Annotated in this window: 56 protein-coding genes, 3 pseudogenes and 1 other annotated feature (2 of these 60 running past the window's edge); of the genes and pseudogenes, 12 read left to right on the top strand and 47 right to left on the bottom strand. The window is 46.1% G+C overall.

All coding sequences use genetic code 11. The features are described 5' to 3' along the window. From AC6I3O_RS03560 to AC6I3O_RS03530, 7 genes are all read right to left on the bottom strand, one after another. Nucleotides 1–849: the 5' portion of an HAD-IA family hydrolase gene (locus tag AC6I3O_RS03560; RefSeq protein WP_497849751.1), read on the bottom strand. It extends 732 nt beyond the left edge of the window; 849 of the gene's 1,581 nt are visible here — the first part of the coding sequence; it begins with the start codon at nucleotides 847–849; its stop codon lies off the left edge, out of view. Continuing rightward, on the bottom strand, nucleotides 846–1,496 hold the full coding sequence (locus AC6I3O_RS03555) for a sugar transferase (protein ID WP_497849750.1): 651 nt from the start codon (nucleotides 1,494–1,496) through the stop codon (nucleotides 846–848). The genes AC6I3O_RS03560 and AC6I3O_RS03555 overlap by 4 nt, the downstream gene beginning before the upstream one ends. After that, nucleotides 1,493–2,791 (bottom strand): DegT/DnrJ/EryC1/StrS family aminotransferase, encoded by a 1,299-nt coding sequence (locus AC6I3O_RS03550; protein WP_497849749.1) that lies wholly within the window; start codon nucleotides 2,789–2,791, stop codon nucleotides 1,493–1,495. The genes AC6I3O_RS03555 and AC6I3O_RS03550 overlap by 4 nt, the downstream gene beginning before the upstream one ends. Beyond that, nucleotides 2,784–3,332, bottom strand: coding sequence for an antiterminator LoaP (gene loaP / locus AC6I3O_RS03545; protein WP_497849748.1), 549 nt, complete (start codon nucleotides 3,330–3,332; stop codon nucleotides 2,784–2,786). The genes AC6I3O_RS03550 and loaP overlap by 8 nt, the downstream gene beginning before the upstream one ends. Nucleotides 3,333–3,479: 147 nt before the next feature. Beyond that, a complete protein-coding gene (locus AC6I3O_RS03540; RefSeq protein ID WP_497849747.1) occupies nucleotides 3,480–3,935 on the bottom strand; it encodes a hypothetical protein in 456 nt (151 codons plus the stop codon). Nucleotides 3,936–4,355: 420 nt separating this feature from the next. Further along, nucleotides 4,356–5,576, bottom strand: coding sequence for a DUF4179 domain-containing protein (locus AC6I3O_RS03535; RefSeq protein WP_497849746.1), 1,221 nt, complete (start codon nucleotides 5,574–5,576; stop codon nucleotides 4,356–4,358). Nucleotides 5,577–5,601: 25 nt separating this feature from the next. After that, on the bottom strand, nucleotides 5,602–6,108 hold the full coding sequence (locus AC6I3O_RS03530; protein ID WP_497849745.1) for an RNA polymerase sigma factor: 507 nt from the start codon (nucleotides 6,106–6,108) through the stop codon (nucleotides 5,602–5,604). A 209-nt stretch (nucleotides 6,109–6,317) separates the two neighbouring features. On the opposite strand from AC6I3O_RS03530, the gene AC6I3O_RS03525 reads away from it, so the two are divergent. Both AC6I3O_RS03525 and AC6I3O_RS03520 read left to right on the top strand, forming a co-directional pair. After that, a complete protein-coding gene (locus AC6I3O_RS03525) occupies nucleotides 6,318–7,001 on the top strand; it encodes an ABC transporter ATP-binding protein (RefSeq protein WP_497849744.1) in 684 nt (227 codons plus the stop codon). Further along, nucleotides 6,998–9,757, top strand: coding sequence for an ABC transporter permease (locus AC6I3O_RS03520; protein WP_497849743.1), 2,760 nt, complete (start codon nucleotides 6,998–7,000; stop codon nucleotides 9,755–9,757). Before AC6I3O_RS03525 ends, AC6I3O_RS03520 begins: the two co-directional genes overlap by 4 nt. 103 nt (nucleotides 9,758–9,860) lie before the next feature. Here AC6I3O_RS03520 and AC6I3O_RS03515 read toward each other — a convergent pair whose 3' ends face one another. From AC6I3O_RS03515 to AC6I3O_RS03480, 8 genes are all read right to left on the bottom strand, one after another. Further along, a complete protein-coding gene (locus AC6I3O_RS03515; protein WP_497849742.1) occupies nucleotides 9,861–10,592 on the bottom strand; it encodes a hypothetical protein in 732 nt (243 codons plus the stop codon). Continuing rightward, entirely contained in the window at nucleotides 10,579–12,018 is a 1,440-nt protein-coding gene (locus AC6I3O_RS03510; protein WP_497849741.1) for an AAA family ATPase, read from the bottom strand. The genes AC6I3O_RS03515 and AC6I3O_RS03510 overlap by 14 nt, the downstream gene beginning before the upstream one ends. A gap of 30 nt (nucleotides 12,019–12,048) precedes the next feature. Further along, a complete protein-coding gene (locus AC6I3O_RS03505) occupies nucleotides 12,049–13,365 on the bottom strand; it encodes a hypothetical protein (protein ID WP_497849740.1) in 1,317 nt (438 codons plus the stop codon). Nucleotides 13,366–13,421: 56 nt separating this feature from the next. Further along, complete coding sequence (locus AC6I3O_RS03500; protein WP_497849739.1) at nucleotides 13,422–14,759, bottom strand: amidohydrolase; 1,338 nt, start codon at nucleotides 14,757–14,759, stop codon at nucleotides 13,422–13,424. Nucleotides 14,760–14,769: 10 nt separating this feature from the next. Beyond that, complete coding sequence (locus AC6I3O_RS03495) at nucleotides 14,770–15,879, bottom strand: M20/M25/M40 family metallo-hydrolase (protein ID WP_497849738.1); 1,110 nt, start codon at nucleotides 15,877–15,879, stop codon at nucleotides 14,770–14,772. A gap of 12 nt (nucleotides 15,880–15,891) precedes the next feature. After that, nucleotides 15,892–16,581 carry a hypothetical protein gene (locus AC6I3O_RS03490; RefSeq protein WP_497849737.1) on the bottom strand — a complete coding sequence of 230 codons (690 nt, stop codon included), beginning with the start codon at nucleotides 16,579–16,581 and terminating at the stop codon, nucleotides 15,892–15,894. An 18-nt stretch (nucleotides 16,582–16,599) separates the two neighbouring features. Further along, nucleotides 16,600–17,334, bottom strand: coding sequence for a DUF5058 family protein (locus AC6I3O_RS03485; RefSeq protein WP_497849736.1), 735 nt, complete (start codon nucleotides 17,332–17,334; stop codon nucleotides 16,600–16,602). Between the two features lie 134 nt (nucleotides 17,335–17,468). Further along, entirely contained in the window at nucleotides 17,469–17,723 is a 255-nt protein-coding gene (locus AC6I3O_RS03480) for a hypothetical protein (RefSeq protein ID WP_497849735.1), read from the bottom strand. A gap of 48 nt (nucleotides 17,724–17,771) precedes the next feature. On the opposite strand from AC6I3O_RS03480, the gene AC6I3O_RS03475 reads away from it, so the two are divergent. Both AC6I3O_RS03475 and AC6I3O_RS03470 read left to right on the top strand, forming a co-directional pair. Next, complete coding sequence (locus tag AC6I3O_RS03475) at nucleotides 17,772–18,395, top strand: GNAT family N-acetyltransferase (protein ID WP_497849734.1); 624 nt, start codon at nucleotides 17,772–17,774, stop codon at nucleotides 18,393–18,395. 82 nt (nucleotides 18,396–18,477) lie between these two features. Next, on the top strand, nucleotides 18,478–20,160 hold the full coding sequence (locus tag AC6I3O_RS03470; protein WP_497849733.1) for an AAA family ATPase: 1,683 nt from the start codon (nucleotides 18,478–18,480) through the stop codon (nucleotides 20,158–20,160). 394 nt (nucleotides 20,161–20,554) lie between these two features. Here the strand turns inward: AC6I3O_RS03470 and AC6I3O_RS03465 are convergent. From AC6I3O_RS03465 to AC6I3O_RS03445, 5 genes and pseudogenes are all read right to left on the bottom strand, one after another. Then, nucleotides 20,555–21,214 (bottom strand): annotated as a pseudogene (locus tag AC6I3O_RS03465) (sensor histidine kinase); the annotation flags it as partial. A gap of 461 nt (nucleotides 21,215–21,675) precedes the next feature. Continuing rightward, on the bottom strand, nucleotides 21,676–22,335 hold the full coding sequence (locus AC6I3O_RS03460) for a response regulator transcription factor (protein WP_497849732.1): 660 nt from the start codon (nucleotides 22,333–22,335) through the stop codon (nucleotides 21,676–21,678). Nucleotides 22,336–22,400: 65 nt separating this feature from the next. Beyond that, a pseudogene (locus AC6I3O_RS03455) lies at nucleotides 22,401–22,793 on the bottom strand (AAA family ATPase); the annotation flags it as partial. A 112-nt stretch (nucleotides 22,794–22,905) separates the two neighbouring features. Then, nucleotides 22,906–23,136, bottom strand: a complete 231-nt coding sequence (locus AC6I3O_RS03450) for a hypothetical protein (RefSeq protein ID WP_497849731.1) — start codon at nucleotides 23,134–23,136, stop codon at nucleotides 22,906–22,908. A 49-nt stretch (nucleotides 23,137–23,185) separates the two neighbouring features. After that, a complete protein-coding gene (locus AC6I3O_RS03445; protein ID WP_497849730.1) occupies nucleotides 23,186–25,243 on the bottom strand; it encodes a beta-galactosidase in 2,058 nt (685 codons plus the stop codon). A 193-nt stretch (nucleotides 25,244–25,436) separates the two neighbouring features. Between AC6I3O_RS03445 and AC6I3O_RS03440 the strand changes: the two genes are divergently transcribed. Continuing rightward, entirely contained in the window at nucleotides 25,437–27,128 is a 1,692-nt protein-coding gene (locus tag AC6I3O_RS03440) for a methyl-accepting chemotaxis protein (protein WP_497849729.1), read from the top strand. A gap of 72 nt (nucleotides 27,129–27,200) precedes the next feature. Here the strand turns inward: AC6I3O_RS03440 and AC6I3O_RS03435 are convergent, their stop codons facing one another. The 4 genes from AC6I3O_RS03435 to AC6I3O_RS03420 form a co-directional block, all read right to left on the bottom strand. Then, nucleotides 27,201–27,728 carry an IbrB-like domain-containing protein gene (locus tag AC6I3O_RS03435; RefSeq protein WP_497849728.1) on the bottom strand — a complete coding sequence of 176 codons (528 nt, stop codon included), beginning with the start codon at nucleotides 27,726–27,728 and terminating at the stop codon, nucleotides 27,201–27,203. Next, a complete protein-coding gene (locus AC6I3O_RS03430) occupies nucleotides 27,718–29,049 on the bottom strand; it encodes a phosphoadenosine phosphosulfate reductase (RefSeq protein WP_497849727.1) in 1,332 nt (443 codons plus the stop codon). Before AC6I3O_RS03430 ends, AC6I3O_RS03435 begins: the two co-directional genes overlap by 11 nt. A gap of 172 nt (nucleotides 29,050–29,221) precedes the next feature. Next, on the bottom strand, nucleotides 29,222–29,803 hold the full coding sequence (locus tag AC6I3O_RS03425) for a hypothetical protein (protein WP_497849726.1): 582 nt from the start codon (nucleotides 29,801–29,803) through the stop codon (nucleotides 29,222–29,224). 4 nt (nucleotides 29,804–29,807) lie between these two features. Beyond that, nucleotides 29,808–30,227 (bottom strand): Panacea domain-containing protein, encoded by a 420-nt coding sequence (locus tag AC6I3O_RS03420; protein ID WP_497849725.1) that lies wholly within the window; start codon nucleotides 30,225–30,227, stop codon nucleotides 29,808–29,810. 212 nt (nucleotides 30,228–30,439) lie between these two features. Between AC6I3O_RS03420 and AC6I3O_RS03415 the strand changes: the two genes are divergently transcribed. Next, nucleotides 30,440–30,745, top strand: a complete 306-nt coding sequence (locus AC6I3O_RS03415) for a GNAT family acetyltransferase (RefSeq protein ID WP_497849724.1) — start codon at nucleotides 30,440–30,442, stop codon at nucleotides 30,743–30,745. A 6-nt stretch (nucleotides 30,746–30,751) separates the two neighbouring features. Here AC6I3O_RS03415 and AC6I3O_RS03410 read toward each other — a convergent pair whose 3' ends face one another. From AC6I3O_RS03410 to AC6I3O_RS03340, 15 genes are all read right to left on the bottom strand, one after another. Next, complete coding sequence (locus AC6I3O_RS03410; protein ID WP_497849723.1) at nucleotides 30,752–32,386, bottom strand: Na/Pi cotransporter family protein; 1,635 nt, start codon at nucleotides 32,384–32,386, stop codon at nucleotides 30,752–30,754. Between the two features lie 129 nt (nucleotides 32,387–32,515). Then, entirely contained in the window at nucleotides 32,516–32,872 is a 357-nt protein-coding gene (gene spoVAE, locus AC6I3O_RS03405) for a stage V sporulation protein AE (protein ID WP_497849722.1), read from the bottom strand. Between the two features lie 134 nt (nucleotides 32,873–33,006). Then, the gene (locus AC6I3O_RS03400) at nucleotides 33,007–34,011 is read right to left on the bottom strand and encodes a stage V sporulation protein AD (RefSeq protein WP_497849721.1); all 1,005 of its coding nucleotides are present in this window, start codon (nucleotides 34,009–34,011) and stop codon (nucleotides 33,007–33,009) included. A gap of 22 nt (nucleotides 34,012–34,033) precedes the next feature. Beyond that, nucleotides 34,034–34,492 carry a SpoVA/SpoVAEb family sporulation membrane protein gene (locus AC6I3O_RS03395; RefSeq protein ID WP_497849720.1) on the bottom strand — a complete coding sequence of 153 codons (459 nt, stop codon included), beginning with the start codon at nucleotides 34,490–34,492 and terminating at the stop codon, nucleotides 34,034–34,036. Between the two features lie 37 nt (nucleotides 34,493–34,529). Continuing rightward, nucleotides 34,530–34,943 carry a stage V sporulation protein AB gene (locus AC6I3O_RS03390; RefSeq protein WP_497849719.1) on the bottom strand — a complete coding sequence of 138 codons (414 nt, stop codon included), beginning with the start codon at nucleotides 34,941–34,943 and terminating at the stop codon, nucleotides 34,530–34,532. Continuing rightward, nucleotides 34,906–35,571, bottom strand: coding sequence for a stage V sporulation protein AA (locus AC6I3O_RS03385; protein ID WP_497849718.1), 666 nt, complete (start codon nucleotides 35,569–35,571; stop codon nucleotides 34,906–34,908). The genes AC6I3O_RS03390 and AC6I3O_RS03385 overlap by 38 nt, the downstream gene beginning before the upstream one ends. Before the next feature lie 2 nt (nucleotides 35,572–35,573). Beyond that, nucleotides 35,574–35,798 (bottom strand): hypothetical protein, encoded by a 225-nt coding sequence (locus tag AC6I3O_RS03380; protein WP_497849717.1) that lies wholly within the window; start codon nucleotides 35,796–35,798, stop codon nucleotides 35,574–35,576. A gap of 72 nt (nucleotides 35,799–35,870) precedes the next feature. Next, entirely contained in the window at nucleotides 35,871–36,584 is a 714-nt protein-coding gene (locus AC6I3O_RS03375) for a SigF/SigG family RNA polymerase sporulation sigma factor (RefSeq protein ID WP_497849716.1), read from the bottom strand. Next, nucleotides 36,563–37,018, bottom strand: coding sequence for an anti-sigma F factor (gene spoIIAB, locus AC6I3O_RS03370; protein WP_497849715.1), 456 nt, complete (start codon nucleotides 37,016–37,018; stop codon nucleotides 36,563–36,565). Before spoIIAB ends, AC6I3O_RS03375 begins: the two co-directional genes overlap by 22 nt. Next, nucleotides 37,019–37,330 (bottom strand): anti-sigma F factor antagonist, encoded by a 312-nt coding sequence (spoIIAA, locus tag AC6I3O_RS03365; protein WP_172490706.1) that lies wholly within the window; start codon nucleotides 37,328–37,330, stop codon nucleotides 37,019–37,021. 96 nt (nucleotides 37,331–37,426) lie between these two features. Next, complete coding sequence (locus AC6I3O_RS03360) at nucleotides 37,427–38,845, bottom strand: tetratricopeptide repeat protein (RefSeq protein WP_497849714.1); 1,419 nt, start codon at nucleotides 38,843–38,845, stop codon at nucleotides 37,427–37,429. 21 nt (nucleotides 38,846–38,866) lie between these two features. Beyond that, nucleotides 38,867–39,001 (bottom strand): hypothetical protein, encoded by a 135-nt coding sequence (locus AC6I3O_RS03355; protein ID WP_286151939.1) that lies wholly within the window; start codon nucleotides 38,999–39,001, stop codon nucleotides 38,867–38,869. A gap of 29 nt (nucleotides 39,002–39,030) precedes the next feature. Further along, on the bottom strand, nucleotides 39,031–40,341 hold the full coding sequence (locus AC6I3O_RS03350) for a bifunctional folylpolyglutamate synthase/dihydrofolate synthase (protein ID WP_497849713.1): 1,311 nt from the start codon (nucleotides 40,339–40,341) through the stop codon (nucleotides 39,031–39,033). 2 nt (nucleotides 40,342–40,343) lie between these two features. After that, nucleotides 40,344–42,524, bottom strand: a complete 2,181-nt coding sequence (locus AC6I3O_RS03345; RefSeq protein WP_497849712.1) for an LTA synthase family protein — start codon at nucleotides 42,522–42,524, stop codon at nucleotides 40,344–40,346. Nucleotides 42,525–42,630: 106 nt separating this feature from the next. Beyond that, nucleotides 42,631–45,288: a valine--tRNA ligase gene (locus AC6I3O_RS03340; RefSeq protein ID WP_497849711.1), complete on the bottom strand. Its 2,658-nt coding sequence runs from the start codon at nucleotides 45,286–45,288 to the stop codon at nucleotides 42,631–42,633. Between the two features lie 96 nt (nucleotides 45,289–45,384). Further along, nucleotides 45,385–45,673, bottom strand: a binding site (T-box leader). 466 nt (nucleotides 45,674–46,139) lie between these two features. Between AC6I3O_RS03340 and AC6I3O_RS03335 the strand changes: the two genes are divergently transcribed. The 4 genes and pseudogenes from AC6I3O_RS03335 (at nucleotide 46,140) to AC6I3O_RS03320 (ending at nucleotide 48,487) form a co-directional block, all read left to right on the top strand. After that, on the top strand, nucleotides 46,140–46,331 hold the full coding sequence (locus tag AC6I3O_RS03335) for a hypothetical protein (RefSeq protein ID WP_497849710.1): 192 nt from the start codon (nucleotides 46,140–46,142) through the stop codon (nucleotides 46,329–46,331). Between the two features lies 1 nt (nucleotide 46,332). Next, nucleotides 46,333–46,560 (top strand): hypothetical protein, encoded by a 228-nt coding sequence (locus AC6I3O_RS03330; RefSeq protein WP_497849709.1) that lies wholly within the window; start codon nucleotides 46,333–46,335, stop codon nucleotides 46,558–46,560. 183 nt (nucleotides 46,561–46,743) lie between these two features. Beyond that, nucleotides 46,744–47,645 (top strand): annotated as a pseudogene (locus AC6I3O_RS03325) (IS256 family transposase); the annotation flags it as partial. Then, a complete protein-coding gene (locus AC6I3O_RS03320) occupies nucleotides 47,639–48,487 on the top strand; it encodes an ATP-binding protein (protein ID WP_497849708.1) in 849 nt (282 codons plus the stop codon). The pseudogene AC6I3O_RS03325 and the gene AC6I3O_RS03320, both read left to right, overlap by 7 nt. 446 nt (nucleotides 48,488–48,933) lie before the next feature. On the opposite strand, the gene AC6I3O_RS03315 is transcribed toward AC6I3O_RS03320, so the two are convergent. The 5 genes from AC6I3O_RS03315 to AC6I3O_RS03295 are packed head-to-tail and all read right to left on the bottom strand — an operon-like array spanning nucleotide 48,934 to nucleotide 53,237. Then, on the bottom strand, nucleotides 48,934–49,074 hold the full coding sequence (locus tag AC6I3O_RS03315) for a hypothetical protein (protein WP_497849707.1): 141 nt from the start codon (nucleotides 49,072–49,074) through the stop codon (nucleotides 48,934–48,936). 11 nt (nucleotides 49,075–49,085) lie between these two features. Then, complete coding sequence (locus AC6I3O_RS03310; RefSeq protein ID WP_497849706.1) at nucleotides 49,086–49,733, bottom strand: MAE_28990/MAE_18760 family HEPN-like nuclease; 648 nt, start codon at nucleotides 49,731–49,733, stop codon at nucleotides 49,086–49,088. Further along, nucleotides 49,714–50,829 (bottom strand): GmrSD restriction endonuclease domain-containing protein, encoded by a 1,116-nt coding sequence (locus tag AC6I3O_RS03305; RefSeq protein WP_497849705.1) that lies wholly within the window; start codon nucleotides 50,827–50,829, stop codon nucleotides 49,714–49,716. Before AC6I3O_RS03305 ends, AC6I3O_RS03310 begins: the two co-directional genes overlap by 20 nt. Nucleotides 50,830–50,839: 10 nt before the next feature. Beyond that, nucleotides 50,840–51,757 (bottom strand): BsuBI/PstI family type II restriction endonuclease, encoded by a 918-nt coding sequence (locus tag AC6I3O_RS03300; protein WP_497849704.1) that lies wholly within the window; start codon nucleotides 51,755–51,757, stop codon nucleotides 50,840–50,842. After that, nucleotides 51,750–53,237: an Eco57I restriction-modification methylase domain-containing protein gene (locus AC6I3O_RS03295; protein ID WP_497849703.1), complete on the bottom strand. Its 1,488-nt coding sequence runs from the start codon at nucleotides 53,235–53,237 to the stop codon at nucleotides 51,750–51,752. The genes AC6I3O_RS03300 and AC6I3O_RS03295 overlap by 8 nt, the downstream gene beginning before the upstream one ends. Before the next feature lie 474 nt (nucleotides 53,238–53,711). On the opposite strand from AC6I3O_RS03295, the gene AC6I3O_RS03290 reads away from it, so the two are divergent. Next, a complete protein-coding gene (locus AC6I3O_RS03290) occupies nucleotides 53,712–54,587 on the top strand; it encodes a tyrosine-type recombinase/integrase (RefSeq protein ID WP_497849702.1) in 876 nt (291 codons plus the stop codon). Continuing rightward, nucleotides 54,580–55,734: an IS91 family transposase gene (locus AC6I3O_RS03285; RefSeq protein ID WP_497849701.1), complete on the top strand. Its 1,155-nt coding sequence runs from the start codon at nucleotides 54,580–54,582 to the stop codon at nucleotides 55,732–55,734. Before AC6I3O_RS03290 ends, AC6I3O_RS03285 begins: the two co-directional genes overlap by 8 nt. 365 nt (nucleotides 55,735–56,099) lie before the next feature. Here AC6I3O_RS03285 and AC6I3O_RS03280 read toward each other — a convergent pair whose 3' ends face one another. The 3 genes from AC6I3O_RS03280 to AC6I3O_RS03270 form a co-directional block, all read right to left on the bottom strand. Then, nucleotides 56,100–56,414, bottom strand: coding sequence for a hypothetical protein (locus tag AC6I3O_RS03280; protein WP_497849700.1), 315 nt, complete (start codon nucleotides 56,412–56,414; stop codon nucleotides 56,100–56,102). Between the two features lie 22 nt (nucleotides 56,415–56,436). After that, on the bottom strand, nucleotides 56,437–57,471 hold the full coding sequence (locus AC6I3O_RS03275) for an AAA family ATPase (RefSeq protein ID WP_497849699.1): 1,035 nt from the start codon (nucleotides 57,469–57,471) through the stop codon (nucleotides 56,437–56,439). Between the two features lie 98 nt (nucleotides 57,472–57,569). Then, nucleotides 57,570–57,671: the 3' portion of a tyrosine-type recombinase/integrase gene (locus AC6I3O_RS03270; protein WP_497853413.1), read on the bottom strand. The gene runs 975 nt beyond the window's last position; 102 of the gene's 1,077 nt are visible here — the last part of the coding sequence; its start codon lies off the right edge, out of view; its stop codon occupies nucleotides 57,570–57,572.

Below are 57,671 nucleotides of genomic sequence, written 5' to 3'. Positions count from 1 at the left end.
CACCGTCTCTGCGCTTCTGGCTCCGGCTTTCATAGACAAGGGTGCGCCTCCGCCGTAACGGGGGTTAATTTCAATGAACCAGTCCACGCCTGCATCATCCCGGATAAGCTGCACAGTCATTGGCCCGCAGGGCGTAAAAGCCTTGCATAATACCCTGGCCTCTTCAATCATCTGCCCATCCATTGTTATCTTTGTTTTAAGGACTTCACCGGCCCTGACTTGGAGGCGTTCACGCGGAACAATACTCACCGGTTCCCCGTCCCATCCGCAAAAGACGTCAATTGTATACTCATGCCCACTCACAAATGGCTGGACGACGTACTCCTCCATGCGGGCAGCGCAAACCACTAATTCCTCTTCATTCTCCACCTTAAATGCATTGATAGAACTGCTGCCATCCTTCGGCTTAATGAACGCCGGATACCCGCCCTTATATTCCCTCCAATGATTAACAGGCATCGGGGCATGAAGGCCGCAATCCACAAAAAATTTGCCCGTGTTATTCTTGTCACGGCAAATCCTAATTTTATCAGGAGCGCTAACCATGACTTTTGTTCCGATTACCTCAAACTTTTCCTTGTTCTCAGAAAGAACCAGGAGGTCGGTATCAATGGTTGGGATGAGCAGATCAATATGGTCATCGGCACAGATTTGGAGCAAATTGTCTATATATCCGGAATCCTTCATTGGAGCTGCTTTACGCGTATAATCGCAATAAGCGAGAGCCGGGGCCGTCCCCGCCATATCGGCGCCATAAATTTTAAGATTTTTATTTAAAACTAAAGCTGCATTCCGAAATGCCTGTAACAACTCAATCCGTCTGCCCACACCTGTAAATAGAATGTTCATTCTCTTTCACTCCCCTTGAATTCTTCCATGGTAGCCTCTCCATCTGCGTTTATTCCTTCCCGCTTCATAACAGTCCTGATGGTTTCCAGAATAATCTTCCAGTCCCCGAGGAACGTAATATGGTCAACGTACTTTACATCCCAGTCGAATTTCTCTTCCCAGGATATGGCATTTCTGCCATGGACTTGAGCCAGACCGGTAAAACCCGGCCTGACTTCATGCCTTCTGGCCTGGCGTTCATTGTAGCGGGCAAGATATTGGACCAGCAATGGCCTCGGGCCAACCACAGCCATATCCCCCTTAAGCATGTTGAAGAGTTCCGGAAGCTCATCAAGAGATGTGGCACGGAGCCTCTTCCCAAACGGCGTCAGCCGTTCTGCATCCTTCGCAGGATCAATCAATCCGTCTTTCGGCGGAAGCATTGTCCTAAATTTATAAAGTTTAAATATCTTCCCGTCTTTTCCCGGTCTATCCTGCGTGAACAACACCGGTGAACCGAGCTTTACCCGCACCATGACGGACGTGATTAGCAGTACAGGGCTCAGAATAATCATCGCTGTCAAAGCACACAAGAAATCCTGCGGCCGTTTAATAAAACGTTCATATAGTCCATATGGTTTATGGCTTCCGCTAGTCGTTGGCATCATTCAAAACACCTGTGAATAATATCAATAATTCTATCCTGCTGCCTCACAGCCATCTTATTATCGCTCGGCAGGCACAGCCCTCTTTTAAATATATCCGCGCCAACGTCAGCTCCGCTTCCGGCTATGTAAGCGTTACTCCTACCCCTGCCGTTTCCTTCGGCTGTCACGAAGGCGTGGGTCCGGTAAATGGGCTGCATATGCATCGGTTTCCAGATTGGACGGCCTTCTGCCCCGAATGCGGCAATCGCAGCCAGAATTTCACCCGGTGAACTCCTCCCTGCCTCTGCGGCCCATAATTCATCTTGCTCTCCGCGGACGTATGGGGCCATGGCTTCCTCGTCAATAATCATGCAGCTCAGCCAAAAGTTCGGCGCTGACTTCTCTTCGTCCCAGGGATTCATCTTAACCGGAAGGTCTTTCAGCCCTTCCTCATAACGTTCCCAGATAGCCTGTTTCTGTTCGATGTGTTCCAAAAGATACGGTATCTGTCCGCGGATAATTCCAGCGATAATGTTGCTCATCCGATAGTTGTAGCCCATTTCCTCGTGCTGGTACCATGGAGCCGCCTCCCGGCTCTGAGTACTCCATTTTCTGACCTTATCAGCATCCTCTTTAGAGTCTGTAAGGAACAACCCGCCGCTAGACCCGGTCACTATTTTATTTCCATTTGCCGACAGAACGGCGCAGTCGCCAAAGCATCCAGTCTGAATTCCTTTATAGGCAGCGCCAAAGGACTCTGCTGCATCTTCTACAAGCAGTGCATTATGCATACTGCAAATATTTTGGATTTCCTCGATTTTTGCGGGAGTGCCATAAAGATGCGCTATCACTACAAGTCTTACATCCGGATATAGTTCAAAGGCTTTTTCCAAAGCGCCAGGATCCATATTCCAAGTGTCATACTCTGTATCGATAAAAACAGCCTCGCCGCCCTCATAGGCCACAGGGTTTACCGTTGCGTCAAAAGTCAGATCAGAGCAGAAAACTTTTCTTCCTCCCAGAGTACCATGCCCCGCTTTCGGCTGGCCGTATAACTTTTCTCCACACAGTTTAACTGCCAAATGCAGAGCCGCCGTACCGGAAGACAGCGCTACTGCATATTTGCGCCCTGTCTTTTCCGCGACCATGCGCTCTACTTCATTGATGTTAGCGCCCACCGTGGACACCCAGTTCGTCTGAATCGCCTCATCCACCCATTTTTGCTCATCCCCATGCATGGTTGGGCTGCTCAGCCATAGCTTTGGCTCGAATGGTTCAATTCCTGCAAATTTGGGGTCTAATCTAAAATTATTCATCTTTATTTACATCCTTACTTTCCGTGACCATCTCAATCCCTAAGTAAATCACCGTCTTATTTCCCATAAACTCCACCTCCACAGCCGCAGTCCTCTTGTGCAGGTTTATTTTCTTTATCTGCCCTTCCAGATTTTTAAGAGGACCGGCCAAAATTTTAATCTGCTTTCCCTCTTCTAATGCAACTTTAGAAATCTCCGCCTCTAAACCATCCATTTTCCCTGTCCTGTCCCGAAACTTCTCTAATATCCTGACATCCGCTTCCGGCAAAGGGACGAAATATTCCTCACACTGCCCAAGCATCCGTGTCAGGAGAGGAATCCGTTTCAATTCTTCATATAACAACTGCGGTTGTTCTGTTATCAGAAATACATAGCCCGGGAACAATTTCTCCGTCACCTCATGCCATTCTCCCCGAAATTTCTTCCTAAGCCTACGCACAGGAAGAACGCAGCTTTCCAAAATCTCCGGCGCAGCCATGTCCTTTACCAACAAAGCCGTCCGGTTTTCCTGACCTGATACCACCTGCATTACATACCACATACACGCTCCCCATCCCAATTACCCATGGCTTCGCCATCCATGCCCGTATGCATCCATACAGCCACAGCCATTATCTTTATGTCTATCATTCCTAATCTCAAGTGCCAATGCTTCAAGAGACATTCCTGATATCCTATGCATCCCAATCTATAGGACCCTCTCTGTTATCTCCAATCCCGCGAGAACATATTGAAAGTCCCGCCCTATCACAGTCCGGACATGCGCAAGCCGTTTGTGCCGGTCAATCTTGCAGAGCCGGTTCTCCATTCCCTTTAGCGGTCCTTCCGTTATCCGTGCGGCTCCTTTGAATAGAATTCCTCTGGACATTTTCAGATGATGCCCGCCGCCATACAAACCCTTCAGGAACTTTTCTTCTTCCATATTCATTCTGGCCAGATACTTCCCGAATCCCTCTGTTTTCCCGCATTCTCTGAGTTCCTTTATCAGGCATTCCTCATTTTCACTTTCCAGCAATACATATGACGGGAACATGAGCCTGCTCTCAAGATGCCAGCCGCCCTCATAACGCCGCACCCCGTCAAACGTTAATAAAAATGCTTGCCAGAGCGCTTTTCGGGATAAGTGTCTATTACAGAAATCCATTATTTTTTTCTCATCTTGCCCCTTGCAGGCTAATAAATACCAGATATCGATCCCCTCTTTCGTAGAGTGTTCTACTCTGCGAAAATGAATGGCGTATTTTGTATGAAAACATCAAAAAATATAGAATAGATACCGAATAATCAGACTATAGTCTTACTATTTTCCCATTTGTTGACTCCAAATTCTAGCAAAAATAATTTAGGTATTGATTTATTAGATTTAGATGGTTATAATAGATGTGCTGTATAAAGAAAAATCGCAGAGTAGAACACTCTGCGAAAATTTTTAGCTAAATGATTGTCTGTCGAACTGGACAACTTGGAAAAGAAAATTCAACACAATATTATGAAAAGTATGCTGTAAAATAAATCATTGATTGAACGCTCCCCAATCCTGTTTGAAAGGGGAGCGAGTGTCAGATTACGTGTATAATGGGAGTGTAAACGGAATCTCTGCAATCACCGGCGGATACCCGCTTTCGTCCGGATCCGCATTTTTATCGTACACCCACACCGTAAACTGATCCGCCTGAGAATGAGCCAACGAAATTTCATAAATCTCTCCCCCGTCTTCCGTACTCTCTATAGCTCCGCCGCTTTCTACATCCACCCTGTTTCCGTTTCCATCCTTCACCACAAATACCAAAGCTTTCCTGGCCCATTGGCTTTTTACATAACACTTTATCCGCATATTGCTGGGCGTCTGGATTACTTCCTCAACAATAATTCCGTTCTGTTCCACTCCCGGTCTTGCAATCCGGTTATTGGATGTATCTGTCTTGGCATCAAAGCGCAGTTTCCAATCCCCATCCACCATCTTATATCCGACTTGTTCTTCCCCCTCCTTTTCAGGAACCCGATGGGCGCTGATTCCTCCTACAGTCACATTTACCACATTATTCTCTTTAAATCCGCCCCCCACGGAAGTCGCTCGGATTAATCCCACATAGACACCTTCTTCCGCTTTTTTCAGAGTCAGCACATTTGAATGAACATTCGTTCCTTCCACATAAATCTGCCCGCCCAAAAACGGAATCTCATCCCCTTCTTCATATCTCATTAGATAGAGGAAATCTGCCTTCTTCATCTCCTCATCCTCCACTCTTGCGGAAAGTGTAAAATACAATTCAAGCCCATCACAATAGACATCCGATACAGTCAGCGAAATTCCTTCATCTTCCGCAATATTTGTTATGCTTTCCTCATTCTCTTTTGCCTCCACAGGTTTTGCATACTCCGCAATCTGTTCGTACGCCGTCTTATCCTTCTCAGGATACGGTGCTTCATCCCTTATTTTCTCCAGATTTCCAAACACGTCTCTCAGAATCGGAATATCTTTTGCAAGCGCAGGATTAGCGTATAATATCCCGCCCCCTGCCATTAATACCAAAAGCAAAACCGCTGCTGACACTGCATATTTCATATACCTGCCGTACTTTCCCTGCTGACTGTCCTCGCGTAAAAGACATATTTCATCAGATAATACATCTTCTTTCCGCCTCCCTCCCCGTTTTGTCTGTTTCATCTTCACCTCTCCAAGACAGATTTTCTCGTAAACCTCTTCTAATTTATCATCGACCACTTTGGGAATCTCTACATCCGCTTTCATTTTATCTATCAGATTCGTATCATATTTCCCCATTCTGCACAGTCCTTTCTATCTATTTTTATTCAAAACAATACATTTTCTTTAATTTAGTCCGACCTCTTGACAGCCTTGTTTTTACTGTATTCTCATTCATTTCCAGGATTACCCCAACCTCTTTGACACTAAATTCTTCAACATAATAGAGATATAAAACAATGCGGTACTGCTCTTCCAACTGATTCAGCATTTCCAAAAACTCTCCCCCAGACATATCTGCACTTTCACATTCCTGTTCCGGAAGCTCGTGGAGGGATACCATATTTCCACGATGTTTTATGATTTTCTTACACTGGTTAATCAGGATTCTTGTGAGCCATGTCTTAAAAAATCTTGGTTCCCTAAGCCCTCTTAGATTCTCGTAACATTTTAATACCGTATCCTGTATCGCATCTGCCGCGTCGGCGTCATTCTTGAGCATTGCAATCGCAGTCTTGTATAATGCCTGCTTACAATGCTCTATCAAATCAATAAACGCTTCTTTATCTCCTGCCTGCGCTCGTTCCACAAGCTTTGTTAAATCTGCCATTTTTACTCACCCTTCCTCACTTTGGTGTCCTCCGCTGCGGATCCCTTTTCAATCGATTGATATCTATTAGATACCCGTTTTGCCTGAAAGGTTTCACGAGTTCCTGTTAAATTTTCTTCTAATGTCACCTTCCTGTCACAATGTCCTGTTAAAATGTCATTATATCATTATCAGAAGACCATCATGCAAATAGAAAGGATAATAATGTCATGGAAATACTCCGATGCAGCAACCTCACAAAAACCTACGGCCAAGGCTCTGGCGCCATCACAGCCCTCGACCACGTAACCCTCTCCATAGAACGCGGCAGCTTTACCGCCGTGGTCGGCGCCTCCGGCTCCGGGAAATCCACGCTCCTGCACATGCTCGGCGGCGTAGACCGCCCGACGGACGGCAATATCTATATAGAGGACACCGATATCTCCACCCTGACCCTGGAACAGCTTGCCATCTTCCGCCGCCGGAAAATAGGTCTTGTCTATCAGTTCTATAACCTGATACCGACCTTGAACGTGCGCAAAAATATCCTGCTCCCAATCCTCCTGGACGGCGAGAAACCGGACGCGGCCAGATTCGACCGGCTCGTTACGACCCTTGGCCTTTCCGACCGGCTCACCCACTACCCCCGGGAACTGTCCGGCGGGCAGCAGCAGCGGGTCGCCATCGCGCGAAGCCTCATCTACCAGCCCGCAATCCTGCTGGCAGACGAACCTACCGGCAACCTTGACCGGAAGAACTCCGACGAGACACTGGAGCTTCTGCAAATGTCCAACCACCAATACGAACAGACAGTACTCCTAATTACCCACGATGAGAAAATAGCGCTGAAAGCCGACAGAATCATCACATTAGAAGACGGAAAAATTGTATCAGACGAGGTGACAAAGCAATGAAAATATTACGTGAATATGTATGGGACACACTCCGGCAAAACAAACGCTCCGGCATTATTATCATGACCGCATTATTCCTCATGACAAGCCTGATGTCCTGCTTCTGCGGTTTCGTCTATACCATGTGGACTGACGCCGTAGTTCTTGAAAAATGGCACAACGGAAACTGGCACGGAGAGCTTTTTGACAACACGCCCGGAGAATCTCTGGAGCAGATAAAGAATTACGCCTCTGTTTCAGCCGTACTAATCAAAGGGGCATGGGAGACAGCAAAACTTCCCGACTCGCCGAATAAAACTGCTAACCCCAGGCTCTACCTCATTTTCAGAGGCGCAAACCAAGAATACTGGGATTCCATGCCGGAAAAGGACAGCATCACCGAAGGCAGAATCCCCGCCTCTGAGTCCGAGCTTGCACTGTCCAAACAATATTTTGAAGACCATCCCGACACGCACATCGGCGACACCCTGACCCTCCCCGTCGGATACCGCACATACGGGGGACAGCCCTGCATGGACACCGACATCTACCATGAAGGGGAAACATTTGAGGAAACCGGAACCAAGACCTACACCATCGTCGGCGTCATGGACGTCACCACCTCATCCGCCGTGCCCGCGTATACCGGCATGACCGGGCTGAATGAGGCATCCATCCTTCCCGACGACCTGATTACAGTCTACCTGCGTTTCCACCCCATGGGAAGAACCTACCGGGAACTTCCCGCCCTTGCCAAAGCGATCGGATACGAACCAGACGAATACGGGGAATACACCCTTCGCTACAACACCGGGCTGTTGGCTGCCTACGGCATTTTTGACCCGTCATCCAAAGGGACGCCCACACACCTAAGCGGTCTTGCAATCCCTCTGATGTTCCTTTTATTCACAGCATTTCTGGTAGGCGTATTCGTACTCGTCATCCATAATGCATTTGTTATGTCCGTGGATGAGAAGCTGATACAACTTGGCACCCTCGCCGGAGTAGGGGCGACCCCAAAGCAGATTAAGAAAACCGTCCAGACCGAAGCCCTGCTGTTATCTGCCATCCCCCTTCCGCTTGGACTTTTCGCCGGCTGGTTTCTGAACATGAAACTGTTCCAGTTAATCAACGCCTCCAACGACCTTGGAAGAAACGCGCCGGACATCGTCGTAACCTATGGGCTGCCCGCTATCCTTCCCGCTGTCCTGCTGTCACTTTTGACTGCATGGCTTTCCGCACGGATTCCGGCAAAAAAAGCGGCAAAATTACTGCCGATTGAAATCCTGAAACAGGAAGGAACCCTTGATAAGAAGAGGCAAAAACGAAAAAAAGAAGGCAAAGGGTTTCATTTTCCCGGAATCACAGGAGAACTTGCCGCGAACGCCGTATCAGCAAGAAGCCGCTCTTACCGGATGGCAACCATTTCCCTGTGCATGTCCTTCCTGCTGTTGACAATCTTTCAATATTCGATTACGGTAAATGACGCAAACAAAGCCATTTTCCGGACTGACCCTGGGAAGAGTGGACATATTTTTCTCTCCATCAGCGACGGACGGCAGCCGGACATGGAAGCAATCCGGCAGTTAAAAGCGGTAAACGGCGTCACAAAGTCCCTGATTAGAGACTCTATGCCCTGCGCCGTCTGGGTTGACCAGAAGGACATTTCCGAAGATATTAATACGAATCTTGGCGGCATCGACCAGATTATTGCAATGAAGAAATTTTCTCCGATTAAGCGGGAAGAAAAATACAGAATCCAGTCGGTCATCTATGGCCTGGAGGAAGACAGTTTCCGTGATTACTGCGAAAAGATAGGAATTGCGCCCCAGCCTTATTTCGACGACCCTTCCCGGGCTATCGTCTATAACTACACGAAAGATCCGGTAAACAGTACGCGCCGAAACGTGCTTTATCGGGAACTGCTTAATATCCATGAGGGGCAAAAGCTGACATTTACGGAGAAAAATACGGATGAGATTGAAGGAGATTTTGAATTTACGGTAACTGCCGGGAGTCTCACGGAGGAACTTCCTCTGGAAACCATGGAGCTTTCCAATTTCACGCTGGCTATGGTCATGCCGATGGAGCATGTCCTAAAATTAGGCGAATCCTGCTGCGAACGCAGACAGAATTCTACACGGGTGATAAACGGAGTATTCTGGGCAGAATACGGCGATGAGCTTAACAATGCCGACGACTCTGGCAACGTCGGTGACTCTGGCAAGACTACCTCTGAACCTGACTACTCATCCATCCGGCAGGCCACCACGCAGATGGATAAAGTTATCTCAAGTTTTTACGGAAGCGGCGATTATCAATTAACAAACCTTGCAGAGAGGGATGAGCTTGACCAAAACGCGCAGAACGTCATGAACTTAGTCGTCACGTTCCTGACAGCCTTCCTCGCCGTAATCGGACTGTCCAACGTGTGGGCAAGCATCTTGGGCAATCTCCGGCAGCGTCGGCAGGAATTTGCCATGTTGAAATCCGTCGGGCTGTCTCCCCGGCAGTTATGGCAGTTGCTGCTTCTGGAAGGGCTGACGTTAGGCTTAAAACCCTTGCTCTACTCCTTGCCAATCCAGATTACCGTACTGGCAGCCCTGCTTACTGTTACGGAAATCTCCCTGCCGGAATACCTGCCCTTCGCCCCATACGGCGTCTTAACCGGATATACCATCCTGATTCTTCTGGCAATCGTAGGGGCATATGCCACAGGCGGGATACGGCTTGGGCGGGAAAATATTATCGCTATGATTAAGGATGACACTCTGTAAACAGTTCTTCACCCGCCTAAATAAACGGCGCGCCGTTTGCAAAACTTATGAATCCTATAAGGGGCTGACCGGAAACAATGAACACATTCCGTCAGCCCCATTTCTATACAACCGTAACCTTGATAGAAGCCTCATATTCCGCTTGGGATACTTTTTCCAAAAGAACAACCTTCAAATCATAAATCCTTCCGCAAAGCATCACCCGCTTTTCTGAAAAATCCCGGATACGCTTTACTTCATTCCGATATGGCCAAAGACTATTTTTCAGCTTAATTTCTACTAATTCACGAGTGGAATCCGTTTCCTTTTCAAACAAATCTTCCAACATATCTGCCGCAGCAGCAAATTTCCTGTCCTCAAATCTCTTAGTGACAATGCCGATAGTTTCATCCTCAGAAAAACAGTCGTCTTTGTAGTATATCAAAAAACTATTTTTATGTAATATTTCCGCATGAATCTGCCCGGCAAAATCCCGCACCTCTTTAATGACGGTCAACAAAGCGTTATCCTTCAGCAAATTATCGCTAAATGCAGAAATATTACTTTTTACATCAAAAATAAAAGTCACTATTTTCTTCTCATTTTCATCGACAGCACATGCCAGAATGTCCGCTGCCTTACACCCCTCTTTTAGAGTCACAGGATTCCTGTATTCATAGGCAAAGATACCATATTGCCCGAGATGAAGGCTATAGACCAAGTCTACCCGTTCACAACTATCATTATCTCCATGTCTCTCCTCAACCGGAATAACGGTATCTTTGCTGATTTTATATAATACATTTTTCTGATAGGATTTTTTCTTGTCATATTCTTTAAGGTTAAGTTTGAGCATTCTGCAATATTTCTCCTATTTCTAAAGCCTCATTGTATAGATGCATGGCAGATTCTGTAAATAAATCAAATTGAAAACCAGTTTTGCTGTCTCCTGGTATTTCTTTGACGATACTTTTTCCATTGGGCTGACTCACAAATTCATATACAAATAATTTATCAGGAGACATTAAATCTTCTTTTTCCAGCCCCATTTTTTCCAAGACATCCTTCTCCTTATTCTGTTTGACGTAATTCGATAACAGATACAGATTATTTACTTTCGAGACAAATGTATCGCTGTGCGTACTCAAAATTAACTTTAAGCCTCTATTGCTTAATCGGTTTAAAAATCTCACAAGCTCCAATTGTTTTTGTGGATGCAGGCTTGCCTCAATCTCATCAATGATAAACCCGTTATACATGCCGGCGCTTGATAACGCCAGCACAAAAGGAGCAATTTCGTTAACCATGGAAGACGCCATGTACATAGGGACGCTCACATGGTCTGTTTTTGAATCGTACGAAAAACCATTCTGTTTATTTGCAGTTATATGCCCCTCTATCAATTTCTCTTCAAAAAATTCGATTTCCTCTTCATAATCCTGTACTCCGACAATCCATTCGGAATATGTCTGCAAAAACCTCAAATACTGATAAATCGGCTGGGTCAATTCGCCATAATAATCTTTCATGGCAACAGGCTTATTTCTATTCACCTGATAGGAGAATAATTGATCTGCTTTGTTTGCAAAAAATTCCTTGAACAGCAACATGATTCCCGTCCTTGACGCTGGGAAATACAAACTCTGATACTCTAAAACATCTCTCAATAATAATTTAACCTTACTTATCTTTTGACTGTATTTAGAAAACATACTAATAGAAATCACTTCTCCGTTTTTGCTTGTTATGCTGTACTTTATCAGAGTTCCCCCAATGCTGAAAACATCCTTGTATGCCTCTGTATTTTTTAGATTTTCTTCTATAAATAAATCTAAGTCATCATGTTTCCCGATTATATTATTTATATTATCAAATAATATAATTTCATAGCTTTCGTTTTCTTCTAACTCAATGTCAACATATAATTTTCCTACAGGAACATCTCTTCCAAATACTTCTTTCACAATCTGCTCTTTCTTTTCATCCAATTTCACATTGAGATATTCTGTAAACGAAAGAATATTATCCTGTGAAAGAATATATTGGGTACATCCCTCGTTCGCGCCGGTCACAGAATTAGAACCCCTATTCTCTCCACACTTCAAAATCTGCAGCCCTTCCTCATCGGTCAGATTCGCCATCCTCTCATTCACGCCCTGCACAAGCTGCATCAAATATGTTTTCCCACTGCTGTTCGGTCCGACCAGAATCGTATAACTGTTGATACAGACTTTCGCCCTTTCAATTTTTGCAAAATTCTCTACTCCTAAAAAAATAAGCATCATCCATCTCCTTAACCCAAAAAGCTCCCCTTACTGAAACAAAATCTCAATCAACGCCTTCGGCCTCCCCCCCGAAACCGCCATCTCCTTTGCATGCAGCTTCCCATACCCGGAATCCATGATTTTATTCATAATCCTCCTTGCGCTCCTCACCGTCACTTCCAGGCATTCTGCAAGCTCATGGGCGTCAAAAATATAACTTTTCCTCGCCTCCGCGATGGCAATCACCTTGAGCACCGAATGTTCGCTAAGCCCCGTCTTCGCCGCAATCTCCCGAATCTTCGGGTCTGAGGAAATCAATTCATACCGAAGCTGCCGCTCCGTATCAAGAGGCCCTAAAAGCACATCCTTTTCATCTACCAGAAAAAGCTCCTGCTTCTTCCTCCTGACCGACTGCTCCAGGGCTTTTCTCGCGTTCATCTCCGCCTTATAAACGGTAAGCCCCATGCCAATCCCCACATCCAGCTCAATCCCCGTCTTCTTCACCATCTGCTGGAGCTTCTGTATCCTGCCGTAATTCTGCACATTCTCAATCACGCCCGCATTGGAGAACACCACATATTCCCGTTTCCCAAAAGGAAATATGGTTCCCTGTATACTCTGCACGTACCGCACGATTTCCTTCTCGATCTCCGCCTTCTCTATCATCGAAGCATAGTAATTCTCCACATGGCACTCATAATTCGTAAGCTTCAGCGCTTCTACCGCAATCCGGGAATACTCTGCCTGTGTAAGCGCATACTTGCTCTTCAAACGTTCCAGCGCCCGCCGCACCGTCTCCCGGGTTCCCTGCAGATAAATCGCCTGATATCCCTGTTCAATCAGCGTATTATACACCCACACAAAGGAAGTCAGCGCAACGTTCGTCTTCCCCTCCTCCTGTAAGCGGATATGCCAGTCCACATATTCCTGCTCGTCCACTCCTGGCTGCATGGAACAGGAATAAATATTCCTCGCCAAAATCTGGACGGCATCCAGCAAGTCCGTAATCACCTGGTTCTCCACCACGTCGATACTGAACGCGTCAAGCTCCATATCCTGCTTCTGCATCGTAAGGAACGCCCCCGCTACACTGACGCTGGACCTCTCCACCGAAGTATAGGGCTTCTTAATCTCATAAGAGCCTGTCACAAAATCCTCTACCGCACAGCCGGTAAACAGAATCGCGTCACACTCTCCCTCGCAGGCTTCAATGACTTCCCCGCAGTGGCTTACACGTTCTCTTATATAACAAGAAACCTCCAGCTCATTGTCAATCTGCTGCAGGCTTTCCTTCACACTTTTACAGGATGATTCCGGACCAATTACGCCAATCTTCATAATCTTACCTTTTCTAAGCTTAACCATAAAATTTACCTATACAGCCGGGACCGTATCGTCAAATACTGCCCCGGCTGCTCCTATTATATCGCAGAACCATCAAATAATTCAACTACTGAATGCTCTTTCATATACTTTAAATACGTCTCTTTTGTAAACTTGGGCCGGTACGCTTCCATAATCTCCTTCGCCTTCCCTGCATCCCCATATAACAGGTCGATTACGGTAAGGGCAAGCATCTTCGCAGGCAGCACGTACGCCCTGTCATAATCTTCGATTTTAAAATCCTTGGAGTGAAGCCCTCCCGAAATGCCGGACGCCCATATATGCATACATGGCATGAGCTGGCACATATCCCCTAAATCCGTAGAGCCGGCCGTCTCGTAATGCTCCACAAAGGAATCCTCGTCCGCGCCGCCGTATGCAACCATATTCTCCCGGTACAGCCCGGACAGCGCAGAATCCGTAGAAAGGGGCATGTATCCAATCTGGTCGCGAATCTCTACTTTCCCGCCTACCGCCAGCGCGCCTGCCTTTAACGCCCTTCCCACTTTGCGGCTTGCGTCCTCCATCGCATCCACAGACGCCGCCCGCACCATAATCTGCATCGTCGCCACAGAAGGCACCACATTTACCAAATCTCCGCCGCTTGTGATAATGGCGCTGACTCGCACCTTGTCTTCTTCCCGGAAGGTCTCCCGCAAAGCATTGATATTATTCAGGGCAAGCTGCGCCATGTTAAGGGCATTAATCCCCTCATGGGGCGCAATCCCTGCGTGAGCGCTCCTGCCGATGAACTTTACGCCCTTCGACATAAATCCGTTGGTATCCGTATCCACGGTACAGCATTTCCTGCCGCCCTCAACCTCCATCATGTGGCATTGCAGAATCATGTCCACATTGTCCATGCCGCCTCTCAGGAGATATTCCTGCTTTCCTCCGTAGAACTGGATTTTCCCCTCTTCGATTAGTTTGTCCCGGTAATCCAAATCTACACATTCTTCCGCCGGAATCGCGATAAATTCCACCGTCCCGCAAAGTTCCTCAAGAATCCCCGACTCTGTCAGGCCCGCTGCACACCCGTACAGGTTGGCAAGCTGTACGTGATGTCCGCAGGCGTGCATATTTCCGTTTGCCGCACAATCCTTATGCTCCGGGCATACCACGCTGTCAAGCTCTCCCATGACTGCCACCGCCGGTCCCTTCCCGCCTGAAACCCTTGCCTTGCAGCCGGTGTAGGCTATAGGTGAAACCGTCTCAAGCCCCAAGGAGGCAAACGCCTCCTTCATCTGCTTTGTCGTCTCAAATTCCTTATAGCCAAGCTCCGGGTTCCGGTAGATTTTCTCACCGAGCCTGATAATCTCCTCCTTCCGTTTCTCGATTGCTTCGATACATCTGCGCTTTAATTCTTCTTTTTCCATCTGTATTCTCCTAGTCCCCTGACATCATCCGTCTGATTACTCTGGCTGCCTTCCACACCTCGTCCATGTCAAGAGATTCCTGAACCGTATGCACATCCCTCATGCCAAGCCCAAGAATGACGCTGCGGTATCCATGCCCCGCAAGCACGTTGGCGTCGCTGCCGCCGCCGATGACCATAAGCTCAGGCTCTATCCCCTCTTTCTCCATCGCCTCTTTGGTCAGGCGCACAAGCTCACAGTCCACGTCAACAGACAGGGAAGGATACGCCAATTCATGCTCAAACTGGTATGACGCGCCCATTTCCTCTGTGGCTTCTTTCAGGCATTTTTCCATGTGCGCCACTTCCTCGCCCAGCTTCTCCATACTGTGGGAACGGATTTCCGCCGTAAACGTCACTTCGTCGGTCACAACATTCGTTGCCCCGCCCCCTTCCATCCTTCCGATATTAGAGGTGGTCTGTGCGTCAATCCTTCCGATATGCATCTGCGCAATCGCCTTTGCCGCAGCACAGATTGCATTCACGCCCTTTTCCGGCTCAATTCCTGCATGAGCCTTCTTCCCCCGTACCGTAACCTCAACGGCTTCCATCGCAGGGGCTTTATAGGCAATGACGCCCGTATTGCCCGTCGCGTCGGCAATGACCAAATCCTTACAGGGCAGGATGCTCAAATCCATGTGCTTCGTGCCTTGCATACTGATTTCTTCGGAACAGGTGAACACAAGATAAATATCTCTGTGCTCCCCGCCGCTCTCAAGAATATCCTCCAACGCCTCTAAGATAGCGGCAATGCCGGACTTGTCGTCCCCTCCGAGAGTCGTCGTGCCGTCTGTGCGGATGATATTTGCGTCAATCACCGCCTTTACGTCCCGGCATGGCTCAATCTGGTCCATGTGGGCGGCAAATCCCAGCGGAATCCCCTCTTTTGTCCCCGGAATATGGGCGACAATATTTCTTCCGTTGCCGCCGTATCCTTCCCCGGCGTTGTCCGACTGAAATGAAATCCCCCGCTTGGTAAGATAGGCTTCTATAAAATCCGCCATCTCTTTTTCTCCCTTTGAAGGGCTGTAAATCTGAATCATCTCAAGAAATAAATTCTGCATTCTCTCTCTGGATAACATAACTTCACCCTCCTAATCCTGTAATTCTTTCTTGTAAATCAGGCTTCCCGCGAAAATAGAGCCGAACACTGCCACGAGAATCACCACATAGGACGGAGTTCCCGGGAAGAAGGACAGGAAATTATTTTTCAGCAGCCAGTTCATCCCGAAGGCAATCACTACCGCCACTCCCGCAAGCTTGGGACGTGCGATTGCAAACTGTCCGAATACCGCGCCGTAAAGCGCCGGGAGCAGGAAGTTAAGCGCCGCTTTTAACCCTTCCGGCATGGCAGAGATAATGACGTTACCTCCAATCGCTCCCACCGTCAATATGGCAATATTTACCAGAATCGACACTGCGATACCGATTGTGGAAATGACAGAACCCTTATCGGTGCCCATCTGAACGCCTGCTGCCTCCTGGGCTACGGATGAACATGGAACACGCATATTCGACGTATTTCCGGACAGGAAAGTAAGGTACGTTCCCGGGATTCCAAGAATCGGAAAATAGGAAATAGGCTCCACCACATAGAACGCACCGCTTACGCTAATCTGGGAAATGGTTCCTGCAATGATGGCGGAAACCGGCGGCATATGCCCGAATACAAAGGAAATGACCAATGCCGGCAAGAAGCTGGTAAGGATGCCTAAAAGCAACGTTAATTTTCCCCATTTAATAATGCTGGGAATATAAGTTTCTGAATAATATTGTTTGTTCATTTTCTTTCTCCTCCTTCGTTATGCCGCCATACTCCACAGATATCCGATAAACATCCCGGAAAACATGGAAATTGCAAACGCCCACTCTCTCAGCCAGTTGACCTTCTTATCCTTCGCAAGCTTGGACAGTATCATCATCAGGATGCATCCTACCACAGTCGCGATTGCCGGAGCGCCGCCGAATGCAAAATTCCCCTCTGCAGAAAAGAAATTTCCTGAAGCCAGGTTTGCGAACGCACCCAGCATTGCCCCTGCGGAAATAATCGGGACCATCTTCGCATTTCCCTTGGACATCAAGTGATTCACCTTATGCATCTTGTCCGTAAAGAGCAGGGTGAAAATCAGCCATCCAAGAGAGCCGCAAATCATGACCCATACGCCGCAGGCAAACGCTACCGGATCCAGATTCTCAAGGGTCGTCCCCATTGCCTGTGCGCCGAAGCCCGCCGCCATCGCCTCATAGTTCACAGAACCTATGAAAGACAGTCTCATCCATGATATCGGCGCACCCATGGAAACGATAAGGGAAATCATGGTAACAAGAATCACAATCGCCGGCCCGATGGAGGCAATGGCGCTGCTCTTAATCGCTATGTTGACCTGTTCCTTGGGAATCTCCAGTTCTTTTGCCGCCTTTAATGATTTTCTGAAAAATACGACCGACTGAATCACTACCACGCCAACGGCTACTGCTGCTGCAAGCCACATGAGGGGGCTGTTTGCCAACTCTAAATAATTTGTACTTTCCTTCATTTTTCTCTCTCTCCTTCCACAGACTTTAAGACGCGTCCTTAATATGTCCGTTAGTGAAAGTATACATTATGGATATATATTTTGTCAATTCTTTATCAAAAATGGACAACAAAAATTATGCACAATTTTTTCTCTTAAAAACTGTGCATAATTTCCACTGTAAGATATCTGATTCCTACAAGGGAGGAACCGAAATTTTCCGGAAATTCTTTATATTCCTCCATATCGTCCTCATAGGGAATATCCATCCACATATCGTAAAATTCTCCCATCCACCAGTCGGCAAATACAGGCTCCCAGGGTACGGTAATCTCCGTATAATTCAGCGGGTTGATTTCTTTAAGGAGCGTAAATAAATTTTTAAAATTTAATGCTGATTGTGCAAGCAACTATGATATAATCACTACCGTAATACAGCTATAAGTCGGAGGTATATTATGGAAAACATTGAAAATCCGTTTGTGAATGAGGGCACCAAAGAATCCCTCATGGAGCTCGCCGATGCCAACATGAAAACGACGGCCGAAAAGGAAGGCAAAGAGGCAGATACTCTCGAAGTCCCCGAGGGAGACGAAACGGTTGTCTGGGAAGCCAAAGGAGAAACGTACAGGATACGTCTGGGTGAGATCACCCAGGAGAACTGGTTGGAGGCGGTCCGGCTGGAGCTGGGAGAAGGACAGTCGGCCTTTGTGGCCGAACCTCTGGGCATTTTGGCGCGGGGGTATGTCTACCGGGACTGCCGGGCGCGGGTATGGACGGTAGAGGAAGAAGGACGTATCGTGGGCCTGGCGTTAGTCCGGGAGTTTGACGACGAACCTTTGGGCTATGAGCTCCAGCAGCTACTCATCGACCGACGGGAACAAGGCAGGGGCGTGGGGTTTGCGGCCCTGACTCTGGTGCTGGACCGCCTTCGGGCCGAAAGCCGCTGGCCAACTGTGGAGGTGTGCGTCAAAAAGACGGACGCGCCGGCCCTGCGGGTCTACGAAAAGGCGGGCTTCGCGGACTCAGGGTATATAGATCCTGCGGTCCCCGACGCCCTCAATTTAGTCTATACGCTGTAAGCGGCAAATAACATCCTGCTGCGGCATGATTGAAATTACACAAAAAGAATGATAAAATACAAAAAAATGCCGGAGGTACATTATGTCAAAAACAGTGGGAATCGGACATCAAGACTTTGAACAAATCATTACAACGAATAACTTCTATATTGATAAGACCTCATTCATCAAAGAATGGTGGGAAAATAACGATACCGTAACCCTGATAACCCGCCCCAGACGTTTTGGTAAGACACTGAACCTGAATATGCTGGAATATTTTTTCTCTGTCAGCCATTGCAAAAGAAGTGATTTATTTCAAGGTCTGTCTATCTGGAAGGAAGAAAAATACCGGAATTTGCAGGGAACCTATCCTGTAATCTTTTTAAGCCTCGCCAGCGTAAAAGCAGCCTCTTTCCCAGACGCGCGAAAAAGTATTTGTCAAATCATAAAAAATCTGTATAACAGATACGATTTTCTATTAGAAAGCGATTGTTTAAATGAAGATGAAAAAGAAAAGTATCATAATGTATCTGTTGATATGGAAAACCATCTGGCATCCTATTCCCTGAACGTATTATCTGATTACCTGATGCGTTATTATGGAAAAAAAGTAATCATCCTGCTGGATGAATACGATACCCCTATGCAGGAAGCATTCGTTTATGGCTACTGGAATGAACTGGTTCCCTTTATACGCAGCCTGCTTAACTCTACATTTAAGACAAATCCTTTCCTTGAAAGAGCCCTCATGACCGGAATCACCAGAGTCAGTAAAGAGTCCATTTTTTCTGACCTGAATAATATAGAGGTTGTAACCACAACCTCGGAAAAATACGAAACCTCTTTTGGTTTCACTCAGGAAGAAGTCTGGAACGCATTAAAGGAATATGATCTGTTTGAAGAGCGGGGACATGTACAAACATGGTATGATGGCTTTACCTTCGGAAGAATTACAGACATTTACAATCCATGGTCCATTATAAATTATTTAGATAAAAGAAAATTCTCTCCTTATTGGGCGAATACCAGCAGCAATAGCCTGATCGGAAAACTGATTCGTGAAGGAAGCCCGGATACTAAAATGGTTATGGAGGATCTGCTTTCCGGCAAGCCGCTTCTGACACAGATTGATGAACAGATTGTATTCAACCATCTGGGACGCAAAGAAAGCGCAGTGTGGAGCCTGCTGCTTGCCAGCGGCTATCTGCGTGTAAAACAGCTACGGACGGACAAAAGGGGACGGACGATTTATGAGCTTGTTTTAACTAACCGAGAAGTCTCGCTTATGTTTGAGCGAATGGTAGAGGATTGGTTTTCCGATTTTACACCAGCCTATAACAACTTCCTCAAAGCGCTTTTAGCAGATGACAAAAAGGCGATGAATTTGTATATGAACCGGGTTGCCCTCACCACCTTTAGTTACTTTGATACCGGGAAACAGCCGTCAGAGACAACCGAACCTGAACGCTTTTACCATGGTTTTGTTCTTGGTTTGATTGTGGACCTTGCCGGACGGTACGTGATTACTTCCAACCGCGAAAGCGGACTCGGAAGATATGACGTAGTCCTTGAGCCCCTTTCAGACACAGACAACGCTATTATTCTGGAATTTAAAGTCCATGACCCGGACGAAGAAGATACGCTTAATGATACGGTGCAAGAAGCCTTAAATCAGATTGAAGACAGAAAATATTCTGCTTCACTGGAAGCAAAAGGAATCCCGCAGGATCGAATTCGGAAGTATGGATTTGCATTTGAAGGGAAAACGGTCTTAATCGGATAAATCTCTCTTTTTATACATAATAACTGAGGAAACACACCATACATCAAAAAATCCCAAAGTTGCCGCCTTTTCCCTGACACTCTCCTTTGTATCCCTTGACAGATACACCACGATCATTTCGGCCTGCCAAGATATCGTCAGGGAAAGCGGCGTTCAAAATGGCCTGCTGCCGCCGTCTTATGCCATTCCACCAGGCAGATACAGCCCGATACCAATCCCATTCTGACTGTGAACCTCCGGCTCTCTGTAAAAGCGGGAAAATATCTCCGCCTGCCTCTCCCGGGCGCTCTTTCTATTATATCTAACCTCTATGACTGTTGCAAGCATTATACCACTTCACCCGAAAGCAAGCATGCCCTTCCTCCGTATTTTCTGCTAAAATCTGTCCATTCTCCCGTTCCAGCACAGCCTTCGCCAATGCCAGTCCAATCCCAACATTATCTCCCGCCGCACCTTCCCCGCGATAAAACCGTTCAAATAAATGTGGAATATCTTTTGCCGCAAATCCTCTTCCCCCATCCACAATCCGCAGTTCCGTATAAATCGGATTTTGGCTGTATGACACCATAATTCTGCCTCCATCCAGCGTATGCTCCACACAGTTTTTCAAAATATTCAACAATGCCTCTTCCGTCCATTGCCGGTCTGCAAATATAAAACACTCTTCGTCCGCCACTTCTTTCGTCTCTTTCTCATAACCCAAAGCTTCTATAGCAAGGGTAATCCTATGTTCCCCCATCATTTCCATAAGCGGTTCTGATACGGATTCCATAAGCTCTGACAACCTCAGTTTCTCCTTACAAAACACAATTCCATGTGAGTCCAGCTTTGCCAATGCCAAAAGCCCTGCCACCAGACTTTTTAACCGCTCAATCTGGCTGGATAACCGATTGTAATACTCCTTTGTCTCAACTGTCTGGTACTCCTCCAAAAGTTCCGTCATCAACGACATAGAAGTCAAAGGAGTCTTTAACTGATGAGCAATATCTGCAATCCTCTCTGCCAGGATTTCATGGTTCTTCACAGCGGCTTCTTTCGTACTGCGCAATTCCATTACAGTTTTATACATCTCATCTTCCAGATGTGAGAAATTATCTTCCGTACGGCACAGAACTACTCCTTCCCCAGAATTTACCGCCCTGAGATATTGAGTCAGCTCCCGGATTCGTTTCTGCACCCGTCCCTCCTCCCGGCAGCGTAAGGAAAAAGTAATAAAACCCGATATTTGAAAAAGCAGGATACAAATTCCTGAAGTAAACGGCAGATATGTGCCCCATTTTCCCATACGACGATATCCATAGGTTTGCAGAAATATTTCCCCTGACATACTGCCGGATTGCAGGGTAAAACTCTGCTTCAATCCCTCTGCCAGCGAATCCGTCTCCATGACCGAGCCTGCAATACCCGCCATTGCCTGATATTCACGATAACTTAATACAGCCGCCAGAAAAACTCCGGCGGCTAATCCCAGAAACAGCCAGAGCATAAAATGTCCCGCCGCTTTCCTTGCCGTATTCATTCCGTTTCCTCCATCCGATAACCGATTCCCCTTACTGTGGTAATGCAGGGTTCATGATGCAATTTTTCTCGCAGACGTTTCATAGCGACCGTCAATGTATTATCATTTACAAAATTCCCCTCCACATCCCACAATTTCTCCAAAAGCCGATTCCGTGGCAGAATACATCCCTTATTCTCCATCAACAGCTGCAAAAGACGGTACTCAAGGCTGGTGAGGGGAACGCTCTCCTCCCCCACCCACACCTGCATTCTCTTCTTGTCCATCCGGATATTGCCGCAGACAAGCATACAAGAAACGGCTGCCCGTCTTAAAACCGCCTGTATCCTGGATTCCAGCACAGAAATATGAAAGGGTTTCGTGATATAGTCGTCTGCCCCCATGTCAAGGCCCCGGGTAATGTCATTTACGTCATCCCTCACCGTCAGAAAGATAATCGGGCTGTCGCTTCTCTCCTTCACCCAACTACAGAAATCATATCCGTTTCCGTCTGGGAGGTTCAAATCCAGAAGAATCAGGTCAAATTTCGCCGAGAACAAGGTTTTTCCTTCCTCCATACCCGAACAGCAGGCTACCTCATGACCTTTTTTCGCCAAAGCCGAACGGATACCAAAAGAAATCGTCTCATCATCCTCCACAAGTAAAATATTTGCCATTCTTACACACTCCTACATTCTCCCAGCTATATTTCTTCACTCCACGCACTCTGCACCTAAAAATATCATCGTAATATCTCCACCTCACAAGAATGTTCTTTCGTATCTCTTTGATATCCGATTCCTACAGCAAGAACCCGTCCTGTATATTGCGGCAATTCACCAAGTTTTCCCTCGAACCGCAACAGAAAGCCTTTTTCCCTTTCTACCCTGCATTTATCACGAGCTGAAAGATAAACCAAATTCACCACTGCGGCTAACTCCGTCTCATGATTATATGACAGAATCGGCGTTTCCGTATTATGCACAAACTGCAGAATCTCGGACATCGTCCCTGTATCTTGTTCCAGCGTTGCTTTCAGCATCAATTCTTTATTAGGAATAAACACTTCCCCATTCTCATAAGTAAGCAATCCATAAACTGCCATAGCAGAATAAATCTGATTCTTTGTCACCAATGCATCCGCTGTTGGCCTGATATCTTTCATAAAGGAGATCCACCTCCGATTTTAGGAAACCAAAATATTCCCCAAATCGAATCTTAGTTGCCTGATCCCATAAGGCCTTCCCCTAATTCAGTTCCAGCTCCGGATAGTTTTCTGCCAAATCTCGGCAAATTCCTTCTTCAATTCTTGAAATGTAGCTTCTATAGTCACAGCATCCTTTCGGCACTTCACTACAGTCCAGATAGATTACTTCGTGCTTATTCAGGCGTTGTAAATATCCCTCCGCCTCTGAAATTGCCAAACGGTCAAACACATCCCTACTGTCTTTTGCTTTTCCGAAAAAGGCACAGACCATATTTTAACTCCCTCTCTTGCTTATGGCGTACCATAATATGACGTCAGGTTCAAAAGGATTTCAGCACGACAACTCCATACCCTTTCACCTTCATTGCTCCTTGCACTTTCGCCCCGGAATACACATCCGTCATTTCCTGCCTAAGCACAATCTCCTGCTCCTTTGCCGAGTAATTCAATATGAAGAAATACTGCGCTCCGTCCTTCTCCCGGACGCACAATTCACATTCCTTTGGCAGTTCAAGCTTGCCCTCATAAGGGTTCCTCACACCCACATACCTAAGCATAGCCTCCACAGTCTCCCGGGTAAATGTCCCGCCGAAATGAAGCGCTTTCCCTTCGCCCACTGCCCGCTTTGTAAGCGCCGGTTTCCCTGCATAATAGTTAGACGAATACCGGGCAAGGACCTCCACATCCTCACTCACATTTTCCAAAACATCGTTAAATATCCCTGTGTCAAACTGCTCTCCCTGCCAATCCATACAGACCGTTCCGTCTAAAGCCCCTACAAAGGTAAATTCCTCTACCGCCGTTCCCGTAAGCTCTGAAAGAAGCCCTGGCATCGGCGCCATCACACACCTGCCATGTACTTCCTTCTGCCCGGTACGTGCGCCAATAATCAGGCATCCACCCTTCTCTACATACATTTTCAAAAGCGCCGCTCTTTTCTCCGTCAAAATCAGCCCATGAGGATAGAACAAAACCGGATAATTCTTCAGATCCTCATACTCCGTATCATCTGATAACAACACATAGTCCATCGGCGTATGGCTCAACTGAGACGCGGCAAAAATCTCCTTTTTGCTCGCCTTCTCCAACCGTCTGTGCCATACATCCACGTCTGCATCCCAGAGGTTGTCATAATCCTCCAAGACTCCGAAGCTCGCCCGGTACTTGGCCCCCGCCAAATCTTTGATGGATTGTATCTGGTTAGAAAGTTCTGCGACTTCCCTAAGTTTCCGGTTATCCCGGTTATCATAGTCCAGAATCCCATGCCAGTAAATCTCCGTCCCTATCGTACAGGTACGCCAGCGGAAGAAACTAACATAATCCGCTCCATGAGCGATACTCTGCATCGCCCAGAGCGTCATCTGCCCAGGCTTAGGCGCAGGAGCTTCCATCCTTGTATTCCATCCATTTGCCCCGGACTGCTGCTCCATAATCCCAAAATGTGGACAGACGGAACGCACCCTTGACAGGTGATTGCTCCATTTCCTGTCGTTAAGTCCCGTACTATGTAACGGATCTTCCTCAAGGCAATATGCAAAATTCGGATAAGAATCATAGGTATAGACATCTAAGGCCTCATCCATCATCCTGTGGTTATCAAGATGGTTGAACATGCCGTTGGTCGTGATAAAATCCCCTTTCTTTATATATTTCCGGATAATATCGCTCTGCATCCGGCAAAATGCGATGGCGCTCTCGGAGACAAACTTATAATATTCAAGGGTCAGATGGGGGTTCGAGGAATTATGGATTGTGGTACGCGGCACATAGACCTCATTCCAATCCGTATATTCCTGATTCCAGAAAATCATCCCCAGCTCCCGGTTCAGGTTCTCCAAAGTTTCGTATTTGCTTTTCAGATATTCGCGAAACGCCAGCGTATCGCTCTCTGAATAGAACACGTCCACCTCACAGTTAATCTCATTGTCAATCTGCCATCCAATAACGCTTGGATGAGATGCATAATGCCCTGCAAATTTCTCCACAATCCGCGCGCTTAGCTCCCGGTATACCTGTGAATTATAGTTGTAGTGCCTGCGCATGCCATGACGAAATTTCACACCGTCCATCCGGCAGTTCAGGACTTCCGGATATTTCTCTGTCAGCCATGCCGGAGGCGTTGCAGTCGGCGTTCCGAAGATTACCTTCATACCCGCCTTGCATGCTGCCTCTAAGAAACCGTCGAAAAATTCGTAAGTATATTCTCCTTCCCTTGGTTCTACCTTGCTCCACGCAAACTCCCCAATCCGGATTGTCTTGATTCCGGCAGATTTCATCCGCTCAAGGTCTTCCTCCCATAGGCTCCTGTCCCAATGCTCCGGGTAATAACAAGCGCCCAGTGAAATAGCGTTCCATTGGAAATTCTGTGACTTTCGCATTTTTTATTCCTCCCTTTCGTGATTCCATTCGATTCCCATTACCTATAATATACTCAATTTCCCCTGGTTTGTACAGCAAAAAATCGTAACACAAATCCTTATCAGCTTATATTATTATGCCGATATAAATTATGGAGTTTTGCTCATATGCCAAATGAAAAAAGACTGTGGAAATGAAAGGAGAAAACACTACATGGCAGCACGCATTAAAAACCTGAAAATCAGCCTGAAACTCTATATTCTCATTGTAATTGCGTTAAGCGGTATGCTCATTATCGGAGGCATCTCATTCTTCTTAATGGGAAAATTAAATCACGAGAACAGCAATATCTCAACAGAATGGCTTCCCCGCATAGACATGGCGCGGGACATGACCGGAACACTCTCTAACATCCGTCTTAATGAATTAAGATATCTCACAGCCCTTTCCGACAAAGTAACCGAAACAAGCCTTCAATATGTAGAAAAAGAGAAGGGCGAAATGGATTCGCTTTTTGCAAAATACGAAGAACTGATTACCGGAGAAGAAAAGGCATTATACGATACGGCCTTTGAATACTGGACTAAGTACAGCGAGGCCGACGACCGTCTGATGACGTTGGCAACACAGGGCGATATAGATGGCGCCCGCGCAATTTTAGAGGGGGAATGTGTAGACCTGTACATATCCCTGAACGGAGCTTTGGATGATATCATCAACTATACGGAAGACGGAAGCCAGAAAGAAACCGACGCAAGCTCAACTCTTTACAGAGATGCAATAATTCTTCAGATTAGCGTGATGGTGGTCATATATCTGATTGGCACCTACTTCTTTGTGATAATCATACGCGGAATCAAATACCCAATCCTCGAAATTGAGCGCGCTGCCTCAAGAATGGCGCAGGGAGATCTGGATGTAGAGATATCCTATACCTCCAGGGATGAATTGGGAATTCTTTCCAAACAGATGCGTGAGCTGATACGCAAGCTTCAGGTCATTATTGATGATGAGAATAAATTCCTTGCCCGTATGGCTTCCGGGGATTTTACTGTAGATTCCATCTGTGAAGAGGAATACATTGGCGGATTCAAGCCTCTTCTGGTTTCCTTCCGCGCAATCGCCGAAAAGCTCAATCATACCATCCTGCAGATCAGTCAGAGTTCCTCTCAGGTTGCAAGTGGTTCCAACCAGGTATCCGACGGCGCGCAGGCTCTTTCTCAGGGCGCTACCGAACAGGCAAGTTCTGTCGAGGAACTTTCTGCCTCCATTAACGAGATTTCACAGAATGTTCAGCAGAATGCCGAATATGCACATAATGCAAACGATATGGCAGGCAATGTAGGAAACGAGATGCAAAAAAGCAATCAGAAGATGCAGGAAATGATTCAGGCAATGAACAATATCAGCGCCTGCTCGGACGAAATCGGCAAGATTATTAAGACCATCGAGGATATCGCTTTCCAGACCAATATTCTTGCATTGAACGCCGCCGTAGAAGCGGCGCGTGCCGGCGAAGCGGGAAAAGGCTTCGCAGTTGTGGCTGATGAAGTCCGCAATCTGGCTGGCAAGAGCGCAGAAGCCTCCCAGAATACCTCCGCCCTCATTGAAAATTCATTAAGAGCCGTAGAAAACGGAACCTTGATTGCCGATGAGACTGCCGCTTCCTTAATGAACACAGTAAAAGGAGTCGAGGAGGTTGCCGGCATCATCAGTCAGATTGCTGAGGCTAGCGGCAATCAGGCAGAGGCAATCGCCCAGATTACGCTGGGTATTGACCAGATTTCCAACGTTGTGCAGACCAATTCCGCAACCGCAGAAGAGAGTGCTGCAGCCAGTCAGGAATTATCCAACCAGTCGCAGCTTATGAAAGATCTGGTAGGAACATTCCGGCTAAAGGATTAAAATACTGCTATTTTATAGAAGAGGGGCTTTATCAGCCCCTCTTCTATAAACTATTTATAATCACATTACGCATCACTCTTCTTCCTCTTCCGAAGGCCTCCAAGCCTGCCCGAACTTCACATCCCGGAACAATGCCGCAAGCCCCGTAATCTGCTTGAGCCTCAGAATTTCATCCCTGTCCATTCCCAGATGTCTCGATATCCATGCATCCGAACGTCCCAGTTCGTGAAGCTCCTTCACAATATTCCCCATCAGGTCTACATCATGGTTCCCTCTCGCCCGGTTATGCCGGATTGTACTGGCAATCCGCTGCTCCAACGGCTTGTCGATTACAGACACTGGAAGCAGTCCCTTCTCCCGCTCATAAATATCCGGATGCTCCAGCATAATCCGATAGCGATGGAATCCGTCCACAATGATATACTTATCGTCCGATTTATTGTAATAACAGACCACAGGCATCGTATACCCATCGTTCTTGATGCTCTCATAGAGCAGCTTCATCTCCGGCGGCGCAACCGTATTGGGATTATAGGAATTGGGAACCACCTTTTCCACCGGAACCGCTATCACACGGTACGCAGGGCTTCTATACTCCATAACTCATTTCCTCCACACTCTTATATTTATGCCGTATCGCATCAATCCTCCTCTGCTGCTCCCTTGTCATCCCGAATCCCATCGAACGGCAGATATGGTCATTTTTCAGGATACAGCAGCACATCCGCTTCCAGCTGGGAATATCCCTGGTAGATTTGATGTCGTCCGTATCATCCGGAATCTTTCCCATGAAAACAATTCGGGACTTTTTACTGAGAGTATAGTTGGAGACACCGTTCCGTTTAATCTGATAACCGTGCTCCTCTAACTCCTGTATGACCTCCTCATCCAAACCGCCTCCCGTTTCATGCCAGAATTTAATGGAAGTATTAAACTTCTTAACATAGTTGTTTCGCAGACGGATGGGAAGCGTATCCAGAAGGAACATGGTATAGGACTTCCAGGTATGGCCCTCGGGCAGCGTAATATTCCGGTAGCCCAACGCCTTCGTCTTTCCGTAAATAGCCCCAAAGTTCGCCCCTTTCACCCTTCCTACAAGCCTCACCCAGATTTCCGGGTCAATCACCCGGTAAAGATTCAGAGAATCCTTTGAATAATCATTGAAAGGCGATGCCACCCGCATCTGCGAAACCTTCAGCCCTGCCTTATAGTAGAGGTCGTACAGGTGGTTATAATCATAATCAAATATATAATTGGCATGCCAGACATCCTGGATTGTCCAGTCATAAAGGGGCGACGCACACCAAAAATCCTTAAAATACTTCGTAATCCAGCATTTTCCCTTATAGCCAAACTTCTTATTCAAGAAGCCGCTGTACCGCTGCAAAGATTCGTCCGCCCGGATTCCCAGCAGGCACACCGTCTTCCGATTGCCGTGGGAAATCCTGTACCACCTGCCGAACTGCTTCGCCAAATCCTCCTGATGCATCCGGTAGCGGTATGTGGTAATCGGGTTGTTGCTTAAATTGACCACATATTTCTTTTTGGGCATCTTCCTGACCCACAGCTCCTCCTTCTTGTCGTCCCACGGATACCAGTACATTTCATAACTGCTGAGAGCCGTACGGGTAGCCATCGGAAGGCACACCCAGTACGGCTCCACTTGTTCCTTAATCCTCTCAAACGTGCGCTCCACGTATTCTGACGTCACCGTATACTGTGCCTCAAAATCCTGATGGAACACACCAACTCTCTTCTTTGGGGCATATTTCTGCTGAAAATCCAGCACGAGGTTCAAAAGAAGTCCACTGTCCTTGCCGCCGGAAAAAGAGACATAAATATTGTCAAATTCCTCAAAGATAAACCGAATTCGCTCCTGAAACGCTTCGTACACGCTCTGTCCTAAATATTCTCGTACCATATTCATCTCCCGACCTTAAAAAAATTACCAAATTCTGGAAACTATATGAAAGTTAATTTATCACAGAAAAGAAGTAAATTCAATAAAATCCGGCAAAATTCGACAATTAATTAAAGCGTTCTAAATACAAAAACGCCTCCGGCAGAAACATCCTGTTCTGCCAAAGGCGACATCATATCCCCATATTCCTTTTCTCCACCAATCCAAACAGCCATGCGCCAACTGTCAAAGCAATCAATACCATCCATATCACATTCACCCAAATAAATGGGAATAAGCGATGCTCCTTCTTCTCACGGACTACCCTATCGATATAATAGAATAACCCGTAGACAATGTCCAAACTCACATGGTCGTATAATTTCCTGATGTTATCGCTGATATCAATTAATTTATTATCCGAATCATAATTTACCGGTTTGTATCTTTTTCTCAATTCCATCAAATTCTGTCCCAATACGTCAATACTCCCTGGCTGATCCCCCTGTTGTATCCGGGAAAGAACTGAAAAAATATCGGAATAATAATGCCGGAAAGCTTCTTTCGGATTCACCGAATAATAGAGCCCTTCCAACTGCTTATACCCAAGGGCACACCGTAATGCTTGCCCCTTGCGGGGCGGGTGGACTGCGTCCATTAAGGTATATATCTCTACCCGTTCAGACGAACTTTGTAAAATCTTCTGCGAATCAGCAAGACTAAATAATAAATCCCGAAATTCATTACGCTGCCGCTCTTCCTTAACGATATCCAAATTCCTACCCCGCTGTCTTAATTAACTCTTTGGGAATCGGTTTACGGTTCCCTTCCCCATCCTTATAGGTTCTGCTCCATGCCCCGTCTGGTTTATGTGTCTCAGCCACTAAATCCCAAGGCTCAAGTTTCCTCTTTTCCTCTACAATCTTATCTATAATCTCTGCATCCTCTGGTTCAATAAAAATATTGTAAGATGCCGTAATCGGCATAGCCCCAAATCCACAAAAATAATAGTACACATTTGGAACCACCGGGCCAAACTGCCACGCTTCTATATAATCAGGAAATGCCATATCTTCACGCCGTAGGTATGTCTTTTGTATATAATATAAAATCTTCTGCAGCTGCAGATTACTAATTGGACAATATTCATCAACACACTTAGAGACAATATATTTGGATAATTCAATTGCCGTATACACCTTTTGTCCACCTCCTGTTACGCTATTCGCCACTGGCCAATAGCCTGTATCCGCTCAATACACTTCTACTTTTTATTTATACTAACATGCTTCCTCAATTATGTCAAGCGCATTAACGAACATTTGTTCTATATTTTTATTATTTCTTCCCTTGCGTTTCTTCATCCACCAGTATTATAATATAAACATATCTATATAGCGAGGTAATCCCTATGATTCCAACTCTCGGCCTTTCCTTGAAGGCATTAAAAAAAGAGCCGTTTTCCGGCTCTCATTGCGGTATGCGTTATTATCTGACGACATCAGACGATATACTGACGGCATACCTGTATCCCGAACCCTGGTGTTTCGAGGCTACCCCCGAAGAGCAGAAAGAGAAAAAAGAATTTTCCTTCACCCAGGAAGGGCTTGACAACGCCCTTACATGGATGAATGAGCAGTACGAGGCAGACCGCGACAACTGGGAGCGCATCAGCAAAGACCAGATGCGGATTTTTCTAGAAACCAAAAAAGAATAATTCTCCTCAGTTCTCAAGAACCTCCTCCGCAATATTGCGCGCATGGTCTGAAATACGCTCCAGACAGACCAGCGTGTCCAGGAACACGATTCCCGCCTCCGTATTGCACTGGTTATTCGCCAGGCGTTTGATATGCTTGCTCCTGAGAGAAATCTCCAAGTCGTCCGCCTGCGTCTCCTTCTCAATGACCATAAGCGCCTTCTCTTTGTTCTGCTCCACAAATGCTTCAAATGCATACCGGTAACTGTCCGTACACACATCGAACATTTCCTTCAACTGTCTGGTTCCCACCTCCGAGAAGGAAACCTTCTTCTCATGAAGCGTCTCTGCAAATTCGGAAATATTCTCACAATAATCACTGATACGCTCCACATCCGAAACCATCTGCAAAAGATGAGCCACGTCCTGATGCTCTTTCTCACTGACTTGCAGGGAGCTTAACTTAATCGCATACTCTGTGATTCCCGCGCTTAACTTGTCCACCGTCGTCTCTTCTTCTTTCAGGAAACGAATATCCTCCTCTTTCAGCGTAAACAGCACGTCTTTTGCCACCATCAGGGAATCCTCTACAATCTGTGCCATCCGGGCCACTTCCTTGACCGTAGACTGCAACGCGATTACAGGCGTCTCTAAGATACGGTCGTCCAGAAGCACGATACCCTTGTCCTGTGCATCCTCGTCCACCCTGCCGATTTTCTTCGCCAGCTTGATAATCCATCCGGACACAGGAAACAGCAGTACGGTCGTACCGATATTGAACGCCGTATGCACCATACTAATCTGCGTCTGTGTAATATAGCCGAATCCAATCTGCGGATTCACGAACTCATAGTAAATAATCGCAACCGCGCTGAACAGCACCGTACCAATGACGTTGAACAACAGGTGCATAAGCGCCGCCGTCTTGGCATTCTTCTTCGCCCCAAGGCTTGACAGGATTGCCGTAACACAAGTACCGATGTTCTGTCCCATGATAATGTAAACTGCCGCGCTGAACGGAACCAGCCCCGCCGCCGCAAGGCTCTGCAGAATACCCACAGATGCAGATGAACTCTGGATAACGGCTGTCACGAAAGCACCGGCAAGGATTCCCAAAAGCGGATTATCCCCAAGGGTAACAAATATATTACAGAAGCTCTCCGACTCCTGCAAAGGCGATACTGCCGAAGACATGGTTGTGATACCGATAAAAAGCAGTCCGAAGCCGACGATGATACTGGCAACTTCCTTGGAAGAGCGGCGCTTTCCCGTCAGCATAATAATGACTCCGAGCATGACCGCAATAGGCGCTAACTTGGAAGGGCTTAGGAATTTCGCCCATTCTACCGCAGACACTAACCATCCGGTCACAGTCGTACCGATATTGGCGCCCATGATAACGCCCATTGCCTGAGTCAGGTTCATGATTCCAGCATTGACAAATCCGACTACCATGACGGTAGTTGCAGATGAACTCTGGATAACGGCTGTAATCACAGCCCCCAAAAGTACGCCCATCAGCTTATTCTTGGTCAGGACTTCCAGCAGAGACTTCATCTTGTTGCCGGCGGCATTTTCCAGACCTTGCGCCATAATCTGCATACCATAAATAAACATTCCAAGCCCGCCCACAAATGGTATGATAATATCTAAATAATTCATTGTTTTCCTCCCTATATCAGGTATTGGTAACTGTTGTTTCCCGACGTTCTCTTTTACATTACCATCTATATAAAAAGAAAACAACTACTTTTTTTATGATTCCGAATGAACCTTAGCAAATCTTAACAGCTACTTCTTCATTTTGGGTTCAAATACAAGGGATGCAAGGTAGCTGAACACAAGGGCTGCGGATATCCCGACTGCACTCGCCTTAAAACCGCCCATAAAGATTCCAATGAATCCTTCTTTGTCTACAGCCTCCTTGACTCCCTTCCACAAAAGGTTGCCGAATCCGGTCAGCGGCACGCTTGCGCCTGCGCCTGCGAAATCCTGAAACGGCTGATAGATATGCAGCGCCCCAAGCACTGCTCCGCCGCATACCAGAAGCACCATGACGCGCCCCGGCATCAGCTTTGTCCGGTCAAGGAGAATCTGCACGAAAGCACAGATGACGCCCCCAACCCAAAATGCATTGATATAATCCATAACTTCACTCCTTATCTTCCAGAAATGCTTCGCATTTGCGTTCTGCCTCTAACAAGGTAGCGCCCCCTCGGCTCTGCCTCGGCGGCAGGTCGGAGAAAGGCATTCTAAAAATGCTTCGCATTTGCCTTTCTCCTCTAACAATGCTCCAACACAATCCCGTGGGCGATTCCTGGTACGCTGGATCCTTCATTGTAACTCACCGTTGACATCAACGCCCCTGTCGGCACGAACAGAACCCGTTTCCACTCCCCGCGGTTCAGCTTAGGCAAAATATACGCCGACAACGTGGTCGCGGCACATCCGCACCCGCTCCCTCCCGCATGGGTATCCTGAGACACCTGGTCAAATATGGTCATCCCGCAATCCATGTGGTTCTTCTTAATATCGTATCCCTTCCCACGCATCAAATCAAACAGGATGCTCTGCCCCACATATCCCAAATCCCCAGTCACAATCCGGTTATAATCATCCGCAGTCCTCCCGAAATCCTCCAGATTCCGTATAATCGTATCACACGCGGCAGGAGCCATACACGCCCCCATGTTCTGGGAATCCTTCAGTCCATAATCCACAATCTTCCCCACGGTCACGCCCGTAATCCTCACATGGCTTCTTCTTGTCCCTACCAGGAATGCGCCGCTTCCCGTAACCGTCCACTGGGCGGATAATGGTCTTTGGTTCGCATATCCTAGGGGAAACCGGAACTCTTTCTCCGCACTCCCGAAATGGCTGGATGTAACGGCAAGCATATAATCCCCATACCCTGCCGCCACGCTCATAGCCGCGAGGGCAAGGGCTTCCCCCGACGTAGAACACGCTCCGAACAGCCCGAACATCGGTATCCCCAGCTCCTCCACGCCCATAGAAGTCGCTACCCCCTGACGGAGAAGGTCTCCGCCAAACAGATACCTTACCTCCGACGCCTCCACATGGGCCTTCCCCATCGCCAGAAGACACGCCTCCTTCTGCATGGTACTTTCCGCCTCTTCCCATGTATTTTCCCCGAACAGATTCTCCTGCTCTACCATATCGAACATCTTCCCCAGAGGGCCCTCTCCCTCCTTCTTCCCCGCCACCGACGCACTACTCACCAGATACGGGGACTCTCTAAACGCAATACTTTGCAATCCCTTAACCATTCATCCCTACCTGCCTTTTCTCTCAAATAATCCCGCTGATTTTAAAAATCCAGTACCCGAACCCTAAAACCCAGCTGGTGAATATCCCATACAGTATCACGGGCCCTGCAATCGTAAAAATCTTACACCCAATTCCCATGACCTGCCCTTCCTTCTTATACTCAATCGCCGGGGCCGCAACCGAATTGGCAAATCCCGTAATCGGAACCAACGTCCCCGCGCCGCCCCATTTCGCAATACGGGGATAAATATTGAACCCAGTCAGGACGACGCTTAAAATCACCAGGATCATAGACGTCCACCCGCCGCTCACATCCTTATCAAACCCAAGCTTCCCGCAATAGTTCAGGATTGCCTGTCCCACAGTACAGATCACTCCCCCTGCCACAAACGCCTTCGCCATATTCATCGGCAGGTTATGCACCGGCGTTTTCTTCTTGACATAATTTTCATATGCCTGCTGTTGTTTCTGTTTATCCATTTTCCTCTCCTCCCTGCATCCTTATTTTCTCCGTCTTTTAAAAGCGGTTAAAAAAGAAGATTAACGCCCCCACGCCTTTTCCAACCGCAACCCCAAGAATCAGATATTGTATCCCCCGCAGCAGTTTTACCCTGCGCACAAAAATGGGAAATACATTCAGAATCTCCGCCAGAGCCATGGACCAGCATCCGACAAAAATACCGCCGAACAGCCCGAACACTGGCAGAAGCCACGCCCCGAAAGGAATCCGAATTCCATAGATAAAGAAAATATTACCAAGAATTCCCCCAAGAGCCACACTGTTTTCGTAAAGCAGGATATGCTCCCCGGTGTGCGTCCTGTCGGCAAAATCCGATACCACTCCAAGCTCGCTGATGAACGAGAAAAGCCCTCCCGCAACAACCATACCTGCGCTAAGTCCGATGACCGCCATTAGAACCTGTGCCCACATCCAGCTCCTTCTCCTTTCTGGAATACGTTTCAATCAGGGTGGTCTGGATATCATTTTCATATAGACGCATCTCAATCTCCATCGGCGTAGGGTCTACCGTGAACTTCTTCTTGCCGAAATGGTTGAAGAAGGTCAGGATTCCTATCACCAGCCCAATGCAGTACGTCAGCTCCAAAATCGTGAACCCGTCCGACTTCTGCCCTGTCAGGAGTTCGTAGATTTGGGAAAATAATTTCGTCGTATCAACGTCATTGTTGAACGCCATAATCGAAAACGCCGCGCCCATGAAACTGATAATGACGACAGCCGCCAGTTTTGTGTAATGCACCGCGCCGCCTGCCGTCTGCTGTTCCTCGTAAGTCACAATGAAATCCGTCTCCCCAAGATTCTGCACGTCAACATTCGGACATTCCTCATGGATACGCTCTATCACCTTCAGGATTGAAATGGCAACACGGTTCTGATGCTTATCGTCCGTGTGATGAAATGTGAGCAATTTCAGGCTTTTAAGCCTGGGAACAATCGCCGGGTTGGGACACTCCATCTGAATCACATCCCCAAGCGTAACCTCCGGTTTCGTGACCTCCACGTTCTTGTCCACTTTGATGTATACTGTCTCATTTGCCATTCCTACGCCCTGCTTTCCGGTACGCCGTTTTCATACATACCGTCTGTCTCAGATCCGATTCCATGCCAATTCTCTTCATTCAAATGCATGACATTCTTAACCAGCGTCCCTTCATTGAGCTTTCCATGGTCTCTCATATCATTAAAATAGTAAATCAGCCCAATCACCACCGCCGCCATCACGACGCAAATCAGGCATACCCTGAGTTTTCTTCTTGCATTCTCCATACTTTCCACCTTCTTTATTCCTTTTGCGGATTAGTATGGATATTTTCAAGAAAAATATTCATGGTATGCCTGTTATATTCGTTCTCTCAAATTTTTTAAAATTTTCTTTTCCATTCTGGACACCTGAACCTGGGATATGCCAAGGGTATCCCCTACCTGCGTCTGAGTCTGGTTTGCAAAATACCTTAGATAAATCAGCCGCCGCTCCTCTTTATTCAGGTATGCCAATAACTGCTTCAACAGCAAATGGTTCAAAATCTGCTCTTCTTCTCCCTCCTTCTCAGGAAGCTTATCCATCAGCCTTACTTCCTGTCCCTCTTTCTGGTAAATGGGTTTGTGCAGAGATTCAATATCCCCGCTGGCATCTAAAGCCTGTGTGAGTTCCTCCGTCTCGACTCCAAGCTCCTGTGCTATCTCCGCCACCGTCGGGTCCCTGCCCCATTTTTCCTGAAGCCGCTCCTGACAGAGATAGGCTTTGTAGGCAAGCTCCTTTAACGAGCGGCTCACCTTAATCATCCCGTCGTCCCTCAGGAAACGCTTGATTTCCCCGGAAATCATAGGAACCGCATAGGTAGAAAATTTAACGTCAAAGGACAGATCGAACTTGTCGATTGCTTTCAGCAGGCCGATACTGCCCACCTGGAACAAATCCTCCGCCTCCACGCCCCGGTTGTAGAACCGTTTGACGATACACCAGACAAGCCCTGTGTTTTCCTCTACCAGCTGTGCTCTCGCTTCTTCATCCCCTTCGTGAGATTTTTGAATCAAAGCGATTGTGTGGTCCATAGTCTGCGTCCTTTTCCGATTGTTTTTTCCATCTTTACGGTAGTTCCCTTTCCCGGAGCCGACAAGACCTCTAAGCGGTCCATGAAGGCTTCCATAAAGGAAAATCCCATCCCGGAGCGATCAAGCTCCGGCTTCGTGGTGAACAGCGGCTCCATCGCCTGTTTCACATCCTCGATTCCCTTGCCTTCGTCCTCGATTTCCAGATAGAGCGTCCTTCCCTCTGTGCGGCATCGGATGTAGATGTTATGTACTTCATTTTCATAGCCGTGGATAACGGCGTTGGTCACAGCCTCAGATACCGCCGTCTTTACGTCGGATACTTCCTCCACCGTAGGATTTAAGGATGTCATAAACGCGGCGACCGTTACCCGGGCAAATGACTCGTTGGATGAGCGGCTGTCAAAGATTAACTGCATCTCATTGGTATGTTCCATCTATTCTTCCTCCTCATATATCTGCATGATTTTCGTGATTCCTGACATAGTTAATATTTTCCGCATTCTTTCATTGGTGTGGACAGCGCATACTTCGCCGCCAAGCAGGTAAATGCGTTTGTAACGTCCCATGATTACGCCGATTCCTGAGCTGTCCATGAAGTTCGTTTCCTTGAAGTCGAAGACTACGTAGCGGATGTGGTTGTGCTCGATTAAATGGTCGGATTCCTTGCGGATTTCCTCGGCGTTGTGGTGGTCTAGTTCATTGGGTAAAAAGACTGTCAGGCAGTTTTCCTGGACCTGATATTTCATGTTCATCCTCCTTCTCAAAGGTTCTGGCTAAAAATTGGTATGAAAAAAGGATATGCTGTTTTTGCATATCCTTTTCCTTCGTGTACTATGGCAAGCTTATTCGCCGTCATCTCCGCCTGTATCGGCAGCGTCCCCGCCGTCTTCACCGCTTCCGCCGTCGTCGTCTGCGCCTTCGTCGCCGTCTTTGCCGTTACCGGACTGGGCATCTAAGACCTCTTTTGCGGTCTGGGCAGCTTCGGTGTCGGGGTAGCTCTCGACGAGCTTCTGGTATTTGAGGTTTGCCTGATTCTGGTCGCCACTTTTTTCGTAGGATTGGGCGAGGAGCAGCAAGGCTGCGCCTTCTTCGTAGCCTTCATCCATCTTCATCACCTGCTCTAAGTTCGTGATGGCGGCTGTGTAGTTGGCGACCTCAAAATTTTCCTGTGACGTGCCGTATAGGCTGGCACATACCCGGGGGAATAGTTCGCCGGTAATCTCGTCGTAGCTTTCCCTGCCTACGGTTCCAAGGGAATCCGGGGTTACTTTTAACAATTCTTCCACCATTGCCGAGTCTCCCATATCGTCTGCACGGAAATGGGCCGCCATGTTCAGGACGATTTCATAGCTTTCCTGGGTCGATGCTGCCGTTGCCTGTACATTTTCGGTCTCTTCACTGGTGGAACGGTATTCTTCCAGTTCTTTTTTCAGTGCGCTGATCTGCGCAGTCTGGGTGGCAATCTGGTCGCTGAACTGTACCGTCTGGCGGTTGGAGCGCTCCTGACGGGATGCATTGATGGTCGGCATGATAAGAAACCACATGACCGCGACGCCTACCACCAGGCCCAGCGCAATATTCAGGACTGTGTGCAGCCCCGCATTGTCCTTGATACTATTGGATACCGGCTGGATAATCGTCTCATTTCCCAGATTATAGGTGACGGTATGCTTGTCCTTCTTCTCCTTCTCCTTAATCTTGACATTCCTTGCACGCCGAATCTGGTTCAGCTCGTGCATACAGCGCAGGGAAAATTCATCCGTGGTGTCCAGCTTATACGCCGTCCGGATGGACTGCCTTGCAAATGTATACTGCTCCGTATGCATGTAAATCAATGCAAGGAGCTGATGCGCCTTTACATAAGACGGATGTACCGTCACAGCCTTTTTAAGCTGGATGATTGCCAAATCCTCACCATTCTGCCTGCAATAATCCAACGACTGGTTGTACCGCTTCGCAGCCTGGTTGATCGCCTCTAACTCTCCCGCCGTCTCACGCATCTTCTGTATGTAATAATTTGCAATATTATCATGAGACTGGAAATTCTTGCTCAGAATCCACTCTACTAACGCCTCTACCACGTCTCCCCTGCCATAATAGACCAGGCCGAGCAGGTTTCTGGACGCAATATTTCCCCTGTTATATTGTAAACTCTTCCTTAAAGACGTGATTGCACCCGACAAGTCCCGAATCTTTGCTTTCTTCAATCCGTCGTTATACCAGTACATGGACTGGTAGGAAAGCTTTGTTGTATAATCCATATGCGATCCTCAATCCTTCTTCTACTTTGCCTGTTCCATCACTTCCCGCAGGATATCCGTCATGTCCGTCAAATCCTCCTGATAGATTGCCTTCTCTATATCTTCCACTTCCAGGCTCGGCTGGAACTTCTTTAATTCTTCCTCAAAATCAAGCATAATACCTATGCCTCCTTTATACGCCCATCTTATATTCCAAACTTCTTCTGCCGCATTGCCGTCTTTACCATGCCCGCCAGATACAGAGAACCAAGGCAATAGACATCCCCGTCCGCTGTCCGCTGTGCTTCTGCCGCACGAAGCGCCTCACAGACATCCGCCTCACAGACGACCTTCTTCTTGGTATACTTTTGAAACACCCGCCTAAGCTCTTCGGCAGGAACCCGCCTTGCATCCTCCACCTCTGTCACAACAAAAGCATTCACGTCCAAATTGCTGCACAGGCATTCAATCATCTGCTCATAATTCTTGTCGCTGACCGCCGAGAACAGAACCACAGAACCATCTTGGGAATCCGCTCCCAGAGCCTTCATGCTCTCCACGAACGCTTCCACCGCTCCCGGATTATGCGCTCCGTCAACTACCAGATGCAAGGCGACGCGCTCCATCCTTCCTTCCCATCTGAGGGAAGCTAACGCCTCCTGCCAGCGTTCCTCATGAATCTGTTCACCTTCCAGCAGGTACTCCGCCGCGCAGAGGGCAATCTCAGCATTCATTGCCTGATAGCACCCACACATCGGCACATGTATCATAACATCTTTATCATACGCATTCACCCGGGAAAATGCAATATATTTTCTGGTAACTTCTTGAATTTCGTACGCATGATTCGATATTTCTCTACAGGGCGCACCTTTTTCAAATGCAATTCTGCGAATCACCTCAGAAGCCGCCGGGCAGCTCCCGTCAAAGAACACCGGAATCCCACGCTTAATAATTCCCGCCTTCTCCGCGGCAATCTGCTCAATCGTATCCCCCAGGATCTCCGTATGGTCAAGGCTTATGGACGTAATCACCGTAAAAAGCGGACGTTCCACCGAGTTTGTTGCATCCAGCCTCCCGCCAAGGCCTGTCTCCATCACAATATACTCCACATCCGTCCCCGCGAACGCCTTCATCCCCATACCGAACAAAAACTCAAAATAAGAAGGATGTCCCCATCCCTCTCGTTCCATCTCCTCCGCAGCCTTTCGCACTTCATGAAAGACCTCAGTAAACCTTGCATCATCAACCGGGACATGATTCACCCGTATCCGCTCATTTACAGACACAAGATGGGGAGAAGTAAAAAATCCTACCCTCTTCTCCTCCGCCATCAAAATCGCCTGTAAGTATGCACAGACAGACCCCTTACCATTGGTTCCCGCCACATGGACAATCTTCCTGTCTAAAGCAGGATTCCCAAGCCTCCTCAAAAACTCCTTCGTATGCTCCAGACTGTGCTTCTTCGTGAACTTAGGAATCTTCTCTATATATCTGACTGCCTCCCGATATGTCATTCTTACTCTCCCTCTTCTAACTGATCCACCCAAGACCTATCCTTATCCGTCGCCGTTCCTTCCTGAACCGCAAGCTCCCCGTCCTGATACAGATACACATCCGATTTCCGGAACACCGTATTGCTCGACCCCATCTGGATGACCACAATCTCATCTCCTTCCGAAAACTCCGTCTCCGGCAAATCAATCCTCGTATTATTCAAAAACGTACTCTTCTGCTTCTCCCCATTGACGAATACCTTGCTGGACTTGGTAAAATTCTCCCCATAAAGGCTGTACCCATCCCCCAGATGGGGGATCACATTCTGAAGCGTCACGTCCCGTACGCCCATTACCATATGCCCCTCGGTAATCGGAGGCTTTCCGTCATACACATACTGCTCCCCATAGAGGATATCATACTGTAAAATCTCCAAATCCGCCAGGTAATTCTTCGTCTTGCGCCGCTCCTGATGATAATTGAACACCGTGCCAGAATGGATATCCAACCGCCCCAGCACATCCGCCATAATCTGGTAAGAAGGAATATTCCTGTCCTCCTTAGGAAGCCCGATATTATCCCAAATCACGTAATTCGTATTATAGAGATAACGCCCCTTTAAGTCCTCCGCCTTCAGTCCCATTGTCGGCAGATGGTCGCCATAGAACACAACCACCGTAGGCTCTCCCCGCTCTTCCATAGCCTTCACCAGATTTCCGGCAAACTGATCCATCTCATAGACCTGATTGACGTAATACTCCCATTTATTCTTCGTTCCCTCATCCGCAATCCCTTCCACCAGAATTTTCGGATTCTCGATAATCCTCTCTTCCGGGTAGTCTCCATGTCCCTGGACGCTGATTCCGAACACAAAATCCTGCCCTTCTGTAGTGTCCATCGCCTCCAAAATATGCTGAATCAGGATATCATCCTTGGCCCATCCATTTTCTGTTGTCTGCAGGATATTCATAAATTCCTTGCTGGTATAACTGTCAAATCCCACATTATTGAACACCTTCGCCCGGCTGTAGAAATTCCCCCCATTATTGTGGAGCGCATGGGTTCCGTACCCCAGGGCCGCAAGCGCCGTCGCCGCGCTCTCACTCACCTGATTCTTGAGCACCGTCTTATAAGGATACTCCCCAGGCCCGAAATACCGGAGGTTCATACCCGTCAGAACCTCGAACTCCGTATTTGCAGTTCCCGCCCCAATGGACGGAACCTTAAAATAACCGGAAGAAAAATTCTCATACATATGTCGGAGGTTCGGGCTTGCATCCTCTGATGTGGTAAAAAATTCTGCTTCCGCCACATCAAAATATGACTCTAACTGAATAAAAATGATATTCGGAAGATCGTCTTTCGCGCGCCCCGTCTCACTCTTCGTAATCTCCCGGTTATTGCTGATCTCCGTAATGGTCTTCTCATTGTAATCGTTCGGCTCCGTAATCCCGGTGTTGAACACACTCGCCATAAAACAATAGGGAAGCCCATAATCCTCATAGGCAAATGCAATATTTCCAAAATAAGTGGATACCACTCGTTTCTCTACCGCCAAATCCGATACAATCCCATACAGCACGAACCAGACAGCCACGCCGGCCACCGCCCACAGGCGGCGGACCTTACCGTTATACTGTCCTCCCCGGCGCCACATGGAAATCACCCAGATTACGACGGCTCCGATTCCGACGGCAAGGCCTACCAGCTCCACCCCGTTAAAATAATTGTTAATCAAAGTGATTCCATCTTTTGCCACCTTGAAATCCTGCGCATTGAAGGGGGTCACACGCTTCATCAGCATATATCCGTTGGCTACGCCAAGGGCTAGCCACAGCACACTGATGATGATGCGCACGAACATCCTCCGCTTGACCAGATAGACCACAGAAAATGTGACAAATATCATGAAAGCATTATACAGGAACACCAGCGGCGTCCCTGTCATATACTCCCAGGCCTCCACAGCGGAATGTCTGGAAATTGCCTCGATGATAAAATTAATGGCACACGCCAAAACTGCGTGCAGAAGCAGGGAAATCCGGTTCATGAACAGATATACCGGCTTCATCTTCCTTGCAAATGCGCTGTTACGTCTCTCCTCAAGAATCCTCTCCCGCCGCTCTTTCCTGGCTTTCCAGTATGCCTTCACATCTTCTTTTTTTATATTTTTCAGTTTGTGAAATGAGCCAAACTTCTTCATAATCTCCCCTTAGAAACTGCTAAACCATATTTCACGCAACACACCGCCACATGCGCCGCCCTTTCATGCAAGCGGCACATGCAGCCCATCCTTAACAATCTTTTGGCTATGCCCGTTTTGCCTTCAAGCTCATAAGACGTTCGCTTACCTGTTCCTTCATCTGCCGATACTTCTCAAGCTTCTCCCGCTCTTCTTTGACCTTCGCCTCCGGGGCCTTGCTCACGAACTTCTCATTCCTAAGCATCCCCTCCGCCCGGGCGATTTCCTTTAAAAGCCTCGTCTCCTCTTTCGTCAGGCGCTCGATTTCCTGCGCAAAATCAATCAGCTCCTCCAACGGAACATACACCGTCGCATCCGGGACAACGATAGATACCGCATCGTCTGCAATCCCCGACTTATCCTTCTGGATAATGAATTCATTTGCCGCCGCCATCATTACCGCCGACTTATTCAGGAACGCTAACCCAGAGCATAACTGCTGGTCTTCACAGACAACATACACCGTCGCCTTGCGGGAATTAGGGACATTCATTTCGGCACGCACATTACGGACTCCACGGATAATCTCCTTGTAATGCTCCACAATATTCTCTGCTATCGGGAAATGATACCTCTCCTCATACACAGGCCATTTTGACATCATCAGGGACTCTTCCTCCGGCACAAGTTTGCTGTAAATCTCCTCGGTAACGAATGGCATATAAGGATGTAAGAGCTTCAGAGACTTCTTCAGCACCTCTTTCAGCGTCCACAGCGCGTCATTTGCGCTCTGGGCATCCTCCCCTGCATGATAGATCCGATACTTAGCGATCTCAATATACCAGTCGCAGAACTCATCCCACAGGAAATCATATATCTTCGACAGCGCGATCCCCAGCTCGAACTTATCCATGTTCTCGGTCACTTCCCGAATCAGGCTGTTACACTTAGACAAAATCCAACGGTCTCCCGGGCGGAGCTTAAAGTCCACAGGCTCCGTCAATTCCTTATCCCCAAGGTTCATCAGGATAAATCTGGAAGCATTCCAGACCTTATTGGCAAAATTACGGCTTGCCTCCACCCGCTCGTTGTAGAAACGCATATCGTTGCCGGGCGCATTTCCTGTCATCACCGTCATACGCAGGGCGTCGGCGCCGTACTGGTCAATAATCTCCAACGGGTCAATGCCATTTCCCAGGGACTTACTCATCTTGCGGCCTTTCGAGTCCCGAATCAGCCCATGGATGAATACCGTATGGAACGGCGATTTGCCCGTGTGGGCATACCCGGAAAATACCATCCGCACTACCCAGAAGAATATGATGTCATATCCCGTAACCAGCACGTCCGTCGGGTAAAAATAATCCAAATCCTCCGTATGCTCGGGCCATCCAAGGGTGGAAAAAGGCCACAATGCAGAAGAAAACCAGGTATCCAACGTATCCTCATCCTGCGTAAAATGCCTGCATCCGCATTTCGGACAAACTTCCGGAGTTCCTCTTGACACTACAATCTCGCCGCACTCATCACAATAGTACGCCGGAATCCTATGTCCCCACCAAATCTGCCGTGAAATACACCAGTCCCGGATATTCTCAAGCCACCGCAGATACACCTTGTCAAACCGCTCCGGCACGAATCTAAGCTCGCCCTTCTTAATGGCCTCGATGGCCGGCTTCGCCAGTTCATCCATTTTCACGAACCACTGCTGCTTGATTAGCGGCTCTACCGTCGTCTTACATCTCTCATGGGTTCCTACATTATGGGAATGAGGAACGACCTTCACCAGATATCCCTGCTCCTCCAAATCACTGACAATCGCTTTTCTTGCCTCGTAACGCTCCATACCGGCATATCTGCCGCCCTGCTCATTGATGGTGGCATCGTCGTTCATGATATTGATTTCCGGAAGGCCATGGCGTTTGCCAACCTCGAAATCGTTGGGGTCATGTGCCGGCGTAATCTTAACCGCTCCGGTTCCAAATTCTTTGTCTACATAATAATCTGCCACAATTGGGATTTCTCTATTCACCAATGGCAATAATGCTTTCTTGCCGACGATTCCCTGATAACGCTCATCGTCCGGATGCACCGCGATTGCCGTATCCCCAAGCATGGTCTCCGGTCGGGTGGTGGCAATCTCAAGGAACTCATCCGTCCCTACGATTGGATACTTGATATGCCAGAAGAAACCATCCTGCTCTTCATGCTCCACCTCTGCGTCGGACAGGGCTGTCTTACAGATTGGGCACCAGTTGATGATTCTGGAGCCTTTGTAAATATATCCCTTTTCGTACAGACTTATGAATACCTCTTCTACGGCTTTTGAGCAGCCCTCGTCCATGGTGAACCGCTCCCGGTCCCAGTCGCAGGAAACGCCTAATTTTTTCAGCTGCCCTTCAATGGTTCCCGCATACTCTTCCTTCCACTGCCATGTCCGTTCAAGGAACTTCTCCCGTCCTAACTCCTTCTTGTCAATGCCTTCTTCCTTTAGCTGGTTCGTCACCTTCACTTCTGTGGAAATGGCGGCGTGGTCTGTCCCCGGCACCCACAGGGCGTTAAATCCCTGCATCCGCTTGTAACGGATGATGATATCCTGCATGGTATTGTCAAGCGCATGGCCCATGTGCAACTTTCCTGTGATATTCGGCGGAGGCATTACCGTGGTAAATGGTTTCCTGCTCCTGTCTACTTCCGCATGAAAATAATTGTTGTCGCACCATTTCTGGTATAACTTAGGTTCAATCTCTTTCGGATTGTAGGTCGTCTCTAAATTCTGGCTCATGTACATTTCCTCTCTTTCTTTGTTGGTCAGTGTATCACCTAAGGGCGTATGTACCTGCTGTAATTTTTAAGGTATTAAAAAACCGCCCTTTACTGTGTAAAGGGCGATTGAATCAATCGAATCGCGGTACCACCTTTATTCTGCATAGAAGAAAGACTCCTATACCTCTCATCTTATTCTTTAACGGGAACGACTCCGGGATAACCTACGCTTCCTGCTCAAAAGGGTCAGCTATCCGGCTCCGAAGCTACCTTCTGCATCTCAATCCTTAAATACCTCTCAGCCTGTAAAACAGACGGTCCTGTTCGGTATCTGCCGCTGTCTCACCGGGTACTCTCTCTGTCAGAACGAACTTATGCATACTCCTCTTCTTCAACGCCTTTGTGCTATAATCATTTGTTGTTTGAACTTTAAACAGGATTATAGACACCGTGAAGATGTTTGTCAAGGAGTTTCCGTAATTTTCAGAAAGTATTAAGATGTTACAATTTATCTAACATTTCTTAGGATAAAGGATGGCTCATGAGAAATTCCCTTGCAGAAAGCGAAATCTCCATGTTATACTACCTATTATAAATACCTTGAGCATTTTGTAAGGAGAGCTGAGATGAAAATCTATCTTGACATGTGTTGCTACAATAGACCATACGATGACCAGTCTCAAATAAAGATAGCTTTAGAGACGCAGTCCAAACTGTACATTCAGCATCTTATAAAAGATAAAAAACTTGAATTGATCACATCTGCTGCGCTATGAATGCGGCTGCAATCCTTTTGAAATGCGTCGTAATACTATTCTTGATTTTATCCATAAAAATACGTTCGCATATGTAGGAGGCGAACACAAGATAATGATTGAAGCAAAAGCGGCAGAAATCATGCAGACAGGAGTGAAATTCAAAGATGCCTGCCATGTCGCGTCGGCTATATATGCCGGATGTGAATACTTTATATCTACAGACAAGCGTTTGCTGAAATATGCTACTAATGAAATAAAAATGGTCACACCAATTGAATTTGTTATAGAAATGGAGAGTGAATAAAATGTCTACAAGTACCGCCGAAATCATGAGCAAAGGCATGAAATGCCTGACCGAACAGTTAGGTATCATAGACGCAGAACGTTTTGTTTCCATCATAATCCGCGAAAAATTTGATTACACTAAATGGCAAAGAGAATATTTTGACGGAAAAACCCCTGAAGAAATCAGCGCCGAGGCTGCCCAATATGAAAAAGAACATCCTTTTACAGGGAACGGAGTCAGACTCTAATTCTAGCTTGCTCTCAAGTATAGTATCTTATAAAGCACAATCAATAGCGATTCAGATAAACTGGGAGTGTAAAATAAAGTGTGTAAGTTAGAAATACAACAAATCTAACTGCGCACTTTATTTTTCTGTATAAAGTGTGCTACACTCAAAGAAAGGATGAAGAAAAGGATGGGTACAGCACTAATGGCACGAAGGAACAAACAGAACACAAGAGGGGCCGCAATCGCACAGGCAATCATGGAGGAATACCAGCCACAGACAAGGGAAGAGATGCAGGATGCCATCAAAGACATCTTCGGCCCCATGTTTGAGTCCATGCTCCAGGGGGAGATGGACTCCCATCTGGGATATGTCAGCAACGAGCGCGGGGAAAAGAATACCACGAACAGGCGTAATGGTTATTCCCATAAGTCTGTCAATACTGCATATGGGAAGATGGACGTTTCCGTCCCCAGGGACAGGGAGGGCAGCTTCAAACCAAAGGCAATCCCCAAACGGACAAAAGATGTAAGCGGGATCGAGGACAAGGTGCTGTCCATGTATGCAAGGGGAATGAGCCAGCGCGATATTGCCGATACGGTTGAAGATATCTATGGGTTTGATATTTCCCACGAGACAATTTCAACAATTACGGACAGGGTAATCGCAACAGCGGAAGAATGGCAGAACCGCCCACTGAAAAAGTTCTACACGTTCCTCTTTGTTGATTGTATTTACATTACCATCCGCAAGGAAATGGAAACAAAAAACTGCGCAGTTTATGTTGTCCTTGGATATGACGCAGACGGCGTAAAGGACGTGCTTGGGCTGTGGATCGGGGAATCGGAAGGGAAGCACTATTGGATGGGGCGCCCAGCCTGAAAGCGGCGGAAGCGGAATTTGAGCGTTTTAAGCAGGCATGGGCAAAATACCCAGGAGCCGTGGACGTATGGGTGCGTAACTGGCAGCATGTAGCCCAGCTATATAATTATGGCAGTGCCGTCAGGAAGGTTATGTATACGACAAATGCCATAGAGTCCGTCAATTCAAGCCTTCGTAAAGTCACAAAAAAAGGGGCATTCCCCAATGAGGCTGCTGTATGCAAGGCAAATATTTTGTAGAATCAGTGACTTCTGTTGGACCGATGGATTCCAAAGCTTTTAAGCCGCAGCAAGGAGCTGGCAGACAGGCAGAGGGGAGGTGCCCAGTAATGCTCACTGGAAGCAACCTTCTGAATACGCTTGTGGATGAATTAAACGAGCTGGGACTGCCCAATATGGCAGCGGAACTGGATAAGCTCTACGCTTCTCCTGGATTCCTTGAGATGGACCACCTTACGCTGCTCTCAGAGCTTATATCTCCTGAATACAGGGATAAAATCAGTAAACGGATAAATAACCGTCTTCGTTCGGCAAAGCTCATAGGATGCCCCGCAGAGATTGAGAACTGTAAGGATTCCAGGGAAAGGGAATACTTGCCGCCTGGAATTCCGCAACTCTTGTCAACACTGGAATTTGTTCCAAAAGGTTTTAACATTTGCATTCTGGGCGCATCTGACACTGGAAAAACCTATCTGGCAAAGGCAATCGGCATAAAAGCGTGTATGGATTACCGGGTAGGATATTTCCACTGTGAGGAACTGCTGGAAAGTCTTTCATCACAGAAGCAGCTGGATTACGGTAAATACGAGCGGAAAATAGCTGGATTGTTCAAACAGGATATTTTGATATTGGATGATTTTCTTCTTCACACAATTGAAGATGAGGCAGAGATCAAGATTTTATTTGCACTATTGGAGGGCAGGTCAGAGAGACAGAAAAGTACCATCATCTGTTCTCAAAGGGCACCGGAAAACTGGAAGCCAATGATTATGAACGATGAGATATCAGCGAACTCTATCGTAAAGAGGGCAACCAAGCATTACACGATTATGATTAATAGACGATAATTACCGTCAAACGAGCGGCCGTTTTGCTCCGCAAGGTGGCCACTCTAAAACGCATCAGTGGACGCTGAGCCCCGCAGAATGCAAGTACAAGAAAAGTGTTCACGAGTGGAACGCTAATATAGTATTTCAAACAAGGGAACTACGAGCGAGTTCCCTTTATTTTATATATACATAATTTTTCTTCTTCAACATAAAATACTATTACAATTCTTCTTTGGACGTGTGCCAAAGAATTTATTTTAGAGCCATTTTAGAGCCACAAGCCATTTTCAATGATATTTCTGCAAGTGGCTTTTTCTTTTGTTCGCTATTATTTTCAGGCATTAAGAAACCGCAACCCCTTGATTTCTCAAAGGATTGCGGTGCTTATTTTTATTATTTGGCTCTAATCTCAAGATTACTCAACGATAGTAGCAACCCTACCAGAACCTACAGTCCTACCACCCTCACGGTATTTGAATAGCGTTTTTTGTGGTATTTTCTATGCTTTTTATTGTTGAAAACAGCATAAAATCGTTGTTTTTGCGTGGCGTATTTTTATTTGTCTGATTTCTTGGCACCGTTTTGGCACCATTATCATCTTCCATAGCACATTATTTCATTTAGCCTTAAGGTACTTCTCATTAATTGCTGCATCCAGAATTTGTTCCTTAAACAACTCCATAATTTCTAAAATATTCTTCAATGTTTCATCAAATTCAGTTTCAGTAATATATACTTTTTCTCCATGTACAATCCCATGCCTATTGCTCAAGAGATCAGTGTCAATATACTTTTGTTTTGTTTCATATAAGGTAAAATCCAGACCTATACTATTCACTATTTCCTTAAATACCAAAGAAGACGGATTCCCACCTGTTTTGATTAAGGGTTTATCTTGTGAATAATGCACTCTAAAGCTAAGATTTTCATAACAATCCAAAAAAGTATGTAAAACATTGCTATAAACTGATATTTTATCAGTCTCATTACAAGAATCAAAATTTCCTTGAAAGTATATTGCTGCAAAATTTATTCTCAATTCGGATATTCGTAAATTTTGCGAAGACACAAATACAATATAATAGTTTGCAGCCCTTTTTAAAAATCCCTCAAAATGTGCACACAGTAACGCTAACCCCATTCTGCATATAGTCCTATTCTTTGTAGAATGTATCATCATTTGAAAATCAATTAATTCCTTTTTCCGCCATGCAAAATCCTCATTTAATCTATCCTGCAATTTTTCAACCGTTTTTATTTTCATTCGAAAACCATATCCTGCTAAATTCAATCAACTGACACATTCTGTCAAGTGGTCTAACCCCTCTCTTGGTCGCACTCTCATATTGTGGTTGATTGTATATCTGAACTACTTTCTTTTTTAGCAACTCCTTATTAGTTTCCCAATAGTCTATATTACTATAAACGCCGGGAATAATAGACTCATATGCACTAATTAACATAGACCCTTTAAATCTATCATTCTTGAATTTCTTAAATGCATTTTCCCCTAATAAATTTGATAGGAGTTTAAAAATTCTAGAAAATTTATCTGAATATTCAAGCATTACTTTTTTATTATTCTCTATTGCTATTTCCTCAATTTTTTCCGTCAAAAAAGCATCCATATTTCTACTTTTATCAATATATTTAAGCTGATTGTTTGATAATGATGTATAAACTATATATCGTACAATCCACTCCATATCATGCCTTTCCTCCGTTTGTGCCTCTGTCATCGGAGTACATTTTTTATAATATGTATCTTTATATAAATCACTAATAGTTTCGTACAAATCTTTATTAGTCATAATTAACAAGCAATTTCTAATCTCCTGTGGAGACAAATGTGTTCCCCCGGTATTTAAACGCTGAAACATTTCATACTTAGACGTATCCTTATCCCCTGTCTCTTTTATAATAGTAAAATTCAATTTTTCTCTTTTAAATGTAATTTTTTGATCTTCTGGAAACAAATCATTGTTATCCCAACGGACTCCTTCTAACGCAGGTAAAAATTTTGTCGCCTGTAACACTAGTGGATCATACTTTTCTCCATTTTCTTTTTTCAAAACCTGCAAAAACTGTAAAATAGTAGATAGCCTCTGTTGTCCATCAATAACATCCCATTTCCCGTTTACTTTTTGCGAAACAAAAATGGGGGGGATAGGAATCCCCAAAAGTATTGATTCAATAAGTTTAGACTTTTGTTCTTCATCCCATCTATAAAATCGCTGAAATTCTGGATGCACATCTAATTCACCATCTCGGTACAAATTCATCATTTCCCCTATTGACATAGGATAAGAATCTACTATAATTTCTTTTCTTTTATCTACAATTTCTTCTTTCAATCCCATACGCCTTCTCCTATCTCGGTCCCAGAAACTTATCTCCATTCAAATGTATCATATGCTCTGGCATCTCCGCAATCCAGACTTCCGTTTCCCATGCCAAATCCTCGGAAAATTTCTTGTACGTCTTAAAATCAAGAAATGCCGTCACAAAGATTTTTCCTGCTGTCACATTCTTCGTCATCTCCGCTATTTCCAATATCCTTTTAGAATCCATCGGTCCTACAGAAGTCACTGATTCCACAAAATATATCCATTTGTTATCTTCTCTATACAAAACCACATCCGGCATCTTATCATGTAAAGTTATTTCAAATCCTAACTCTGTCAGTTTGCTGGTATTTTTCACTAAATCCTTCTCTATGGTATCGCCCACATACAAGCATTCCGAATTTGGCGCAAATCGCGGAGCAAATTCTTCAATAATAGCTTTTTGCAATTCATTATGTTTGCCCGTAGAAAATTGAAAATCGCTCCCATTAATATGTACTGGCATCATCGTCATTTTCTTTTTAGAAGCATAAATATCAACCAATTTTTCGTGATAGGTTAAAAAACGATTCATGGATTTTTGCCACTTCGGCGTTTTAAAGGTCCTCACCATCTGCAAAGTTTCTTCTGTAAGCCTATATCTATAATTAGGGCTGTTTGTTGCTTTCCCATTATCTTCTACAAGTGCCGCATTACGAAAATGATGTAATGCTTGCTTACGAAATGTTTCCCTGCTGTTTTCTGCATATGTCGTTCCATAATGTGCGTTTGCAAATTGAATTATATCATGAATACGAATCCACTCATTTCCTGCGCTCGACCATGCCATATCCTGTTTTATTCCCGCCATTGCCAACAATACATAACAGCAAATATCCGCTTGCTGCGCTTTTGGCATTCCAAGCATTTTCAGTATTTCTCTTGCCTCATCGATTTTATCCACAATATCCCTCCAATATCATATTACAGTTGTTTTCAGACATATCCCTGCTTTTCATCAGCATTCTTCCCATTTCTTGTATGCTTTCCAAATCCGGCACAGGCATAGCATTAATTTCAGTCGAATTTACCTGTGTAGAGCCATTCAAAATTCGATAGTATTCATCATAAAGCGTAGAATTAAAAATTACATACAATCCATATACAAGACACTCCGACATTTCCATCATCAACCCATCTACAAAATTTATCTTATTTTGCGTACTAATTTTCTTATATTGCGGATATTTCTTCGATAAATATACTCCACACTGTAGCCTACGGCGTTCTTCCTTCGCTGTAAAACGCTTCACAAACAGATAATTCCGATTATCCTGCACTAACCCCTTTTGATCTGTCACAACATATTCATGTTCTTTTTGAATAGGAAACTGCACTTCCCCCTGTTTGATATGTTGAGAATAAAAGAGTGGAATTGCACCTTCTTCCATATTATCACGAAGTATCTCTCGGTTGCGAAAATCAACCGTCAGCCCTGTTTTCATTTTCAAGCCAATGTCCGGCAGTGTTTTATCAAACTTATGTAAGCGTTCTAATACAGAAACTTCCTTTTCGTCCGTCACTAAATATACATAATAATCATTCCCCGATACAACAAGGCTGTACGGCACAGTTAAAGAAGTCAGATTGTCAAAATCACCATTTGACTGTGAAGAAGTAATTGTTACTTTTTCTGGTACTTTATCTGTCTTTTTCACTTTTATAATAATCGTTTCCTGTAAAACATCTTCTTTATCAAACACCTTATTCCTGCTTACAAATAAATGAATATGCTTCAATTTACCCTTGGTCAGAAAATATTGACGAAAATGCTTAAAATATGCTCCCGATGTCCAAGAACGGGGAATAATATACACCATTTCTCCATAATCAGTAAGATTATACAGTCCCATTGCCGCAAAAAGGAAATACAAATTTGGCGCACCATAGCAAACCTCCGGCATTGCGGTTGCTTCCGGTGCATCTTTTGGTATTTTCATATATGGAGGATTTCCGATTACAAAATCATATTTCTTAGGATTAGGATTACCACCCAACATATGATTAAAATCTAAGTATTGGCTTGTGATATAATTATCTGTAATAATCTCTATCTGAATATCCTTTTGCGAATGTTCTTGGAAAACTCGCAAGTTTTCCTTTAACAGTTCTAAAATATTACCATCATTCTCATAACAAGTCAGTTCTATTGTCTGAACAAAGTCCATCTGCTCTAATCGTTCTAAAAATGCACACGCCAAAATACCCGAACCTGCCCCTGCATCTAAAATACAAATTTTAGACATATTTTCGGGAATGTGATACAAACCGACCATAAAACGCGCTGTTTCCTTGCTCGTAAAAAACTGACCGTATGCTTTGCGCTCCTTTTTGGGCATACTGTCAATATATTGATTTGTGCGCTCAATAATATAATCTAACATTTTTCTTCCCTTTTCACCAAAACTTAAACACACTAAAACGTAATTTCATACAACGCCTCACTGCTTTTCTCCTAATTGTCCTACCCACATGGTGCTAGCACCATGTTAATGTAATTATTAAGAGAAAAATATTTATTTAATCAATCAAATTTTATCATCATTCGTCTCAATTCTTTTTCTGTCATGAGATTATCTAATATTGGTTAAATTGTACCAAGTCGCTAGCGCGACGGCTAGCCCCAGATACGTGAAACCGCTACTTTTTTTCATAAAAAGATAGCAGTTTTTGAATATATGTTGTATTGTTGAGATACCCCTATCGCAACTTTACACATACCAAAAACTGCTATGCTTATGTTACCATGGATTTTTAATCTCAGCAACTACATATCTGAAAATTTTTATCGTCCGCCCCCTGCTTTCATTGGTGTTTTTTCTCTTATCACATCATTTTATTTTTCAGGAGGTTCTTTTATGGACGATTATTTAAAACAATTCAGGGAGATGCTCTCCCTTCGTGGGCTTACTGACCATACCGTAACATCTTATTCCACTTATATCCGGGCTTACCTTCAGTATCTTTCTGATTTCCTTCACAAGATGCCTGAAGATGTTTCCTGGCAGGAACTCCGGGGCTTTATCCGCTGGCTCCAAGCTGATAAACACCTGTCCGACAGGACTATGAATGCCTGTATCTCCCAGCTCCGCGCTTTTACCCTGTTTGTCCTCCACCAGCCATGGAACTCTACACAGCTCCCCACCCGTAAGTTCGATACTTATCTTCCTTTTGTCCCTACAAGGGAAGAAATGCGCATTTTTCTTTCTTCTATCACAGATTTAAAGTTTAAGGCCCTTCTCTGTTTGATGTTTTCTTCCGGGCTGCGCATCGGCGAAGTCCGCCATTTAAAATGCTCTGATATCGAACACTCCAAAGGCAGGATTCTCGTCCGCGCCTCTAAAAACCGTTCTTCCAGATACGCGCAGCTTTCCGAACAGGCTTGGCTGCTTATTCTCCAGTACTGGTATTCTTTCCCCTCCGGACAACGCCCGCGGAACTGGCTCTTTACCCAGAAAAGAGATCCTTCCAAACCGATTGACCATCAACGGGTTCCCGATTTTATCCTTGCACACGAAAAGGCTCTGGGATGGGAACACTGCTTTCCCTGCCATACCTTCCGCCATGCTTTTGCCACCTATCACTATGAGGACGGAACCGATCTGCTTACTTTAAAAGCACTGATGGGGCACCGCTCCATCAATTCCACTGCTGTCTACGTCCATCTTTCTTCCCGCGTATTTCATGCAGTACAGAGTCCTTTTGACCGGATGGGAGGGATGCTCCTTGACTGATCTGATGATCCGGCAGGTCTGGCTGAATTCTTACGCTGATTTTCAGTCTTCCGGTTATTTCCAATCCGATATACAGAGAAAAGCTTCACTGGCGATCCTGGACTGTAAATCCGGGAAACTGGGGGTGAATATTTCCCGGTGTCCTGATTGCGGGCATATCGAGGTCCACAATAATTCCTGCCGCAACCGCAACTGTCCCAACTGTCAGGCAGTCAAGAAAGAAATCTGGGTAGACAAACGCAGGGCGGAAGTGATGGATTCCCCTTACTTTCATGTGGTATTTACACTTCCTCATGAGCTGAATCCCCTCATCTACTGTAACCAGAAACTCCTATACGGATTCTTCCATAGATGCTGTGCCGAAACGCTTTTAGAACTTTCCGCTGATAAAAAGCATCTCGGCGCAACACCCGGTATTATTCAGGTCCTCCACACCTGGGATCAGGAAATTAACTACCATGTACATATGCACTGTATTGTTTCAGGCGGCGGTCTTACTCCTGACCATAACATACGGAAAGTAAAGAAAAACTTCTTTCTCCGGGTGGAGGTCCTCCGGGATAAATTCAAGGGTAAGTTTCTTGCGGGCCTCCAGTCATTCTTTCAAAACAGCCAGCTGGTCTTTTCAGCTTCCTGTGAAAGACTTCGGAATTCTTATGAATGGTCCGAATTCCGGGATTCCTTTTATCAGAAAGACTGGTGCCCTTATATCAAAGAAACTTTCAACGGCTTTGGCAATGCGATTGAATATCTGGGCAGGTATACCCATAAGGTCGCCATATCAAACAGCCGCATCCTGTCTATGGATGGACAGCGGGTCTCTTTTTCTGCCAGGGGAAGAAAACCTAACGAGCCGCGCAGGACGGTTACCCTGAACAATGTGGAATTCATCCGGCGTTACCTGATGCATGTGCTGCCATTCGGTTTCCAGAAGATCCGCTACTATGGATTCCTGAATAACCGATATAAGACCAGAAACCTGAAGCTGATATTTACAATCCAGGGGCACCAGCGCTTCAAAGAAAAATATACAAATTTGTCAATGGCAGAACTTTTGAAAGCAGTCTGGAACATAGATATCCACATCTGCCCGGAATGTGGATGCTGCAACATGCAGCATATCGGAAAGACGTATGGCAGTTCTTGATAAAGAGCGTTTCTACTGAATAGTATTTTTTAAAGGCCTCCGCAAGAAGGTCTGCGAAGCATGCCCTTTTATGGGATATGCTTATGCAGTCAGCCTAAAAATGTTTTCCGTATGCCTAATCTCCCGTCAGAATTTCAGCATTTTTGCCAAGAAAGAAGAATACTATCCCCATATACATAATGGCCACCCGTCCGCGACTTGGTACAATTCGAAAGAATCACATTCAGGGCAGTTTTATCTTTTGTATAGAACTGCTCTCTTTGTCTGCCCTGAATCTGATACTTTCCTTAAGAATTATAACACCTTTTCACATTATTTTCCACCATAAAATATAGGGCATGGCAACCACCACACCCCCCTATTTTTTATCGTTCCAACGCTCTCTCTATCATCTGTTTCTGCCCCTTCAAGTCATTCTGCTTCTCATACAGATTATTACGCTCCTTGCAGAGTTCTTTCATGCGCTCCAACTGCGCCCGTACTCCCTCCCGGCAATCCGGCTCTATCTTTTTATATTCCCTGGTCAGATTACGGATTGTATTATTGTTTTCTTTTATCTGCTCCGACAGGCACACCCAGTCTATCAGATTTTGCACTTCCTTATCTGTTTCGTAAAGGTCTGTATCTGCTACGATTTTAGCACACAGCCGTATCATAACTTTCTTTTCCATATCGGTCATATCTATCAATCCCCCTTTCCTATCAGCTCATTTCAAAGGCACGTTTCGGACGTTTAATTGCCCTTTCTGCCTGTGCTAACGCCTTTGACCGTTCCACTATCGCCTGCACCTGCTCTCTGCCTAAATGACACTCCAAACGCCCCAAATCAGACACTTTTTCCTGCAATGTACGCTTCGATATGCCCTGTTCGTCCGCAAGACTGAAAATCTCATTGCTCTGCATGGCATTGTTTGTTTCTGTCAGTTCCCGGAGTAACCGTTTCGCTTGTTCCATTTTATTTGCTTTGGGAGCAATGCCGCCTAAGACTTCATCAGCAGTAATCTCATAATCTCCGAGCCATTGAAAACCGTCCTTCGACAATGCAAATGCTTTTGGGTGTCCGAACGCTGCAAGGTTGTTTTTAATCTGCACCACAGCCCTTATATTTTCTTCTCCCTCTACCCTGCCGACTAAAAGAACACTTCTAGCAACTGCAAAGAAATCAATCGAACCCATTCCCCGGTATGCCGCCTTATTTCCTGCCGCCTTGTTCATATGCCCGACAAGAACAATCGCACACTGGTATTTCTCTGCCAGTGCCGCTAATTTCTTCGTCATATCCCTTGCTTCATTCGCACGGTTCATGTCCATACCGCCGCCCAAATAAGCCTGTATCGGGTCTAAAATTAACAGCTTTGCGCCCGTCTTTATCACAGCCTGCTCCAACCGTTCATCTATCATAGAAAGTGATTTTATTTTTTCATCAATGACCGAGATTTTCTCACACGCTGCTCCTGCCTGTTCTAACCGGGGCTTTACTGTATCGGCAAGACCGTCCTCTGCACTCTGATAAATTACATTCAAAGGCTCTGTCAGTTTCATTTCACTGTCTAAACCCTCTCCTTTTGACAGTTTCGCCGCTATGTTCAATACAAATGTTGTCTTTCCATCGCCCGGATCGCCTTGAACAATAGTCAGCTTGCCATAAGGGATAAACGGGAACCAAAGCCAAGAAACTTCCTGCGACTGTATCTCCGACAATTTAATCAACTGCAATTCTGTTTTTGTTTCTTCCATAATGCCCTCCATTTCTGAAAATCGTTGTCAGTGGAAGAAACCTCTGCTATACTTGTATTGTGAGTACTGATAACAGAGGTTTTCCAGTTATCACAGCCCTAACAGTTGCCGCTGTCGGGGCTATTTCCTTTTTCGTTGTCAAGTAAGTCTGCCACTCTCCGTTGCTGATTAGGATATAAATGTCCGTAGGTATTCAATGT

The sequence above is a fragment of the Sporofaciens sp. St.21A7 genome, assembly GCF_059728535.1.
This window is presented reverse-complemented; position numbering and strand designations above follow the sequence as displayed.

Excerpts from the sequence above, each read along its gene's own strand:
- AC6I3O_RS03450 (WP_497849731.1), bottom strand. The coding sequence starts at position 23,136 with ATGGTCTGTGCCTTTTTCGGAAAAGCAAAAGACAGTAGGGATGTGTTT.
- AC6I3O_RS03395 (WP_497849720.1), bottom strand. The coding sequence starts at position 34,492 with ATGGATAAACAGAAACAACAGCAGGCATATGAAAATTATGTCAAGAAG.
- AC6I3O_RS03385 (WP_497849718.1), bottom strand. The coding sequence starts at position 35,571 with ATGGCAAATGAGACAGTATACATCAAAGTGGACAAGAACGTGGAGGTC.
- AC6I3O_RS03445 (WP_497849730.1), bottom strand. The coding sequence starts at position 25,243 with ATGCGAAAGTCACAGAATTTCCAATGGAACGCTATTTCACTGGGCGCT.
- AC6I3O_RS03415 (WP_497849724.1), top strand. The coding sequence starts at position 30,440 with ATGATTCCAACTCTCGGCCTTTCCTTGAAGGCATTAAAAAAAGAGCCG.
- AC6I3O_RS03320 (WP_497849708.1), top strand. The coding sequence starts at position 47,639 with ATGCAAGGCAAATATTTTGTAGAATCAGTGACTTCTGTTGGACCGATG.
- AC6I3O_RS03435 (WP_497849728.1), bottom strand. The coding sequence starts at position 27,728 with ATGGAGTATAGAAGCCCTGCGTACCGTGTGATAGCGGTTCCGGTGGAA.
- AC6I3O_RS03470 (WP_497849733.1), top strand. The coding sequence starts at position 18,478 with ATGTCAAAAACAGTGGGAATCGGACATCAAGACTTTGAACAAATCATT.
- AC6I3O_RS03410 (WP_497849723.1), bottom strand. The coding sequence starts at position 32,386 with ATGAATTATTTAGATATTATCATACCATTTGTGGGCGGGCTTGGAATG.
- AC6I3O_RS03290 (WP_497849702.1), top strand. The coding sequence starts at position 53,712 with ATGGACGATTATTTAAAACAATTCAGGGAGATGCTCTCCCTTCGTGGG.
- AC6I3O_RS03540 (WP_497849747.1), bottom strand. The coding sequence starts at position 3,935 with ATGGATTTCTGTAATAGACACTTATCCCGAAAAGCGCTCTGGCAAGCA.
- AC6I3O_RS03305 (WP_497849705.1), bottom strand. The coding sequence starts at position 50,829 with ATGGGATTGAAAGAAGAAATTGTAGATAAAAGAAAAGAAATTATAGTA.
- AC6I3O_RS03360 (WP_497849714.1), bottom strand. The coding sequence starts at position 38,845 with ATGGATTATACAACAAAGCTTTCCTACCAGTCCATGTACTGGTATAAC.
- AC6I3O_RS03515 (WP_497849742.1), bottom strand. The coding sequence starts at position 10,592 with ATGCTCAAACTTAACCTTAAAGAATATGACAAGAAAAAATCCTATCAG.
- spoIIAB (WP_497849715.1), bottom strand. The coding sequence starts at position 37,018 with ATGGAACATACCAATGAGATGCAGTTAATCTTTGACAGCCGCTCATCC.
- AC6I3O_RS03550 (WP_497849749.1), bottom strand. The coding sequence starts at position 2,791 with ATGAATAATTTTAGATTAGACCCCAAATTTGCAGGAATTGAACCATTC.
- AC6I3O_RS03355 (WP_286151939.1), bottom strand. The coding sequence starts at position 39,001 with ATGCTTGATTTTGAGGAAGAATTAAAGAAGTTCCAGCCGAGCCTGGAA.
- loaP (WP_497849748.1), bottom strand. The coding sequence starts at position 3,332 with ATGTGGTATGTAATGCAGGTGGTATCAGGTCAGGAAAACCGGACGGCT.
- AC6I3O_RS03295 (WP_497849703.1), bottom strand. The coding sequence starts at position 53,237 with ATGTTAGATTATATTATTGAGCGCACAAATCAATATATTGACAGTATG.
- spoVAE (WP_497849722.1), bottom strand. The coding sequence starts at position 32,872 with ATGGATTATATCAATGCATTTTGGGTTGGGGGCGTCATCTGTGCTTTC.
- AC6I3O_RS03380 (WP_497849717.1), bottom strand. The coding sequence starts at position 35,798 with ATGGAGAATGCAAGAAGAAAACTCAGGGTATGCCTGATTTGCGTCGTG.
- AC6I3O_RS03485 (WP_497849736.1), bottom strand. The coding sequence starts at position 17,334 with ATGAAGGAAAGTACAAATTATTTAGAGTTGGCAAACAGCCCCCTCATG.
- AC6I3O_RS03315 (WP_497849707.1), bottom strand. The coding sequence starts at position 49,074 with ATGGAAGATGATAATGGTGCCAAAACGGTGCCAAGAAATCAGACAAAT.
- AC6I3O_RS03510 (WP_497849741.1), bottom strand. The coding sequence starts at position 12,018 with ATGCTTATTTTTTTAGGAGTAGAGAATTTTGCAAAAATTGAAAGGGCG.
- AC6I3O_RS03275 (WP_497849699.1), bottom strand. The coding sequence starts at position 57,471 with ATGGAAGAAACAAAAACAGAATTGCAGTTGATTAAATTGTCGGAGATA.
- AC6I3O_RS03330 (WP_497849709.1), top strand. The coding sequence starts at position 46,333 with ATGTCTACAAGTACCGCCGAAATCATGAGCAAAGGCATGAAATGCCTG.
- AC6I3O_RS03310 (WP_497849706.1), bottom strand. The coding sequence starts at position 49,733 with ATGAAAATAAAAACGGTTGAAAAATTGCAGGATAGATTAAATGAGGAT.
- AC6I3O_RS03400 (WP_497849721.1), bottom strand. The coding sequence starts at position 34,011 with ATGGTTAAGGGATTGCAAAGTATTGCGTTTAGAGAGTCCCCGTATCTG.
- AC6I3O_RS03535 (WP_497849746.1), bottom strand. The coding sequence starts at position 5,576 with ATGGGGAAATATGATACGAATCTGATAGATAAAATGAAAGCGGATGTA.
- AC6I3O_RS03390 (WP_497849719.1), bottom strand. The coding sequence starts at position 34,943 with ATGTGGGCACAGGTTCTAATGGCGGTCATCGGACTTAGCGCAGGTATG.
- AC6I3O_RS03335 (WP_497849710.1), top strand. The coding sequence starts at position 46,140 with ATGATTGAAGCAAAAGCGGCAGAAATCATGCAGACAGGAGTGAAATTC.
- spoIIAA (WP_172490706.1), bottom strand. The coding sequence starts at position 37,330 with ATGAAATATCAGGTCCAGGAAAACTGCCTGACAGTCTTTTTACCCAAT.
- AC6I3O_RS03345 (WP_497849712.1), bottom strand. The coding sequence starts at position 42,524 with ATGAAGAAGTTTGGCTCATTTCACAAACTGAAAAATATAAAAAAAGAA.
- AC6I3O_RS03495 (WP_497849738.1), bottom strand. The coding sequence starts at position 15,879 with ATGTTATCCAGAGAGAGAATGCAGAATTTATTTCTTGAGATGATTCAG.
- AC6I3O_RS03340 (WP_497849711.1), bottom strand. The coding sequence starts at position 45,288 with ATGAGCCAGAATTTAGAGACGACCTACAATCCGAAAGAGATTGAACCT.
- AC6I3O_RS03555 (WP_497849750.1), bottom strand. The coding sequence starts at position 1,496 with ATGATGCCAACGACTAGCGGAAGCCATAAACCATATGGACTATATGAA.
- AC6I3O_RS03350 (WP_497849713.1), bottom strand. The coding sequence starts at position 40,341 with ATGACATATCGGGAGGCAGTCAGATATATAGAGAAGATTCCTAAGTTC.
- AC6I3O_RS03520 (WP_497849743.1), top strand. The coding sequence starts at position 6,998 with ATGAAAATATTACGTGAATATGTATGGGACACACTCCGGCAAAACAAA.
- AC6I3O_RS03375 (WP_497849716.1), bottom strand. The coding sequence starts at position 36,584 with ATGGACCACACAATCGCTTTGATTCAAAAATCTCACGAAGGGGATGAA.
- AC6I3O_RS03280 (WP_497849700.1), bottom strand. The coding sequence starts at position 56,414 with ATGACCGATATGGAAAAGAAAGTTATGATACGGCTGTGTGCTAAAATC.
- AC6I3O_RS03440 (WP_497849729.1), top strand. The coding sequence starts at position 25,437 with ATGGCAGCACGCATTAAAAACCTGAAAATCAGCCTGAAACTCTATATT.
- AC6I3O_RS03500 (WP_497849739.1), bottom strand. The coding sequence starts at position 14,759 with ATGGAAAAAGAAGAATTAAAGCGCAGATGTATCGAAGCAATCGAGAAA.
- AC6I3O_RS03475 (WP_497849734.1), top strand. The coding sequence starts at position 17,772 with ATGGAAAACATTGAAAATCCGTTTGTGAATGAGGGCACCAAAGAATCC.
- AC6I3O_RS03490 (WP_497849737.1), bottom strand. The coding sequence starts at position 16,581 with ATGAACAAACAATATTATTCAGAAACTTATATTCCCAGCATTATTAAA.
- AC6I3O_RS03505 (WP_497849740.1), bottom strand. The coding sequence starts at position 13,365 with ATGGTTAAGCTTAGAAAAGGTAAGATTATGAAGATTGGCGTAATTGGT.
- AC6I3O_RS03430 (WP_497849727.1), bottom strand. The coding sequence starts at position 29,049 with ATGGTACGAGAATATTTAGGACAGAGCGTGTACGAAGCGTTTCAGGAG.
- AC6I3O_RS03460 (WP_497849732.1), bottom strand. The coding sequence starts at position 22,335 with ATGGCAAATATTTTACTTGTGGAGGATGATGAGACGATTTCTTTTGGT.
- AC6I3O_RS03525 (WP_497849744.1), top strand. The coding sequence starts at position 6,318 with ATGGAAATACTCCGATGCAGCAACCTCACAAAAACCTACGGCCAAGGC.
- AC6I3O_RS03530 (WP_497849745.1), bottom strand. The coding sequence starts at position 6,108 with ATGGCAGATTTAACAAAGCTTGTGGAACGAGCGCAGGCAGGAGATAAA.